The organism is Anaerosolibacter sp., from assembly GCF_029240175.1.
In the GTDB taxonomy this organism is placed as follows: Bacteria; Bacillota; Clostridia; order Peptostreptococcales; family Thermotaleaceae; genus Anaerosolibacter.
Map to the genome: position 1 here is coordinate 115,343 of NZ_JARBTM010000008.1, position 57,671 is coordinate 173,013.

A 57,671-nucleotide genomic window follows, 5' to 3' on the forward strand; every position below is an offset into this window, starting at 1 on the left:
CTACAATGTATTGAGAAAAAATCATGTCAACTTCGTTTCCAAAAGCCATTATATTCTCCGCTTTTTCCTTTGTCATAAAAGCATAGATAAATCGCTTAATGTTCTGGATAAAAATTTCTTTGTCCTTCAATAAATAAATAGAGATGATGAGTCCAATGATTAAACTGAAAAGACCCGATGTAAAGCCAAGGATACTGGACAATGCACTGGTTAACAATAAATCGATATAGTCCCGAATATCTTGAATCAATGCATCGGCGTTTTGCTCGATGATGGATGCAATCCCATAGGTATCAAAGACCTTAAACTCATTGATCCACTTTTCAATTTGTGTTTCAGTTTGGGTGATATATCGAGGCGTTTCAGCCAAGAGTTCACTGATACTTCGGATAACCCTTGGTGAAATGATGGTAATACCAAGGATGGTGATACTTAGAAAAAACACATAAATGATCAAGATGCTCCAAATTCTTTTGGCACCGAGACGCTGTTCGAAATAAATCATCATAGGGTTGAGCAAATAGGCGATGGCAAAAGCCCAAAGCAATGGACTAATGATAGAAACAAAGAGATCAATGCCATTCCATATGATATCTGGGTGGTTTACCAGCCTCAAGAGGATAAAGGCGATAAGGAGTATCGGTATAAAACGAAAATAAGGGATTCTTCTAAATTGAGGCAAAGTCATTCCTCCTTGGCAAATGAATAGATGTAAAATATTTTAAAATAGAAATGAATCATTCAAAATTATATACTGTTTTGTCGATTTTTACAATGTCCATCCTGTTAAGTTTGTTGAAAAATTAAAATAATTCTAGAAATTTCTGAACTGATAATGGTACAGGCATTTGTCGATTGGTGATGATGACTGCCTGGCGTGTAGGAATATGGTCTAACAGCTCGATGATGAAAAGATCATCTTGCCTCAAGGCATCCTTGATCGTATCCTCCATAACATAGGAAATGCCAAGGCCGATTTTGGTTAATTCTATGAGTAGATCAATACTGTCTAACTCAATTTCAGGTATCAGGGTGACTTTATGTTTTTCCAATAAGTTATCGAAAAATCTTCGTGTTGTAGAATTTTTTTCTAAAAGCAGAAAAGGATAATTGGCCAAAGCTTCAAGGGATATCTTTTTCCCTTTTAATGCGTTAAATGCTTTGCCTGCAATGAATGCGTCCTGAATAGACTTAAAAGGGCGTATTTCAAAAGGACCATCTATTTCATGATTTAACATGTTGACCACACTGATATCTACAACCCCGCTCTTTAAGAGTTCCATGCAGACCGGCGAAGGGCGATTGGTAATGTGAATCTTGATATGAGGATATTGTTGATGAAATTCCTTTAGGTAGGGAAGGAGATAATATTTACAAATGGTATCACTGGCAGCTATTTTTACTTCGCCATATTGTAGATCCTGGATGGATTGTATGGTTCGCTCGCCTGCCTTGATGGCATAGTAGGCTTGTTCAATATGCTTAAAAAGGGCTTCACCCCCAGGGGTGAACTTTATTTTTTTTGTATGCCGCACAAAAAGCTGGGTATTAAGCTTTGTTTCCAACTGTTTGATCGACTGACTCACAGCAGATTGGCTGATATAGAGATGGTCTGCCGCTTGAGAAAAATTTTGATATTTCCCTGCATAATAAAATACCTTATACAACTCAAAATTAATATCCATATATAAGCACTCCTAATAAATAATATAATTATCATTAATTTCTCTTATTTATTTTATTATGCTACAATCAAGTTGTAAAGATGTAAGGGATAATTCTTTCGCTGCTGGCTGCTCGCTACTGGCCACTCGCTTTTAAAAGGCGAATAGCGAGAAGCGAGCAGCGAATAGCGAAGAAAGAACGTAAAAGCTTTATATACCTATATATTTATTTAGCACATAAATACTTATGAATACCTAAATTAGAAAGGGTGGCAAAGAGGATGACAAATAGAGTGAGACGAATCTTTGTGGAGAAAAAGAAGAATTGCGCAGTAGAAGCGCAACAGATGCTTCAGGCATTACGAGAGGATTTAGGCATCCACCTTGAGAATCTACGCATCATCCACCGTTATGATATGACGGGAATTTCTGAAGAAGCATACCAGAATGCCCGAAATACCATTTTTGCTGAACCACCCGTAGATCATATCTATGATGAAGAGCTCTGCTTGGCGGAGGGAGACAGGGTTTTTGCCATAGAATATCTTCCAGGTCAATATGATCAGAGGGCCGATTCAGCTGCCCAATGTCTGCAGATATTAATCCAAAAGGAGAGACCTGATGTTCAAGCAGCAAAGGTGATCGTTCTTCAAGGAAGCATCACCGAGGAAGAATTCATAGAGATTAAAAAATATTGTATCAATCCAGTGGATTCTAGGGAGGCATCTTTAGAAAAACCAGAATCCTTAGAGCTGGAGGCTTTGATTCCCGAAGATATAATGATCATAAAGGATTTTAATGACAAATCCTACGAGGACCTTTCTGTATATAAGGAGCAGATGGGCTTTGCCATGACATTAGAGGATTTGGCGTTTTGTCAAGATTACTTTAAAAATATAGAGAAAAGAAACCCTACCATAACAGAACTAAAGGTAATTGATACCTATTGGTCTGATCATTGTCGCCATACTACATTTTTAACAGAGATTGAGGAGATACAGATTGAGAAAGGCGCATTTTCAGACATTATCACCCAGGCATATGATGAATATCTGGGATCTAGGGACTTTGTTTACGGTGACAAGAAAAAGGATGTTTGTCTCATGGATATTGCCACCATGGGAATGAAGGAACTGCGTAAAAAAGGAAAACTTGAGGATCTGGACATATCCGATGAAATCAATGCTTGCAGCATTGTGGTGAAGGCAGATGTGAATGGACAAGAGGAAGACTGGCTGGTTATGTTTAAAAACGAAACCCATAATCATCCCACGGAAATTGAACCCTTTGGAGGGGCTGCCACATGTTTGGGCGGTGCCATCCGTGATCCCCTTTCCGGAAGAACCTATGTATACCAAGCCATGCGGGTGACAGGTAGTGGAGATCCCAGAACACCAATCGAAGATACGCTGGCGGGAAAATTACCCCAGAGAAAAATTACCACGGGGGCAGCAGCAGGCTATAGCAGCTATGGAAATCAGATTGGCCTAGCAACAGGTCAAGTGGCAGAAATCTATGATGAAGGCTTTGTGGCGAAACGAATGGAAATAGGCGCGGTAATTGCCGCAGCGCCAAAAGCCAATGTGGTGCGCAAAAAGCCTCAAGCGGGAGATGTAATCCTCCTGGTTGGCGGAAAAACGGGCAGAGATGGCTGCGGCGGTGCAACGGGTTCATCGAAGGAGCATACGGAGGATTCCATCTTGACCTGCGGGGCAGAAGTACAAAAAGGAAATGCACCCACAGAACGTAAAATTCAACGTTTGTTTAGGAATCCTTTAGCCAGTCAAATGATAAAAAAATGCAATGATTTCGGCGCTGGGGGTGTATCGGTAGCGATTGGGGAATTAGCCGATGGCTTAGAGATTTATTTAGATGCAGTACCCAAAAAGTATGAAGGGCTGGACGGTACAGAGCTAGCCATTTCAGAATCTCAGGAGCGTATGGCTGTGGTAGTTTCTCGGGAGGATGTGCTCAGTTTCATTGATTTGGCACAGGATGAAAACCTAGAGGCTGTAGAAGTAGCAAGCGTAACAGGGGAACCACGGTTGAAAATGATTTGGAGAGGAAAGGTCATTCTTGATATTTCAAGGGATTTTCTGGATACCAATGGGGTAAAGCAGAAAACAAAGGTTTTTATAAAATCCCCAAGGGAAGACAAGAATTATTTTCATAAACATATAGATAAAATAGGATCTCAGCCAGCGGATTTGAAGCGCGTGTGGCTAGATAATTTACAGGACTTGAATATATGCAGTCAAAAAGGATTGGTAGAGCGATTTGACAGCACCATTGGGACAGGGACGGTTTTGATGCCCTTTGGTGGAACCTATCAGAGTACCCCTAGTGAGGCCATGGTAGCAAAGCTTCCTGTTATGAAAGATGAGACGATGACAGGAACAATCATGAGCTATGGCTATAACCCAAAGCTAAGTACTTGGAGTCCGTTTCATGGTGCCTTCTATGGGGTAATCGAAGCTGTTGCAAAGGTGGTGGCCCTTGGCGGCGACTATAAGAATATTCGGTTGACCCTTCAGGAATATTTTGAAAAGCTAGGGAAAGATCCTGAAAAATGGGGAAAACCTTTCAGTGCATTATTGGGTGCCTTCTATGCCCAGAAGAAGCTGGGTATTCCCGCCATTGGAGGAAAGGACAGTATGTCAGGTACCTTCAAGGATCTAAATGTACCCCCTACTTTGGTTACCTTTGCAGTAAATGTGGTGGATGTAAATCATGTGGTCTCTCAAGAGTTCAAGGGAGTCGATAACGATGTGATTTATATTCCCATGATTCGAGATGTCCATGAAATGCCAGATTTTGAAAGGCTAGAGCAGCAGTATGAGCAAATCACAAGGATGATTCAAAGCGGCAGGGTATTATCTAGTCATACCATTCGACTAGGGGGAATTGCAGCTGCCGTAAGTAAAATGACTTTTGGAAATCGGATTGGAATTACTTTTGGAAAAGGCTTAGACTGGGAGAGCTTGTTTGCGCCAGATTATGGTGGAATTTTGTTGGAGATCGATGGAGATGCAGACATTCTGAGTGAGTGGAAAGACCTACAGTATCAAGTTATTGGGAAGACTTCAGAAACACAAGCGATTGCCATCAATGGCATAGAAATTCCGTTGAAGGAAGCTCAGGAATCTTGGGAAAAGCCCTTGGAAAAGATATTCCCTACAAAGATTGAAGCGAAAGAAGAGATTTTACCTACAATTCTTTATCAGGGAAAAAGCAGATTGAAGGTCAATGCAAAGATAGCAAAGCCGAGGATCTTCATCCCTGTATTCCCAGGTACCAATTGTGAATATGATTCTATTCGTGCCTTTGAAAAGGCTGGAGGCCAAGTGGAGACCTTAATCTTTAAGAATTTATCTGCTAAAGATATTGAGGCATCAATTGAGCACATGACAAAGAAAATGAATCAAGCGCAGATCGTTATGCTTCCTGGGGGCTTTAGTGCAGGAGATGAACCAGATGGTTCAGGAAAATTCATTGCCACAGCTTTTCGAAACCCTAGGGTGAAAGAGGCCGTGATGAAGCTTTTGAAACAACGGGATGGTTTAATGCTGGGGATTTGTAATGGCTTCCAAGCCCTTATCAAACTTGGCTTACTGCCTTATGGAGAAATAAGGGATATGGATGAAAATAGTCCTACTTTAACCTACAATAAAATTGGAAGACATGCCTCTTGTATGGTTCATACCAAGGTAGTTTCCAATTTATCCCCATGGATGCAGCGTGTAAAATTGGGAGAAATCCATACGATCCCAATATCCCATGGAGAAGGAAGGTTCATTGCTGGTAGAGAAGAGATAGAGAAACTATTGGTCAATGGGCAAATTGCGACCCAGTATGTAGACCTTCATGGAAATCCAACCTATGAAATGCCTTATAATCCCAACGGTTCCATGTATGCTGTAGAAGGCATTACAAGTCCCGATGGTCGAATTCTAGGTAAGATGGGACACTCGGAACGGGTAGGCAGCCACATCGGAAAAAATGTTCTAGGAGAAAAAGAACAACGAATTTTTGAGTCAGGGGTGGCGTATTTTAGGGATTAAAATAGCGGCTATTCGCTGCTCGCCTCTCGCTACTCGGAAAAACTTAAAAAGCATCTGACATCGAGATACAATCCTAATAAAATCACGTTAGCCGTTAGCGAGAGGCAAGTAGCCAGTAGTGGGTAGCGAAAAAGAAGCGATATCGAACTATTACAAACTTGAACTAATAAAATGTTCGTATTTTATCATATAAAATGTATTAATAATGAAAAAACATTCGAAAAAGTATTGACGAAAAAATCCTCCTTTGATATGATAATAGTGCAAGGACAACTTAAAAATGATGATAAAAGTACTCATATAGTTTTGGCAATATGGGCCAAAAGTTTCTACAAGACAACCGTAAATTGTCTAGCTATGGGTGAAAGTGTATCTAGGGTTCCGATTTTTTTAGCAAACCGATTGTAGAAATGTCTGTGATGGGCATAATATGGATAGTTGATTCACGGTTTGCTTGAAAAGTGACTGGTCCGAGTGATACAGGTATTGCAATTTGCAATGCTACACCGAGGGGAGAAAAGCCCGGGCGGGAAGGTTTCACTTTGTGAGCATATACCTTCCCACTCGGGCTTTGTTTTTGTCTTATGATGAATACATAAGCCTAGACTTCCCAAAATAGACAAGGAGGATGAAATAGAAATGACAAACAAAACAAACAACGGTGCTCTTGACAGTCTATTTAAGTTAAGCGAGCACAAGACAAATGTAAAGACTGAGATTGTTGCTGGAATTACGACTTTTATGACCATGGCGTATATTCTGATTGTAAATCCAGACATTTTGAGTGCCACTGGTATGGATAAAGGTGCGGTTTTCACTGCAACGGCATTATCAGCAGCCATTGCTACTTTCTGTATGGCTTTCATGGCAAATTTACCATTTGCCCTAGCACCTGGAATGGGATTAAACGCATTCTTTGCTTTCTCTGTTGTATTAGGTATGGGTTATAGCTGGCAGTTTGCGCTTACGGCGGTTTTGATTGAAGGTATCATATTTATTATTCTTACATTGACCAACGTTCGTGAGGCCATCATCAATGGTATGCCGATGGTGATTAAACATGCAGTGAGCGTGGGAATCGGTTTGTTTATTGCATTTATCGGTTTCCAAAATGCAGGTATAATTGTTGATAATCCTGCTACTTTGGTAGCATTAGGAGATGTACAAGATATAGGTGTGATTTTAGCAATCTTAGGTATTGTGATTACAGGAATATTATTGATTAAAAATGTAAAAGGTGCTTTATTGATCGGTATGTTGGTTACAACAGTTTTAGGAATCCTTGTTGGAAAAGCAGCATTGCCGGCTACATTGGTGAGTGCGCCGCCATCTTTAAAGCCAGTATTCTGGCAGTTTGAGTTTGATAAAATATTTACATTTGATATGTTGTTGGTTGTATTTACTTTCTTGTTCGTAGACTTGTTTGATACCCTTGGCACTTTGATTGGGGTTTCAACTAAGGCAAACATGTTAGATGAAAGTGGTAAGCTTCCGAAAGCAAGACAAGCGTTATTGGCTGATGCCATCGGAACTACAGCAGGAGCAATGCTTGGAACAAGTACAGTTACAACTTTTGTGGAGAGTGCATCAGGTGTGGCTGAAGGTGGAAGAACAGGTCTAACAGCTTTAACAACAGGTTTCTTATTCCTCGCTTCTACGGTATTTGCACCAGTATTTACAGCAGTTCCTGCCCAAGCAACAGCGCCAGTATTGATTCTTGTGGGATTATTTATGATGAGTCCAATTCTAAAAATAAACTTTGATGATTTCACCGATGCAATTCCAGCATTCTTGACAATCATCGTAATGCCTTTATCTTATAGTATTGCAGAAGGTCTTGTATTCGGGGTAATCTCTTATGTACTACTAAAAGGCTTAACTGGGAAGGCAAAGGAAGTTCACCCAATGATGTACATCATTGCCATCCTATTCATCGCAAAGCATGCACTAAGCTAGAATTTCATAGCCCGACATAGAAGAATTCTATAGCGGGCTTTTTTATACCCAAAAATGGGGAAAAGACGCTAATCGCTACTCGCTGTTCGCTTCTCGGAAAAGATTTTTATCCTGGGTTTTGCCAGTGGCGAGTAGCTAGTAGCGAGCAGCCAAAGGTGTTATAAACATCTTATTTTGATTACTGATTTATGATATGAGAAAATAAAAAGGGAGGAACAGCGTATGAAAAAATTAGAAATGCTCTATGAGGGAAAGGCAAAGAAGGTATATAAGACGGAAGATGAGAAAAAGTATATCGTAGAATACAAGGATGATGCCACGGCTTTCAATGGCTTGAAAAAAGGTACCATTGGAGATAAAGGGATCATTAATAACAAGATGTCTGCTTTGCTTTTTACGCTGTTAGAGGAAAAAGGTGTTCCTACCCACTTTGAAGGGCAATTAAATGATAGAGAAATGCTGGTAAAAGCTGTTGAAATACTTCCTTTGGAAGTGATTGTACGGAATGTGGCAGCAGGGTCATTGGCAAAGCGTCTTGGACTAGACGAGGGTGTGGAAATGAAAACAACCGTATTGGAATTTTGTTTCAAGAATGATGCCCTTGGTGATCCGATGGTCAATGAGGATCATATCGAGGCCATTGCATTGGCTACGAAAGAACAAGTGGCATTGATTCGAAGCTATGCGCTTCAAGTGAATCAGTACCTTAGGGCGTTTTTTATTGAGAAAGGCCTAAAGCTCATTGATTTTAAGCTAGAGTTTGGTGTTTATGAGGGAAAAGTGATTTTGGCGGACGAGATTTCTCCAGATACCTGTAGATTGTGGGATGCAGAGACCAATAGAAAAATGGATAAAGATCGCTTCAGAAGAGATTTAGGAGAAGTTGAAGAAACCTATCAAGAGGTCTTATCTCGATTACAGAAATAAAGTCGCTTTAATTCAGAAAATAATGGAGGTCAAAACATGTATCCAATTCAATGGGATAAATTAAAAGAGGAATGTGGTGTCATTGGGATTTATGGCCCAGGGATAGAAAATATCTCTCAATTGGCCTACTTTGGACTCCATGCCCTTCAACACAGGGGACAGGAGAGTGCAGGGATAGCGGTAAATAAAGGTGGAAAGATTACCTATTATAAAGAGATGGGTCTTGTACAGGAGGTTTTTTCCGATACGGTGCTTCAAAGACTCCAGGGAGATATAGCCATCGGCCACGTTCGTTATTCTACTACGGGAGAGAGCTATGTAACCAATGCCCAGCCCTTGGTTGTCCACTACAAGGGAGGAGCCATTGCTTTAGGCCATAATGGAAATCTGGTGAATGCCAATCAAATACGAGAAGAGCTAGAAGACCAAGGGGTGATTTTTCAAACTTCCATTGACAGTGAAGTGATTGCCAATCTTGTGGCCCGTTATAATGCTTTGCCCATCCATGAGGCAATTCAAAAAGCATTATCAAAGATCAAAGGTTCTTATGCATTGGTGATTACCCATGGCGAAAAGCTTATAGGGGTAAGAGATCCTAATGGACTACGGCCCTTATGCCTAGGCAAGATTGAGGGCGGTTATGTGCTGGCTTCTGAAAGCTGTGCCTTCAATGTGCTAAATGCAGAATTTGTTCGGGATATTGATGCAGGAGAAATGGTGATTATCGAAGGTAGTGAAGTAAAGAGCATTCGATATGCTGAAGATAAGAAAGCCTTATGCTCCTTTGAATTTGTATACTTTGCAAGGCCTGACAGCACCATGGACGGTCAAAGCGTATACTTGAGCAGAAGGAATGCAGGTAGAATCTTGGCCCAAGAGCATCCCGTAGAGGCAGATATGGTGATTGCGGTGCCGGATTCAGGGACTGTAGCGGCTATTGGGTTTGCTGAAGAGTCTAAGATACCCTTCGGAGAGGGCTTAATTAAGAATCGATATGTAGGGAGAACCTTTATACAGCCAGATCAAAAGATGCGTGAATTGAGCGTACGATTGAAATTAAATGTATTGAAGGAAAACATAAAGGGCAAGCGATTGGTACTCATCGATGACTCCATCGTAAGAGGAACCACCAGCAGAAGGCTGGTAGATTTGTTAAAGGCAGCAGGCGCAAAAGAAGTGCATATACGGGTTTGTTCACCACCGGTGAAATTCTCCTGCTATTTTGGGATAGATACGCCAACAAGGAAGAACCTGGTGGGTGCTGTCCATTCTATTGAAGAAATTCGCCAGATGACGGGTGCTGATAGTTTAGGCTATCTCAGCATTGAGGGATTGATGAAGTCTATCCATATCGACGGTCAGGGGCTATGCAATGCTTGTTTCAGCGGTGCATACCCTATGGAAGTACCAAAGGAAGGCAATAAGTTCTTATTCGAGAAAAGATAGGGGTGAGATATATGGATAAAAAGCCATTGACATATAAGGACGCGGGCGTAGATGTGAATGAGGGCGCCAGGGCAGTGGAGCTGATGAAGCACCATGTAAAGAAGACGTTTACCAGACAGGTGCTATGTGATTTGGGAGGATTTGGAGGACTGTTCGAACTGGATTTAACAGGCTATGAAAAGCCTGTGTTGGTTTCTGGCACCGATGGAGTGGGTACAAAGCTAAAGTTGGCCTTTCTGATGGATCGCCATGACACCGTGGGACAGGATTGTGTCGCCATGTGTGTCAATGACATCTTATGTCAGGGTGCAAAACCGTTATTTTTTTTAGACTATGTGGCAACAGGAAAGCTAGAACCAGAGAAGGTTGCAGATATCGTAAAGGGAATCTCCGATGGATGTGTGCAGGCAGGATGTGCCCTGATTGGCGGTGAAACAGCGGAAATGCCCGGTTTTTATGGGGATGGGGAATATGACATGGCAGGGTTTGCCGTGGGGATCGTGGATAAGTCAAAAATCATAGATGGTTCTAAAATTAAAGCTGGAGATGTTTTAATCGGTTTGCCTTCCAGTGGCATACACAGTAACGGATACTCCATGGTGAGAAAATTGTTCTTCGACGGATTGGAAATGACCACAGAGACATTTATCGATGAATTAAATAGTACTTTGGGAGAAATCCTGTTGAAACCTACCCGAATCTATGTGGATGTATGTACAAGTCTATTAGAGAAACATGAGATCAAAGGGATGGTCCATATCACAGGGGGTGGCTTCTATGAAAACATACCGAGGATACTACCCCAGGGAATGGGTGTAAAGATTGAGCTGGGAAGCTGGAAGGTATTGCCCATCTTTCAATTGATACAAAAATATGGACAGGTAGCGGAAGAAGAAATGTTTGCAACCTTTAATATGGGAATCGGCATGATTTTGGCGGTGAACCAAGAAACGGCGTCTAAGGTGATGGCTGATTTGGAAAACCAAGGGGAGGAAGCCTACATTATTGGCAGTGTGGTAGCAGACCAACCAGGGGTGACCCTATGGAGACCTTAAGGATTGCGGTTTTTATTTCTGGTGGAGGTACCAATCTTCAGTCTTTGATTGATCATATTGAAAAGGGTAAAATTAATGGAAAGATAGCCCTTGTTATTTCAAGTAGAGAAAATGCCTATGGCTTGATACGGGCCAAAGCCCACAACATCGAAGGTATGATCATTGGTAAAACCAATTATCCGAACATGGATGAAAGAGAAAATAGAATGATTGAGGTTTTAGAAGACAAAGAGATTGATTTGATCGTGTTGGCAGGCTATTTAAGCATTTTAGGAAAAAGGGTAGTGGAAAGATACAAAAATAGGATCATCAATGTGCATCCTGCCTTGATTCCCAGCTTTTGCGGCAAGGGATTTCATGGAGAAAAAGTCCATCAGGCCGTCTTGGATTATGGGGTAAAGATCACTGGCGCTACAGTACACTTTGTTGATGAAGGAACCGATACGGGACCCATTATCCTTCAAGGAGCAGTGGCGGTACAGGAGGAAGACAGCGTAGAAATCTTGGGTAAAAAAGTGTTGGCTGTAGAACACGAGCTGCTGCCTAAAGCAGTAACGCTGTTTGCTCAAGGACGGTTGAAAGTTGAAGGAAGAAAAGTTAGAATTATTGATTCCCAGAGGGGGTATTCATTTTGAAAATCCGTGCATTGCTTAGCGTTTCCGATAAAACAGGAATTGTAGAATTTGCTAGACAACTAGACGTATTAGGGGTAGAGATCCTATCGACAGGGGGAACGGCAAAAGTCCTGAAGGAAAATGGTATTTCGGTTACACCTATTTCCCAGGTCACTGGGTTTCCAGAGTGCTTAGATGGCAGGGTGAAAACCTTGCATCCCGCAGTTCATGGAGGATTGCTGGCCATGCGGGATCACCCAGAACATATGGCACAAATCGAAGAGTTGAACATACAACCCATTGACATTGTGGCCATCAATTTATATCCTTTCCGACAAACCATCGAAAAGGAAGGGGTTAGCCTAGAGGAAGCCATTGAAAATGTTGATATCGGAGGACCCACCATGCTGCGGTCTGGGGCAAAAAACCATAAAGATGTGGCAGTGGTTGTAGATCCTAAGGATTATGACAGGGTGTTGAAGGAGCTGGGTGAACAAGGTAAGGTATCCTATGAAACAAAGTATAGGCTGGCGCTGAAGGTTTTTGAGCACACAGCCCATTATGATGCTATGATCGCCCAATATTTAAGGGAAAGAATAGAAGGAGAGCTGCCCAACCAGCTTACCCTAACTTTTGAGAAGGTTCAAGACCTGCGTTATGGAGAGAACCCCCATCAAAAAGCTGTGTTTTACCGAGAAATAGGAAAACTATCTGGTTCTTTGGTTGAAGCAGTTCAGCTCCATGGAAAAGAATTGTCTTTTAATAATATCAATGATGCCAATGGGGCTTTGGAGCTTTTAAAGGAGTATGATGAACCTGCGGTGGTAGCGGTAAAGCATACCAATGCCTGCGGTGTAGGAAGTGGATATGACGTATTTGATGCTTACCTAAAGGCCTATGCCAGCGATCCTACATCGATTTTTGGGGGGATTGTGGCAGCCAATCGAAGAATAGATGCCAGAACGGCCCAAGAAATGAGCAAGATTTTCTTAGAAATCATCATTGCGCCAGACTTTGAGGAAGAGGCATTGGAGATTTTAACAGCCAAGAAAAATATTCGATTGCTGAAGCTGGAGAACATAAAAAAAGAAACATCCCAAAAGGCGAAGGATATGAAAAAGGTCTATGGCGGTCTTTTGATTCAGGATATAGATAATGCATTGTATGAGGAAGAGGAACTGAAGATTGTAACAGAAAGAATTCCTACAAAGAAGGAAATGGAGGATATGATCTTCGCTTGGAAAGTGGCGAAGCACATTAAATCCAATGGAATCGTTCTCGCAAAAAATCAGCAAACCATAGGCATCGGTCCAGGTCAGGTAAATCGCATCTGGGCTGTGGAGAATGCTATTAGACAGTCTCTCGTCGAGGTAAAGGGAAGTGTACTGGCTTCCGATGCGTTCTTTCCCTTCGCCGATTGTGTAGAAGCAGCAGCTAAGGCAGGCATCACAGCAATCATCCAACCAGGAGGCTCCATCAAAGACCAAGATTCCATCGAAATGGCCAATCAGTATGGCATTGCTATGATTTTTACGGGGATGAGGCATTTTAAACACTAGGAGGTGAACCCATGAGAATACTCGTTGTAGGCAGCGGCGGCAGGGAGCATGCCCTGGTATGGAAGCTTATGCAGAGCCCAAAGGTAGATAAGATCTATTGTGCCCCTGGAAACCCAGGGATAGGGAGGCTGGCGGAGCTTATTGATCTTCAAGTCGACGATATTGGAGGGTTATGCAGCTTTGCAAAGGAAAAAGAAATTGACCTGACAGTGGTTGGCCCAGAGGTGCCTTTGGTCATGGGAATAGCGGATCGATTTGAGGAAGAAGGATTAAGGATTTTTGCGCCCAATAGGGCATGCGCCCAGCTGGAGGGGAGTAAAGCCTTCGCGAAGGAATTCATGATACGCCATCAAATTCCGACGGCTAAATATATTGAATGTACGGATGTTGAGGCAGCAAGAAAGGCCTTAGGAATCTATGGATACCCAATGGTCATAAAAGCAGATGGTCTGGCTGCTGGCAAAGGGGTGGTGATTGCTGAGCGTCAAGAGGACGCCCTGAAGGCTTTGGAAGAAATCATGGAGGCCAAAGTATTTGGAGCGGCAGGCGACAAGATTGTGATCGAAGAGTTCTTGACAGGAACAGAGGCTTCAGTGTTATGCTTCGTCGATGGTACCATAATCAAGCCCATGGTTAGTGCCCAGGATTACAAGAAGATCTTCGACGAAGATAAGGGACCCAATACGGGTGGAATGGGTACCTACTCTCCTAGTCATGTCTATGATAGGCAGCTAGAAACTCATGTAGAGGAACGGATTTTACGTTCCATCATGGAAGGTTTCCGAAAAGATGGATTAGACTTTAAAGGGATCCTATTTATTGGGTTGATGCTGACGGAGGATGGGCCAAAGGTTTTGGAATTCAACACCAGATTTGGCGATCCAGAAACCCAGGTGATCCTGACCAGATTAGAGACGGACCTGATAGAGATCATGGAGTCAATCCTAGAGAATAAGCTGGAGGAACAGGAGATTCTGTGGTGTGAACAGAAGACGGTGTGTGTTATAGTAGCAGCTGGAGGCTATCCTGATGCCTATGAAAAAGGCAGGGTCATCTCTGGATTGGATAAAGTAGATGCTGATGTGATAGTATTCCACGCAGGAACCAAGGCCCATGAAGGACAGGTGGTAACCAATGGGGGCAGGGTTCTGGGTGTAACTGCTTGGGGAGACACGGTGGAGGCAGCCCGAGAAAAGGCCTATGAAAATGTGGATAAGATTCATTTTGAAGGTATGTATTCTCGGAAAGATATTGGAAAGCAACTTAAGGTATAGGCGGGACTTAAGTCCCGCCTATACCTTAAGTTGAGATCGAGATTACTAGGGGCGAACAGTGTTCGCCCTATTTTTCTTAATCTCAATCTTGATCTGAGCCTTCCTGAAAAAGTGCATATTCTTTTTGTCTGTTAAAATATAAAGCTGGCTTTAATTTTTTTACTGATCTGCGAATATGATAAAGTAGAGGAATCTTAAAGATTATGGGAAAGTGAGTAGATGAAAAATGGAAAGACCCCATATTTTTGCCCATAGGGGTGCATCGGGTTATGCGCCGGAAAATACCATGGCAGCCTTCCGAAAAGCTTTGGAGATGGGAGCGGACGGTATCGAATTGGATGTTCATTTAAGCAAGGATGGCCATTTGATCGTGTGCCATGACGAAACCCTTCAGCGTACCACCGATGGAATGGGATGGATCAAGGACCTGACATTAGAAGAGATAAGGAAGTATGACGGTGGGAGCTGGTTCGGTGAAGGGTTTCAGGGTGAGAAGGTACCTTTGTTGGAGGAGGTTTTAGACCTTATTCAACCTACAAAAGTACTACTCAATGTGGAAATAAAAAATGGCATTGTGATTTATCCAGGGATCGAAAGACGAGTAATCAATCTTATTCGCAGGTATGCCTTAGAGGAGAGGACGATAATCTCATCCTTCTACCATCATAGCTTGGTGGAGTCCAAAAAAATTGATCCGCTGATCAAGACTGGAGTTTTATACGTAGCTGGCTGGGTCGAACCATGGGAATATGCTAGAAAACTTCAGGCAGATGCGCTGCACCCTGCTTACCACAATATCGATGCGGCATTCGTGGAAGGCTGTAGAACCTATGGCATTGAAATTAACACCTACACGGTGAATGAAGAAATAGATATGAAACGGTTAGCAGGAATAGGCGTTACGGGTATCATCACCAATTATCCTGACAAGGCAATTTGTATGGTTCACCAGTTACATGGAAATGCTGCAGAAATCAAATGAAGAAAAGCATAAAGATAAAGATAAAGGGGAATCCAAGACTCCCCTTTATCTTTATCTATTATGTAGTAAGGGAGAGTAAAAACTCTCCCTTTATAGACTCAACTTAGAATAAGCCGCCAAAGCCGCCCAATCCTCCTCCGAACAGCACGACTAACAATAAGAAGAAGAATAATAAGCTTGAGTCGTCGCCAAATAAGCCACCGCCACAGCCGCTGCCTACTCCACCTATTCCACCGAATATACCACAATTACAGAATATTAGCACCAGCAATAGGAAGAAGAACAACAAGCTGTCATCAAAACGTTTGATACCAGCAACTGGACCACATGCTTTATCACTCATACATTTCACCTCCTTTTCTGCTATATAAGGAAGGAAATTCAGCGGTTTGTACCGCTTTTCCTAATACAGTGTACGCTGAGTCGGGGACATGTGTGACTGTTTGAGAAAGAAAATTATTTAGCAAAAAAAAAAGCCCTCCAATTTGGAGGACAGAAATATTATGCGGAAACTACGTAGGCAGCTAACAATGCAGCGGTATTGAGGAGGCCTTCCACATGGGTTCGTTCCATGCCGTGGGAGGCATGGACACCGGGTCCGATAAGGGCGCCTCGGATATTGTTGCCTCCTTTTAGGGCTGCCGATACATCGGAACCATAGAAAGGGTAAATGTCTACCACATATTTTAGGTTTTCCTTTTTTGCCAAATTAATCAGTTTGGTGACCATATCATAATCATATGGCCCTGAGGAATCCTTGGCACAAATGGAAACATCCTGCTCTGAGCAGCACAGGTCATCTCCCATGGAGCCCATGTCTATGGCGAGCAGTTCATCAATTTCCGGCGGGATATAGGAAGCGCCATGACCTACTTCTTCATAGGTAGAAATCAATATTTTCAAGGTGTGGGTGGGTACAATATTTTCTCTGCTGAGCATTTCCAATAGCCCAAAGATCACAGCAACCCCTGCTTTATCATCTAAGTGGCGTGACTTGATAAAGCCATTTTCTCCAATCATAGTCCTGGCATCGAAGGAAATAAAGTCCCCTACGCGAATACCTAGAGCCTGAACATCTTTATTAGATTTTACCATTTCATCAATACGGATTTCCATATTGGCTTCTTCCCGTTTTTGTTCTCGGGCTTCCGGATAAACATGGGGGGACGGCTGCGTGGTAAGGACAGTACCATCATAGGTTCTGCCATCACGGGTATGAATTTTACAGTATTCACCCTCAATGGTGCTCATGACATAGCCTCCAATAGGTGTAAACCGAAGCATTCCGGATTCCTTAATAGACCGGACCATGGCACCCAAAGTGTCCACATGGGCAGAAAGACCAAGGACATAGCTGTGATCTTTACCAGGGACAGTAATGACACCACAGCCTTTTTTTGTCGTTTCATAGGAATATCCTAAACGGACAGCCTCAGCTTCAATCTTTTGCATAATCTGATGACAGAAACCACTGGGGCTAGGGGTGGTAAGCAATTGATGAATGAATTGCAAAATATATTGTTGATTGAGCTTGTTTTTCATAGAAAATCTCCTTTCACGTGATATCTAGTTAAACAGAATTAGCGCAGTAAATGAATACTTGCTGAACAAAGTTGTACTGAATCTCTGGTTAGCAGTTAGCGGTTAGCCGTATATAGTTCAGTCTTTCGGGAAAATTATATTGATATCAATAGTATAATTCGATTGAAAATAATAGAATCCTTTTGAAAAGAAGTGGAATATAAAAAAACTTTTATACATCTAAAAAAAGTTAAAAATTCATTCTTTATGGGTATAGACTGTGGTATATTAAAGTAAAATAGCCATAAAAGATTTATTTGAGGAGGAATGAGAATCTTGGAAATGCGTTGGAGCTTAGATGCCCTATATCAATCCTTTGATTCAGAGGAATTTCAAAGGGATATGAAACGTTGTGAGAACGAAATAAAGGAGATCATCCAATGGTCTGGGGAAAACTTCACCACCTATGATCATGCTCTGGAGAAGATAGAGGCGTATATTAAGAGACAAAATCACTTTTTCCATCTATATACCCGACTGTTAAGCTTTGGAGAACTAAGTCTCAGTGTGAGCGCCAAAGATGAAAGGGCTCTGCGTATTGTGGAGCAGCTGGAGGCCAAGGAAACAGAACTGGCAAAACCCATGGTCATGTTTCAAAAATGGATCGGAGGGTTAGAGAATCTTGAGGAAGTCATTGCGTCCTCAGGGTCCTTGAAAGAGCACGCTTTTTATTTGATGGAAATAAAGAAAAATGGAAAGTATCTTTTGAGCGAGGCAGAAGAAATCCTTATTGCCAAGATGAAAAATACAGGTTCCAATGCATGGTCTAAGCTGCAGGAGCTGTTATCGTCAACCTTGTTGGTAGATATCCATGTGGATGGAGAAGATAAAAAGCTGCCCCTTCCTGTGGTGAGAAATATGGCCTATGCCAAGGATTCGGATCTACGTAAGAAGGCCTATGAAGCAGAGTTAAAGTCCTATGAAAAGGTAGCTGAATCATCAGGTGCATCGTTAAACGGTATAAAGGGTGAGGTCATTACCTTGTCTAAAATGAGGGGATATGGATCCGTGCTAGAAAAAACACTGATGGACTCACGGATGGATCAAGAGACTTTAGATGCAATGCTGACTGCGATGGTGGAGAGTCTTCCTGCATTTCATCGTTATTACAGAAAAAAAGCTGAGCTTCTTGGACATGAAAATGGCTTGCCATTTTATGATATGTTTGCACCCATGGGTGATGTGAAAATGGAGTTTACATATGAGGAAGCCAAGGATTTTATCGTTAAGAATTTCAGAAGCTTCAGTGATGTCCTGGCTGATTATGCAGATCATGCCTTTGAAAAGGGTTGGATTGATGCAGAACCTAGAGAGGGCAAACGAGGTGGTGCTTTCTGCTCCAATCTTCATGTGATCAAGGAAAGTCGGATTCTATCTAATTTTACAGGAACCTTTAATGATGTTAGTACCTTGGCCCACGAGATCGGCCATGGGTATCACGGACACTGTCTAAATGAGGAGTCCTATTTAAATAGTGATTATCCTATGCCGATTGCAGAAACTGCGTCTATTTTCTGTGAAACGATTATCCAAAAAGCTGCCCTGAAGGAGGCTTCAGCGGAAGAACGGTTTGCAATTCTAGAAAGCAGCCTCATGGGTGCGGGGCAGGTGATTGTAGACATCTATAGTCGTTTCTTATTTGAAAGTGAGTTGTTTAAACGAAGGGAAGAAGGCTCCTTGTCCGTAGAGGAATTGAAGGAAATCATGGTCAATGCCCAGAAACAAGCCTATGGAAATGGATTAGACCACAATATTCTTCATCCATATATGTGGGTGTGCAAGCCCCATTACTATTATGCATCTGCAAATTTCTATAATTTCCCCTATGCCTTTGGATTACTTTTCGCAAAGGGGCTCTATGCAGAATATCTAAAACGAGGAACAACATTTGTTCAAGAATATGATCAACTCCTTGCAATTACGGGGAAAAGAACCATTGCTGATGTAGCCGCCACCATGGGAATTGATATCCGGAAGATAGATTTCTGGAGATCTTCATTAAAAATTATTGAAGAGGATATCGAAACCTTTATTTCATTAAAAAAATAGAAGGGAATGACCTTCTTACAAAAAGAAAAAACCTTTTAAATTCCCCATACTCTTATCACAAAATCCTCACAAAGGGCGGTTAAAATAAAACTGTCAGAAGTTATGATAAGATAAAGGGTTTGAAAGGAGAGAATGTAGATGCAAAAGAATAGTGTTATGAAGAAAATTATCGTTGGAGCTATGATTGGAACGATGGTCCTGACAATGACGGCTGTGGGATTTGCAGATGATACAACCACAGAAACTGTAAAAGAGAAGGGAAAACTATTTAGGACTGAGATGAAGGGAAAACTGGGATTCCGCGGCCAAGTCGGTGTCGGAGCCTTTGAAAAATTGGTTGAAACAGGGGTTGTTGCGCAGGAAAAAGCCGATGCCATGAAGACTTATATGGAGTCCCAGGTCCAAGAAAGAAAAGCAGCTTTTGAAGAAATGAAGAATATGACTGATGAAGCAAGAAAAGCAGCTTTCGAGGCTAAGAAAGAGGAACGAATAGACCGCTACGATCAAATGGCAAGAGTTGGTGTGATTTCGGAGGAAGAAAGCACAAAGATTAAGGCGTATCTAGAAGAGAATAAAAGCTTCGGACCAAGGAGCAGGGCAAAAGGACCAGGATTCGAAACAGCATTGACGAAGCTGGTGGAAGAAGGAAAGCTGAAAGAAGACAGTTCAAAGGCCATTCAAGAATACATGAAGGCTCAGGCTGAAGAAAGAAAAGCTGAAATGGAAAAGATAAAGAATTTAAGTGCTGAAGAAAAGAAAGCATATTTTGAGGCAAGCAAAAAAGAAAGAATCGATATCTTTGAAAAAATGGTAGAAGATGGCGTGATTTCAGCAGATGAGGCAAAAACCATAAAAGAATCCATGCCCCAGAGAAAGATTTCTAAATAGCACAGATTCTGTCTTGAATTTTTTTATAAAATAGGCTAAGATAGTGTTAGAAAAATCATAATAGCTGCTTTATCTTTTCCCTTGTACATTTCCGTACGAGCATCAAGATAAAATCCAGCATAGATGTTCTCCAATTGGAGAATATCTATGCTGTTTTATTTTTTGACCCGGGAAAATAGTAGGAGAAGATGATATTTTGAAAGAAACCGATGAGGGATAAGAAGGGAGAATAATAGATGGAGAATGAAGGAAGAAAGAAGAAACACTTGATTTTTGGAGGGTGTGATACCACTGCCTTAGCTGAGAAATATGGTACACCCCTATATGTTATGGATGAACAAAGGATCAGAAGTAAATGTAAAGAAATCAGAGAAGTATTTTTAGCAAAACATGAAAATACAAGGGCGGTCTATGCCAGTAAGGCATTTTTAAATATGACCATGTGTAAGATTATTGAAAGCGAAGGCATTGGGCTGGATGTGGTTTCAGGAGGGGAATTGTTCACGGCAATTCAGGCTGGCTTTCCAACGGCGGATATTATCTTCCATGGAAACAACAAGTCTTATGAAGAATTAACACTGGCTGTAAAATATGATGTAGGGAGAATTGTAGTAGACAATGTTTACGAATTGGAGATGCTCCAAAAAATAGCTAAGTCAAACAAGAAGAAAACAAAAATACTATTTAGAATCGCCCCCGGTATTGAGGGAAGTACCCACAAGTATATTTCCACTGGCCAGAAGGATTCAAAATTCGGGATTCCACTGGCCGAGGAACAGTTAAATCATGTGGTGTCCTTTGCTTTAAAGGCATCCCATTTAGAGCTAATGGGCTTCCATTTTCATCTTGGCTCTCAGCTTTTCGAAAATGGCATCTATATAGCTGCCCTAGAGGTACTAGCAAAATTGATGAAGGATATGAAAGAACGATATGGCTTTGTTTCAAAGGAGCTAAATGTTGGAGGAGGCTTTGGTATCTTCTATGTGGAGGGTGATCAACCGAAACCCCTTGAATATTTTACGGATCAAATTATGGATAAAGTAAAAGAACTCTGTCAGGAAATCGGGGTTCTAATACCCAAAGTGATCATTGAGCCGGGCAGATGGATGGTGGCGGAGGCAGGGGTTACCCTGTATACCATTGGTGCTATCAAAGACATACCGGGTGTAAGAACCTATGTTAGCGTAGATGGGGGCCTGCCAGATAATCCGAGACCAGCCCTATACAGTGCAAAGTACCAAGGGGACATTGCCAACAAGATGAATCTGGAGAAGGTACAGAAGGTTACAATTGCCGGAAAGTGCTGTGAGACAGGAGATATTTTGATCTGGGATATCATGGTGCCCCCGGTGAAGAGTGGAGATATACTGGCTGTATACAATACAGGAGCCTATAATTATTCCATGGCCAGCAACTATAACCGGTTGCCTCGGCCACCGGTAGTATTAGTAAATGAAGGAAGCGACCATATGATTGTCCGCAGGGAAACCTACGAGGACCTTCTTCATCGAGAGGAAATACCCATGTACTTGCAGAGAAAAGCAAAAGAAAGCATAGAAATGATTTAGAAACTTTGGCTAAGAAGGAATTTATTATTTTCTATAGAATATATTTAGAAAATAAGGAAATGAGGTTTGAGGGGTTATGGAATTATACAGTAAAAATACGATATACTTGGTAGGCGATGCAAAAACAGCTACCCATAATCCGATTACCCTCCAGTACAACGCATACTTCATTGTTTTAGTGATTGACCTAGAAAAAGAAATGATTGTTGATGCAGGTGCTTCGGCTATCATAACTGTAACAAATAATTTTGTCCGATCTATCTTTACAGGGTATGACATGAAGAAGGGACTGGAACCTATGATAGAGGAGATCTATAGAAGATATCATGGTTCCTCTCAAAAAGCCTTGATTGTCGCATGGAAGGATGCTTATAAAAAATATTTACAGATTAAGAATAATGAAACGCCCATAAAAGAATCATAAGCTGCTTTGTTTTCTTCCTTGTATCAACCATACAAGATCAAAAACAAAATCCAGCATAGATGACTTGTAAAGAATTACAGGTGATCTATGCTGTTTTTTAATTGTAATTGAATAACTACATCAATAGACAGAAGGGTGATCAAATGAAAATAAAAAATATATCTTTGAGACATATCAGTGTTCCTTTAATAAAACCTTTTAAAACAGCTTTGCGAACGGCTACCTCCGCAGAGGATACCGTGGTGATCATTGAAACCGATGATGGTCAGGTTGGGTATGGAGAAGCACCGCCTACAGGGGTAATTACAGGAGATACCAATGGGTCCATTGTGGCAGCAATCACAGAAAATATTTCAAAGCTTTTGATTGGAGAAGATATAGAAAACATAGAAAAGATCATGGATAAACTAAACATGTCCATGGTTCGAAACAGCAGTGCCAAAGCGGCAGTAGACATGGCAGTATATGATCTGTTTGGAAAATTATATAAAGCTCCTGTCTACAAACTGTTAGGAGGATACCGAAATACGGTGGAAACAGATATAACAGTGAGTATCAATGAACCAGAAGAAATGCGGGATGATGCCCTACGCTATGTAGCCAATGGATTCACTGCCCTAAAGTTAAAAGTGGGGATGGATATTCAGAAAGATATTCAGAGGGTAAAGGCTATCCGAGAGGCGATCGGATATGATATAAAAATTAGAATCGATGCAAACCAAGGTTGGCAGGCGAAGGAAGCAATTCGAGGAATTCGAAAATTAGAGGATGCAGGCCTTGAGATTGAATTGGTGGAGCAGCCAGTAAAGGCATGGGACTTAGATGGTTTGAAGTATGTTACAGATCATGTAGAAACACCAATCATGGCTGATGAAAGTATGTTTAGCCCTCAAGATGCATTTAAAATTCTAAGTATGCGGGCGGCAGACTTAATCAATATTAAGCTTATGAAGTGCGGGGGCATCCATAATGCTTTAAAAATTGTTGCGATTGCTGAAGCCTGCGGTGTAGAGTGTATGTTGGGCAGTATGCTGGAAACAAAAATTGGAATCACTGCAGCGGCCCATTTGGCTGGGGCGAAGAAGAATATTACCAGATTCGATTTAGATGCACCGGTACTTCTGGCAGAAGATCCCGTGGTGGGTGGTGTAGAAGTTCGTGGTCCACATTTGATCCTGTCCCAAAAGCCAGGACTGGGCATTGAAAGGATCGATAAGCTGACGAACATATAAAAAAGGAAGAGAAAAGCAAATAAAAGGAACGGGTAGATCTTGACCCGTTCCTTTTATCTAAGTTTTGTGTTCTTTGTGCTTTCGGGACTGGCTGGAATACCTTCGATTCCTAATAGTTCCGTAAACTCTGTGGTATCTTCATAGAACCGCAGACTGTCAATATAGTCCACATCCCGCTGCATTTGTTCTGGCATTAAATACGCGTTTTGTGTTTTTTCGATGATTGGGTAATCCTTTGAGTTATAGGTACTGTCAATAAGATTCTGAGCTTCGTTGGCACCAGAGTGCAACGTATTTTTATCAGCCATTTGCTTCACTCCCTATTTGCTGCATCTTGATTTTGTTTTAGAATTCATGTAGGGGCGATTCACGAATCGCCCGATTTTGTTGACCTGCGGGCGAATCGCCCGATTTTGTTGACCTGCGGGCGATTCGTGAATCGCCCCTACGATATTTACATGACTCCAAAACCTATCTTAACCTTAGTATGGCTGTAGGGAAAAAAGATATGTGAATATTAATGGGTAATTATTATTTAAAACTTTAGAATGCTGGTACAACGGCGCCTTTATAGGTTTCTTCAATAAAAGCTTTTACTTCTTCTGTTTGTAGAACTTCAACCAGCTTTTTGATCTTTTCATCATTTTGATTGTCAGGGCGCGCGGTTACGATGTTTGAATATGGAGAATCACTGCCCTCTATCAGGATAGAATCATTTACCGGGTTTAAGCTTGCTTCTAAAGCATAGTTGGTATTGATGATGGACGCATCTACATCTTCTAAAGTTCTTGGTAATTGGGCAGCATCGATTGGTTTGAAAACAATATTTTTAGGATTCTCAACGATGTCTTTCTCTGTTGCCTCTAAACCAGCATCATCTTTGAGTTTGATAAGACCTGCCGTATCCAATAAAATCAAAGCTCTGCCTTCATTGGTTGGATCATTGGGAATAGCGATTACAGCGTTGTCTTTTAATTCATCTAGGGATTTAATCTTTTTAGAATAAAGTCCCAGGGGCTCTACGTGAACCTTTCCAACACTGACAAGTTCAATACCTCTTTCGTTTGCGAAAGTATCCATATAAGGAACATGCTGGAAGAAGTTTGCATCTAATTCCTTGCTGTCTAAAGCTAGATTTGGATTCACATAATCAGTAAATTCTACAATTTCTAATTCGATACCTTGCTCCTTTAGCAGGGGCTTTATAAATTCAAGAAGCTCTGCATGGGGAACGGGTGTGGCGCCTACCTTTAAAGCTACTGCTGCTGTTTCCTCGGGTGCATCCTTCTCAGTGGCTGGAGCAGATGGTGTACAACCGGTAAATGCAAGGGATAAGATGATAAGTCCTATAATTACTGCGAAAATGTTTTTTTTCATTGGTAAAAACCCTCCTATTTTTTATTTAATATTTCTGCGACCTTGTTGCCGCACAATTGGATGATTTGCACAAGCACAATAAGTACCAGTACGGTTGCAATCATTACTTCCGTTTGAAAACGATGATACCCATATCTAACTGCTAGATCCCCTAGTCCACCTCCTCCTACGGTTCCTGCCATGGCGGAATATCCTAAAATATTAATCAATGTAATCGTAACACCCAAAGCCAGAGAAGACATGGACTCAGGAATTAGAACATGGATGATAATCTGAAGGGGTGTAGCGCCCATGGCGATAGATGCCTCAATAACACCCCAATCCACTTCTTTCAGTGCGCTTTCAACCACCCTGGCGAAAAAAGGGATCGCCGCGATAACCAGCGGAATGATGGCTGCTGTGGTACCAATGGTCGTCCCTGCAATGAGACGGGTAAAAGGAATGATGAATATCATCAAAATGATGAAGGGTAAGGATCGGGTCATATTAATCACATAGGATAGGGCCCCATATACGATTGGGTTCGGTAGGATATGATCCTTTTCCGTAACCACAAGTACAATACCTAATGGCAGTCCAAAGAGTATGGTAAATATGAGGGATGTAAACACCATATACAAAGTATCCCACAGGGATGGTAAAAGAAGGTCGATGAGACTAAGCATAATTGAATACCTCCACTCTCACATGATTTTTCTCAAAATAATCGATAATTTGAGCCAAAGGAACTGTGTTTCGATCAACTTCCACCGTAAGCTTACCGATGGGTTTCTCCTGAATCCATTCGATTTTGCCTGCCAGGATATTCACATCTACCTGTAAATCCTTGATCAACTTAGAAATCACAGGCTCACCAGCACTTCCTTGGGTAAAGGATAAGCTGAGGAGTGTACCGTTATGCAAGTGGGTAGGTAGGTGCTGAATTTGGTCTACGAAGTGCTTTGTGATTTCATTTCCCGGCTTGGAGAAAATATCAATGGTTTTTCCCTGCTCAACCACACGGCCGTGCTCCAATATGGTTACATCGGTGCAAACTTCTTTGATGACCTCCATCTCATGGGTGATGATAACGATGGTGAGACCCAAGCCCTGATTGATCTCCTTCAATAGGGACAAAATCTGTTTCGTGGTTTTAGGATCTAAGGCAGAGGTAGCTTCATCACAGAGCAGGACATCGGGGTCTGATACCAAGGCCCGGGCGATACCCACTCTTTGTTTTTGTCCACCGCTGAGCTGAGATGGATACACATGGGCTTTTTCAGTTAAATCAACCAATTTCAATAAAGCCATGACCTTCTCCTTCACCACATTTTCAGGGGTTTTGTTCAGACGTAATGGGAAAGCAATATTATCGAAAACTGTCTTAGAGCTTAGAAGGTTAAAATTCTGAAAGATCATACCGATCTTTTTTCGAACCTTTCGTAATTCTCCTGGAGAAAGATGGGTGATATCCACATTGTTAATCCACACTTCTCCGCTGGTAGGTTCCTCGATTCGATTGATACAACGGATCAGCGAGGATTTTCCAGCACCGCTGAGACCAATGATGCCATAAATGGTTCCTTGCTCGATGGTTAAATTAATATCCTCCAAGGCACTAACCTGGTTTTTTCCTTTGCTGTAGATCTTTGAAAGCTGTTTGATTTGAATCATAACTTCACTCCTTTATAACTGTATAGTGGTAAAATGTCAAAGTGTCAAAAATACCTACCTGTGATTTCATAGGTAGCCTAGGGTGATTTAGGAATTAAAAAAGCCTCTTTCACACAGAAAGAGGCATAATCATACATGCTGCTCTCTCTCATCTGACAGTACATACGTACCGCAGGAATTGGCACCGCTGCTTAAAATAAAGCCGGTTGCCGGGTTTCATAGGGCCAGTCCCTCCACCTCTCTGGATAAGAGATATCCAAACGTATTTAATTTTTATACTTGAAAAACGAATATACTTAATAAACTAATATTGAGTATACGGACTTTTTAGAACGATGTCAACATATTTTTTTATTATTCTTTTTGGTGTTAAAAGGATATACTAGATAAATATAGAATATAACTATCAAGATTGATATTTGAGGTGATAAAATGACCTATCATTCTAGATTGAAGAATGAGTTTGTGGATGAGCTTTTTGAGGCGGTACTGCTATTGGAGGACATAGAGGAATGCTATCGATTCTTTGAAGATATTTGCACCATAAAGGAAATTCAAGCATTAGCCCAGCGATTGAAGGTTGCCAAGCTCCTGCGTCAGGATAAGACCTATCATGAGATCGAAGAAAAGACAGGGGCCAGCACAGCGACCATCAGCCGAATCAACCGCTGTTTACAGTATGGTGCCGATGGATATAACTTGATTTTGGACAGGCTAGAGGAAGATAAAACCAGCAGTGAAAATGAATAATACGTATATAGGATAGATGGAGCGACAAATCGTTTCATCTATTTTGATATTGAATTGAAAAGAATAATATTGGGGTGGTTGAAATGCCAGGACAAAAACTTTTACAGCAAAACGAAGGCTTTCTAGAAGCGTGGGAAACCTATACAGAGAAAGGTATACTAAAGACAGAATTGATTCGGAACGTGATTGCTGATTCATGGATACGAAGTAGAAAACATGGTGTTGATCCCTTGTCCGAAAAAATAGAAGTGAACCTTTCAACGGAGGAATTGGGAAAAAGGTACAATCAATTTATGGCCTTAATCAAAACAGCTAGGCCTTTTATGAGCAGTTTGTATAAATTGGTAGGTAACGAAGGATTAATTATTCGACTGACTGACAAAGATGGTTATGTACTAGAATGTATAGGAGATCAGGATCTGGTGAAAACCTATGGCAATCTCAGTATGTATACGGGCTGCAACATAAAAGAGGAGGTCATAGGAACGAATGCTATTGGCACTGCCTTGGCCATTGACGGTCCTATCCAGGTTTTTGGGGCAGAGCATTATTGCAAGCAGTTTCATAATTGGACATCTTCCGCATGTCCGATTCGAAATGAAAAAAAAGGCATTATCGGTATTCTCAGTATGACAGGGCCCAGTTGTAATGTCCATCCTCATACCCTGGGCATGGTAGTTGCAACGGCTGCTGCCATTGGAAAAGAGATAAAGCTAGAAAAGGCTAATCGAAGATTAGATGTGACCAATAAGCATTTTCATGCCATCATGGAATCAATTTCAGAGGGTTTGATCTGCGTAAACCCAAAGGGCGTTGTCTTGGACATCAATCTTTTTGCCCGTAGACTGCTGGGTCTAAAGGAAGAAGAGATTATCGGAAAAAATATTAGCTGTATACTGGATGATATGCAGGAGAGCAAGATTACCGATATGATTCACAGCGGCAAAAAATATGAGGAAGAGGAGATGCATTTTAAAAGCGGAAGAAACAAACGAATCTCCTGTATTGCCAGTGTGACCCCTGTCAAGGGACAGGACAGTAGTGAAGTGGAAGGAACAGTATTTACGTTTCGAGCTGCTAAAAAGGTACACAGCCTGGTGAATAAGATTGTGGGTGCGGAAGCCATCTATACCTTTGAAGATATACTGGGCGATAGCAAATTAACCAAACAAGCCATTAAAGTTGCATCTATTGCGGCCAATACGGATACCACAATCCTCTTGTTAGGGGAAAGCGGTGTAGGTAAAGAAATGTTTGCCCAAGCTATTCATAATGAGAGCAATCGCAGGAAAAAACCCTTTGTATTTTTAAATTGTGGTGCCATCCCTAGGGATTTGGTGGCCAGCGAGTTGTTTGGGTATGTAGAAGGGGCTTTTACTGGTGCAAAGCGGGGCGGACACCCAGGTAAATTCGAACTGGCTGACAAAGGAACGATTTTTCTGGATGAAATTGGAGATATGCCCCTAGATGCCCAGGTAAACCTGCTAAGGGTATTGGAAAGTAAGGCTGTGGTAAGAGTCGGGGGTCATGATGTAATACCAACAGATGTTCGGGTAATTGCTGCCACCCATAAAGACCTGTTGAAGGAAGTGGAGAAGGGGAATTTTAGAAGCGATTTATATTATCGATTAAATGTTATGCCCATTCAGATTCCAGCCCTGAGGGAACGGAAAGAGGATATTAAAGTATTTATAGACTACTTTATCGATAAATTTAGCAGAAGGATGGGCAAGGAAGTCAAGGGTGTACACCACAGCTTTTACAAAACCATGATTCGCTACGATTGGCCTGGTAACGTGCGGGAACTGCAGAATGTGATGGAACTGGTCATGAACATGGTTAGGGACAAAGCGGACATAAGCTATGAAGACCTGCCAAGCTATATGCGTTCAGGAGGGTTTATCAAAGAGAAAAGGCAGGGAGGGAAAAATGATGCCTTTGATCTGGCAGAAATAGAAAAGAACACCATTATGAACGCCCTCGATTATTCAGGAGGGAATATGGCTCAAACAGCAAAGCTTCTCGGAATTGGGAGAAGCACCCTTTACAGAAAAATTGAGAAGTATAGCTTGGAGCATTTATTAAAATAATCGAGGTGTATCAAAACGAATCACATGTATCGGAATGAAGCGTTGTAGGACATGCAAATTGTCTGACAAATGTACTAAAGTGAAACACTTTGTTAAAAGATTGACCTTTCGGTCAATCTTTTTTTATATTGATGAATAAGTAATTAGCTTTGAAATAAGCAAAATCAAGAGGTGTAGCTTTTATAAAAGAAATCCATTGTATTGGCATGGAAATTGCATTTATTTTTATGAAGAATTACTGGATAAATTTCCATTGGGAGGATATTATGACGCGAATCACCTTGACTTCCTTATTGACCATAGGATTTTGGATCGTACTGTCTGAACGACTAAACCTAGAGGTTTTGGTTGCTGGACTCCTTTTGATATCGATTATGTACATGTTATATGGGAAGCAAAAGGTTGCCATTGGGCATGAGAAAATCTTTTTCATCAAGAGCTTAGGTAACTATGGAAAATATTTTTGGCTTTTGGTAAAGGAAATCATTGCAGCCAATCTTCAAGTAGCCAAGATTGTATTGGGACCAAGGATATCGATTTCACCAACGATGATCACCTATGAAACAAAGTTGGAATCAGCATTTCATCGAACAGTTTTTGCAAATTCCATTACGCTCACACCAGGTACCCTAACCGTATCTCTGGTAGATAATATATTGACAATCCATTGTTTAAAAGGGGAATATGGAGAGCAAATCATGGATTCAAAGCTTGAAAAAATATTATTAGAGATTGAGGAGTATCAACGATGAATCAGGTTTTTATCATAGCCTTAATGATCTTAGCCTTTACCATTATACTTTGTACGGTTCGAGCGATTATAGGGCCTACAGCAGCAGACCGCTTGGTTGCTGTGAATGTTATCGGAACCAAAACCATTGTTTTGATCGTTCTCGTTTCTTTGATCTTGAAGGAAACCTATTTTGTAGATGTGGCCCTTGTCTATGCGCTGATTAGTTTTCTCGCTTCTATTATCATCGCTGAATTTATTGAAGGTGAGACGGGAGGGAACAAATGAAAGGTATTTTGATTATTTTCCTTTTGTCGGGGGGATTATTTTTCTTTGCTGTTGGAACCCTAGGGCTCTTAAGACTCCCTGATGTCCTTGGCAGGGCCCACAGTGCAGCAAAGTGTGATACCCTGGGGGCTGTGATGACTTTGGCTGCAGCTATGGTTTATAGTGGTTGGAATGCCACTACCTTGAAGATTTTACTAATGATTTTATTTATATGGATTACGAATCCAACGGCTACTCATCTCATTGGCAGAGTGGTCTATTTGAAAAATGCTAAGTCCGATAATGGAGTGAGAAAGAATGAAGATCTTTAGTATAATCATGATTTTGTTTCTAATTGGTTCATCTATCGCTGTTTCCATAATGAGAAACCTTCTGGGTGCAGTGATTGTATTTATGACGTACAGCCTCGTTATGGCCATACTTTGGCAGCAGTTAAATGCACCTGATTTAGCAATTACTGAGGCTGCCATTGGTGCAGGGGTTACGACGATCCTGTTTGTGCTGACCCTGCGAAAAATAAGGGGTGTGAAGAAGTAGATGCTGCGAATTGTATTTTCTATTTTCGTGACCATGGTGATTATTTCAGGACTTTTAATAGGGGTAAGTGAACTGCCAGCCTTTGGTGACCCGGATAATCCTGCCCATAACTATGTATCAAAGCGGTATGTGGATAAAGGCGTGGAAGAGGTGGGGGGATTAAATATTGTAACCGACATTATTTTAGATTATAGGGCTTTTGATACCTTTGGGGAAGCTACCGTTTTGTTTACTGGTGTAATTGTGGTATTGATTCTATTGAAAGAAGAGAAAAAGTAATTTTGTCAGTAGGGAGGTGGGGCCGTGAACCATATGATTTTGCAGGTTGTTAGTAAAATTATGATTCCTTTTATTCAGGTTTTTGGAATCTACGTCGTTTTATTTGGGCACCTGTCTCCAGGCGGTGGATTTGCAGGAGGTACAATTCTGGGTGTCAGCTTGATTTTCTACCGGATGGTTTACGGGAAAGCAGAGACGAGATTAAAATTTCCCTTTGAACTTATGATGAAAATGATGTGTGGAGCACTTATTCTTTATGGTGTGTTGAAGGGCTACAGTTTCCTAACGGGTGGGAACCATAGTTACCTGCCCCAACTGCCATTGGGCACGCCAGGCAACATTCTGAGTGGCGGATACCTACTTCCGCTAAATGTTTTGGTAGGTATCACGGTGACCGTAACAATCTATTTTCTTTTTACACTGTTTTATGAAGGAGAAATATAAAATGGAGAGGTTGTTTATCAATTATTTTGAAACTGGCGCCATCATTTTGTTTGGTGTGGGTTTTGCCACCTTGTTGTTACACAATAACCTGATCAAAAAAATCATAGGGATGAATATTATGGATACGGCCATATTTCTATTCTTTATCGCCAAAGGATATATTCCAGGAAGGGAGGCCCCCATCATTCAAGATGTTCATAAAGGAGCAGCGGGGTATATCAATCCTGTGCCTTCAGCACTAATGCTTACGGGGATTGTGGTGGCTGTCAGTATAACAGCCTTTGCGTTAGCTTTAACCATAAAGCTTCATGAGAAATACGGTACCATCGAGCTAGACCAAATTATGGAGATGAGAGGTGATTAGTTTGGCCATGGCAAAGAGTTTTCCTTTGTTGATTTTATTGATACTGTTGATTAGTGCCTTTATCATGCCCTTGGTAAAAAACAATCGAGTTGTAAAAGGGATCAGTCTTGGAACAATGATGATGGCAGCAGTATTATCAGTGATTACGATGATTTATGTTGTGAAAAATGGTAGTTTTGTCTATCGAATAGGACATTGGGATGCACCCTGGGGTATTGAGTTTTATATTAGCCCTATGGAGGCCGCCATTGGTGTGCTGTTTACTTGGGTTGCTGGACTGATTTTGTGGTATTCTCTCTATAGCCTTGAGAAGGAAATACCCTCTGAGAAGCTGCCTTTCTATTATCTTTTGGTCAATGTGCTCATCGGTGCTTTGCTGGGTATTGTTTATTCCAATGATATTTTTAATTGTTTTGTTTTTGTGGAAATCAGCACGTTGGCATCCTGTGGGATAGTGGTGATCAAAGACAAAAAAGAAAATATAAAAGCCGCATTAAAATATCTGATTTTAAGCTGTTTAGGTTCTGGACTTTTTCTCATGGGAATTGCTTTTCTGTACTCTATTACAGGAAATTTGAATATGACTTTTATTTATAAGGAAGTTGCTGCAGCACAATACGTGTATCCAAATGTGATTTTAATCTCTGTTGTTCTGTTTACCATAGGGTTAGGCGTAAAAAGTGCCATGTTTCCACTCCATACATGGCTACCCGATGCCCATTCCAGTGCGCCATCGGTTTCCAGTGCCCTCCTGTCTTCCTTGGTGTTAAAAGGATTTGTGATTTTACTGATTAAGATTTTGTTTAGGGCATTGGGCTTTACATTGGTGAAGGAACTTCCCATATTGGATTTGATTTTGATATTGGGCAGTCTCGGAATGATCATGGGTTCTGTATTTGCTATTCTACAAAAAGAAATTAAACGGGTCATTGCGTATTCCAGTGTGGCTCAGGTTGGGTACATCTTCTTTGGCATTGGATTGGCCAGCGAACTGGGTGTGGCCGTGGCGCTATACCATGTTTTTGGGCATGCGGTAACAAAGGCAATGCTGTTTCTAACTGTGGGCGCAATGATTGAGACGACAGGTAAGAAAAAGATAGAGGACTTCAAGGGCATTGGGAAAGAAATGCCGATTACGTTAGGCCTCTTTACCTTAGGCGCTTTGTCCATGGTGGGGATTCCGATTTTACCAGGCTTCGTCAGTAAGTGGAATCTAGCTTTGGCCAGTATAAGTGCTGGGAAACCTATCCTTGTTGCGATCATACTGATCAGTAGTATCTTAAATGCCCTCTATTATTTTCCGGTGGTGATCCATGGTTTCTTTGGAGAAGAAAATCTCAAGGATCGAGTCTACAAATCAAAGCAAAAGCCGGTCAAAGAAATGCTGCCAGTGATTTGTCTATCCGTGGCCGTGTTATTTGTGGGGTTGATATCGGAACCCTTGATTCAACTATTTAGTTTAGGATTAAAATAAGGAGGTTAAACTGTTGAAGCATCTTTTACTACTGTTTCCTGTTTTTTTACCTTGTATATATGCCATATTATACGGGCTGATCCGCTTCAAGGGAGATACACATAGAGAGGTTTTTATAGGAACAGCCATTGTAGGGAACCTGCTGTTGGTAATTTTTATGCTGCAGAGCAATCCCTTGCCGTCCCTTCATCTGTTTCGCCTCGATCAATTTGTAGATGTGTATTTTCATGTTGATAAGATGGGGATATTGTTCTCATTGTTGGCTTCGACCTTATGGATTTTTACCATGTTTTTTTCTATGGAATACATGACCCATGAGAAAAATACCAAACGATTCTTTTCCTTCTTTATCCTAAATCTAGGCGTTATTATGGGAATCGCATTTTCGGGAAACCTGTTTACCATGTATATTTTCTATGAATTATTAACCCTGGCGACCTATCCCTTGGTCATTCATGCAGAAACGGAGGATGCATTATACAGCGGTAAGAAGTATCTAATTTATTCTTTCTTTGGTGCAACCTTCATCCTGCTAGGGATGATTCTATTGTATAGTGTGACCAATGATCTAAGCTTTGCGGCCAACGGGATCATTGGAAAACTAGATAATTACAATGAAACCATCCTGCTGGCTGCTTATTTTGTGATGTTTATTGGTTTTGGTGTAAAGGCGGCATTGGTGCCCTTTCATTCCTGGCTGCCATCGGCTATGGTGGCGCCCACGCCGGTGAGTGCATTACTTCATGCTGTTGCTGTCGTAAAATCAGGTATATTTGCAATTATTCGGGTTAGTTATTTTATCTTTGGGGCAGACATCCTGGGAGGGATGAAAGGACATCTATGGATTAATGTGATGGTTATTTTTACCATAGTATTGGGTTCTTTGATGGCGCTGCATCAAGAAAATTTAAAGAAACGATTGGCCTATTCAACCATCAGTCAGCTCGGATACGTATTGCTCGGCATTGTGCTTTTAAATAAAAATGCATTGATAGGCGGACTATTCCATTTGATTAATCATGCGGTGATAAAAATTACTTTGTTCTTTATCGTGGGTGCCATCTATTTTACTACGGGTAAGAAATCTATCCATGAGATCAAGGGGATTGGCAGAGAGATGCCCATCACCATGCTCTGTTTCAGTATTGCATCTATTTCTTTAATCGGTATACCTCCCACCAATGGATTTGCAAGTAAATGGTTCTTAGCCTTGGGAGGTATCGCAGAAAATAAGATATTCTTCGTGGTCATTTTATTGTTTAGTGCCTTTCTTACAGCCGGTTATCTACTTCCCATTGTTGTAACGGCATTCTTTCAGGGGGAAGAACGGGCGCTGGAAGAAAAGAAAGAGCCGCCCCTAAAAATTTTGATACCCATTGTTACATTAACGGGAGTCATCGTATTACTAGGTTTGTTTCCGAACATTGTCCTGCAGTTTATTAGAAGTATTGTGGGAGAGATTATTTAGAGAAAGGGAGATGGGTAAAGGTGAATAAAATAATTTTAATGACCATACTGCTTCTTCCTATGATTGGTTCTATCATAGGCTATGTCCTAGGATGGAAGAGTAGGGAAAAATATAGGGATTTGTTTAATATCACCATGACAGGCCTTGTCTTTCTACTGGTTACCTATCTATACAAGGCGGTGCGCCATGGAACCATCGAAGTGTTTATTCCAGATATTATGGTTACAGGACTATACCTAAAGCTGGATATGTTCAGGTATATATTTGTTTGGATTACCTGTTTTGTTTGGTTTCTAACGACCATATACTCTACCCAATATCTGATTAAATATAAGAATCGAAATCGATACTATGCATTTTTTATGTTAACTTTAGGCAGTACCATTGGTGTGTTCCTATCGGAAAATATTTTGAATCTGTTTACGTTTTTTGAGATTATGTCCTTCACTTCCTATGCCCTGGTGATCCATGATGAAGACCAGTATGCCCACGATGCTGGACAAATCTATATTGGAATGGCCATCGGCGGCGGTCTGATTCTGTTGTTGGGGATATTTCTTTTGTTCGATTATACGGGTACATTAAATATCAGTGAGTATCCATTGAAGATGGCCGAAATGGGTGGGCTTAAGTATTTAATAAGTACGTTGCTGCTGATTGGATTTGGTATCAAAGCCAGTATGGTGCCCCTCCACGTGTGGATGCCGAAGGCTCATCCTGCAGCGCCTGCTCCTGCCAGTGCAGTTTTATCGGGGATACTCATTAAAACGGGAATCTTTGGGATCATGATTCTATCGGGTTATATTATGAAAGATGATCAGGTGTTTTCTATGATCCTCCTGGTCGGCGGGCTGACGAATATGCTTTTGGGCAGTTTCTTGGCGATGTTCCAAAGAAACATCAAAAGGATTCTTGCTTACAGCAGCATGAGCCATGCGGGTTATATTCTTGTAGGTGTTGGCTTGATGGGTATCCTTACAGAACATAAGGCTGTCGCCATCTATGGGGCCCTGTACCATGTGCTTAATCATGCCTTGTTTAAAGTACTTCTGTTCATGGGTGCAGGAATCATCTATATGATACTCCATGAACTTAGTATCAATGAAATCAAAGGGTTTGGAAGAAACAAGACATTACTGAAGATTATATTTCTTGTGGGTGTATTGGCTGTGGCTGGAATGCCAGGTTTTAACGGATTTATTAGTAAGACGTTGCTCCATGAAGCTTTGGCAGAGGCACATCATCAATATTCGGGTATAGGATTTACGATTGCAGAGATCGTTTTTACCCTTAGCAGTGCCTTCTCTTTGGCATATCTATTGAAAATATTTGTGGCTGTGTTTATAGAAAAGAATGAGGCGTACAGTGGACAGTATAAAAGCCATGTTCGTGCTGGAGCGATCATTCCGGCCCTCATTATCAGTGTTGTAATCATATGGATTGGTGTCAGGCCGTTTACTGTGCTCCACATGTTAGAGGGAGCAGTAGAATCATTTGGTTATCACGGTCATTTGGAAGCTCATTTTTATACGATGGGTAATTTGAAGGCTACAGGATTTACCATGTTGTTGGGCGTGATTATTTACCTGGGCTTTGTGAGAACTGTCCTTAGAAGAAAAGATGCAAACGGAGAAAATCTGTATGTGAATCCTGCATTAAACTGGTTTAACCTAGAAAATCATGTATATATACCCTTGGGTGTTTATCTGTTTGAATTGATTTCCGAGATGTTTCATTTTATCGATCAAGGCATGATTCGTTTGGTGAAGGCCACAAGTGGATGGATGATTGCTTTACAGCACATAGAAATACGCCCAGACCGTTTTCAGCAATTGAAAAAGAAGCTGGAGGCAGGTATTGGAAGAAAACCCCTTGGACCAATAGAAGACATTCAGCTGGTAAAAGAAACAGCAGAGCTTTCCGTGAAGACAAAATCCTATGTTCAGGAAGTAGTCCATGATATCGGTGAAGAAATTTATAGTCTATCCGATGTGGTGCAGAGAGTCGGTAGAAATATGAATACCTTGATGTTTTCAGTTCTTTCTTTTGCAGTGATTTTGGCTATTGCCTTAGTGGTTATGATTTATTGAATGAAGAAGATGGGCACTAACGTGCCCATCTTCTTCATTCAATTTAGATTCTACTTGCTATAACCCTAGGATTTTTAGATAATAATACAGGGGAAAGAATCATTGTATCCATCGAACAAACATTTGCATCTTTCCTTGAATTTTTATAAGATAAGAGTAGTGAAAAACTTAAAAAACAAATCCAGGGTTTGCCATAGAATGGACATACTCAGAATTTGAAAGGAGCAGTCAAATGGATTTATCATCTTTAAATACAATGCAGCGGGCAGCTGTGGAGAAAACAGAGGGACCCCTCTTGATCCTGGCAGGCGCAGGATCTGGGAAGACAAGGGTGTTGACCCATCGTATTGCCCACTTGGTAGAAGATTTAGGGGTATATCCTGGGAATATTCTGGCCATTACCTTTACCAATAAAGCAGCCAAGGAAATGAAGAACAGAGTAGAGGCTCTTCTTGGAAGAGCGACAGATATATGGGTGAGTACCTTTCACTCGGCTTGTGTAAAAATTTTAAGAAGAGATATCGATAAGATTGGGTACACAAGGGATTTTGTTATTTATGATGCATCGGATCAGCAGACATTGATCAAGGACTGCTTAAAGGAATTAAACATCAATGACGATACATTCCCTGTTTCCATGGTGCAAGGGAAAATAGGAGATGCCAAGGATCGTTTGATGACGCCTAAGCGCTTTATGCAGGAATACATAGGAGATTTTCAAATGGCTACCGTTGGAAAGATCTATGAACTGTATCAGAAGAAGCTGAAAAAGAATAATGCACTGGACTTTGACGATCTTATCTTCAAGACAGTGGAAGTATTTATGAATAATACGGATATCTTAGGTTATTATCAAAATAAGTTTAAATATATCATGGTAGATGAGTATCAGGATACCAACCAAGCACAGTATAAATTGGTCAATTTATTGGCCCAAAAGCATCAAAATCTTTGTGTGGTAGGGGATGATGATCAGTCAATTTATAGTTGGAGAGGGGCGGACATCCGCAATATTTTAAACTTTGAGGATGACTTTCCAGACGCCATGGTCATTAAGTTGGAGCAGAATTATCGTTCTACCCAAAAAATCCTGGACGCTGCTAACTGCGTAATCCGTAACAACATGGGCAGAAAGAATAAGGTGTTATGGACAGACAATAATACTGGTGATGTCATTGACTACTATCGTGCTATGAACGAGCATGATGAGGCCCAGTTTGTGGCGAGCAAGATTCGGGCAATGATCGAAGAGGATGGGAGAAATTATTCGGAATTCGCCATTCTATATAGAACCAACGCCCAATCCCGTGTCATAGAGGAAATGCTAATGCGGGCCAATATCCCCTATCGAATTTTTGGAGGATTAAAGTTCTATGCGAGAAGAGAAATCAAAGATATCATTGCCTATTTGAGGCTCATCCAGAATCCTGTAGATGACATCAGTGTGAAGCGGGTCATCAATGTGCCTAAACGGGGAATTGGAGATCGTACCATAGAGAAGCTTGAGGAATACGGAGGTAGAGCAGGGGAAAGTCTGTTTAGTGTCTTGCTAGAGCCTGATGCCGTAGAAGGCTTTTCAAAAAGGGTACAAGCTGGTATTGATAATTTTGCCGATATCATACAAAAATATCATCACTTAAAGGATGAAATGGCTGTGACACAATTGATTACCGGTGTACTGGAGGATTCAGGGTATATTGATGAACTACAAAAAGATGACAGTCTAGAAGCACGATCAAGAATAGAAAACCTACAGGAATTTGTATCTGTTGCCATGGACTTTGAAAAAACCAGTGAAGTGAACACCTTAGAAGAATTCTTAGGTAATATTTCTTTGGTATCTGATATCGACAATATGGCCGATGATGAAAATGCAGTGGTGCTTATGACTCTCCATAGTGCAAAAGGATTAGAGTTTCCAATTGTATTTCTTGTAGGGATGGAGGAAGGGATTTTCCCCATCTCTAGAGCCGTTAATGATGATCGGGAGCTGGAAGAGGAAAGAAGACTCTGTTATGTAGGGATAACAAGGGCAGAGGAACGCCTCTTTATCAGTCATGCGATGATTAGAACCTTGTATGGCCGTACGAACTATAACTCCATGTCCCGATTTATTCAAGAGATTGCCGATGACCTTATCGCCATGGATCGAAAGGAAATCCAGAGAAAAGAACGGGATGCCATGGCACCAGCACCCGGTATTTATAGGGGAGTAAGTCTTAGTGAGCAGCCCAAGCCTATAAACCAAGAAAATAGTGGGGAAATCAAACCAGGAAGTAAGATAAAACATGATAAATTCGGTATCGGAACTGTAATTACCATAAAAGGAAGCGGCGAAAAAGCAGAGCTAACCATTGCCTTCGACAGCGCAGGGATTAAGAAGCTGGCGTTAGGCTATGCACCGATAAAGCTTATGAGCTAGCGGTTAGCAAGTTAGCAGGCTAGAGGTGAAAAGACGCTGCTAGCCACTCGCTACTCGCTGCTCGGAAAAGGCTAAAATTAAAATCTATGAAAAGCATAATTTAAGTAGCCATTAGATTGGCGAGGATTAGGAGTTAATGTGATAGATGTCATTGGTAAAAGATTTTTTTGGTTTTGCCAGTGGCTAGTAGCCAGCAACGGGCAGCCCAGACTGTCACCTGAATAAAGGAGGTACACCAGTGGATCAAAAAGAAGCATTGGAGAAAATAAATAAACTACGGGAGAAGATTAATCATCATAATTATCAATACTATGTATTGGATGCACCTGAGATTGATGATTATGCTTACGATTTGCTTATGAAGGAGCTTGTTGACTTGGAAACCCAGTTTCCAGAATGGATTACATCGGATTCGCCGAGTCAGCGGGTAGGGGGCGTGCCTCTCTCAGCATTCGGTCAAGTAACCCATGTGGTACCTATGTTAAGCTTAGATAACTCCTATGATCCAGGGGACTTGCGAGAATTTGACAAAAGAATCCGTAAGGCCATAGGCGAAAGGGTGGAATATGTTGTCGAACTGAAAATAGACGGATTATCAGTGGCTTTAAGATATGAAGATGGCAGGTTTGTTCAAGGTGCCACCCGTGGTGACGGCTATGTGGGGGAGGATATCACTCAAAATCTGCGCACCATAAAATCTATTCCGCTGAGACTAAAGGAAGAAGAAGATTTGGAGGTTCGTGGCGAAGTTTATATTTCCCGGGAAAAATTTGCAGAATTAAATCAAAAACAAGAGGAAAAAGGAGAAACATTATTCGCTAACCCTCGAAATGCGGCTGCGGGCTCCCTTAGGCAGTTGGATTCCAAGATTACAGCCCAAAGACCTCTAGATATATTTGTTTTTAATATACAGACCATAGGAGATCGGGGATTTCATACCCATACAGAGGGGTTGGATTATCTGAAATCGTTGGGCTTTAAAACTTCTATTTATGAGATTTGCCAGGAGATAGAAGGTGTTATTGAACAATGTGAGAAGTGGGCCCAGAAGAGAAATGAACTACCTTTTGACATCGATGGCTTGGTGATTAAAGTCAATGATCTTCAATTGAGGGAGCAACTTGGAACGAGATCTAAGAGTCCAAGATGGGCTATCGCCTATAAATTTCCTGCGGAACAACAGCGAACCATTGTACAAGATATTATCATCCAAGTTGGGAGAACGGGTGCGCTGACCCCTACGGCTATTTTAGAACCTGTAAGGGTCGCCGGTTCTGTGATTGGCAGAGCCACCCTTCATAATGAGGATTTTATCCGTCAAAAAGATATACGAATCGGAGATCATGTTTGGATACAAAAAGCGGGGGATGTCATACCTGAGGTGGTAAACGTGATTTTTGATGAAAGAACAGGGGAAGAACAAGAATTCATCATGCCAAAGAACTGTCCAACCTGTGGGCACCAAACGACGCGACTTGAAGGTGAGGCTGTTACTCGATGTATGAATTCCGCCTGCCCAGATCAATTGCGTAGAGGAATTATTCATTTTGTTTCAAGGAATGCCATGAATATAGAGGGCTTAGGGGAGTCCATTGTAGCCTTGCTCATGGAGCATAAGCTGATCCATGATGTGGCGGACCTATACTATTTGAAAAAAGAGGATCTGATTCCTTTGGAACGTATGGGCGAAAAGTCTGCCCAAAATTTGATTGATGCCATTGAAAAATCAAAAAACAATGATTTGGACCGGGTGATTTTTGGTTTGGGCATCAAGTTGGTTGGTGAAAGGGCGGCGGGATTGTTGGCCGATGCTTTTGGGTCTATGGACCGGATGGTTCAAGCAAGTTATGAAGAGATCACATCTATCCCAGAGATCGGTGATAAGATGGCTGAAAGTCTAGTGGCCTTCTTAAAAGAAGAGACAAACCTAAATGTTATAGGAAAGCTAAGGGCTGCCGGCGTAAATATGGAGAACCAAGCAACCAACGATGAACAGGTAGAGAAAAGATTTGAAGGTTTTACCTTTGTGTTGACTGGCACCCTAGAGAAATACACACGAAATGAAGCGAAGGAGATTATTGAGCGGCTTGGTGGCAGGGTTTCAGGTAGTGTGAGCAAAAAGACCAGTTATGTATTGGCTGGTGCAGAGGCTGGATCTAAGCTGGACAAAGCTGTGGAGCTAGGTGTAAAAGTGATAAATGAGGATGAGTTTCAAAGTATGATATAGAAATATTGATAAAAGTAAAAGCATTTCATCATATAAAAGATGAAATGCTTTTACTTTTACTTAGAGACTTTGAGGAAAATACGAAAGATATCAGGGTGTCCGAAGTGAGTGAAAAATAAGATAAACGTAAGGTAGAGAACAAAACCCTGCAAATGTCCTTCTTCTAAGAACTTTACAGCATTATAGCAATACTGTAAGAAACTAAAACTTGAAATCATTGCAAATACAAGATGGGACGCAAATGTTACAATTATTTAAATTTACTGTTACGGCATATATATTGAATAGTTAGGAAAATTCAGCTATTATAAACCTAGAAAGATTACTGAAAAACCAAAAGAATAGTCAGACAAATGAAGGATTAGTTGCAAAGCGTATAAGTTCTTTATTGTTTTGGAGAATGAAAATTATGATTGACTCCGATTGACCGAGGTCAATCATATTCTTTTGATTCACAAAAGAGACGTTGTGTTTTAATTTTTAAATTTTATATAAGTCACAGGAAAAAATATTGAATGGAGGTGCGGATCACAGGGTATTGAGCTTTATCAGGAATTATCTTTTAATTTATGAAAGGAGTGAGGTGTGTGGGTAGATTTCTTTTGAATAGGGTAGTATCCATGTTTGTGACCCTATGGTTAGTAATTACTTTAACTTTTTTCTTGATGCATGCAATTCCAGGTGGTCCTTTTACCAGGGAAAAAGCATTGCCACCTGCAGTTATTAAGGCATTGGAGGCAAAATATAATTTAGACCAACCGTTATGGAACCAGTATACAGATTATTTAGGTGGTATTATGAAGGGTGATTTAGGCCCATCATTCCAAAAGGTTGGTGTAAAAGTAACAGATATGATCAAAGCTGGATTCCCTGTTTCAGGTAAAATGGGGGGGATGTCAGTATTCCTTATTCTTTTGTTAGGGGTACCGGCAGGTATTATCTCGGCACTTAAGAATGGGAAGTGGCAGGACCAGACCATACGGGTTCTCGCTACCTTGGGAATTACCATTCCGGGATTTGTTTTGGCAACAATTCTGATCTTTGTCTTTAGTGCAAAGCTGAATGTATTGCCATCCTTTGGCTTGAAATCCTGGAAACATTATATTATGCCTGTTATTGCTTTAAGCGGATATTCTCTAGCATTCGTAGCTAGATTAACAAGATCCAGTATGTTAGAGGTGCTCCAGCAAGATTACATTCGTACAGCAAGAGCAAAGGGACTTTCAGAATTTGTGGTGATTGGAAAGCATGCCCTTAAAAATGCACTTATTCCAGTTGTTACGTACGTAGGACCATTGATTGCTGGTATTCTAACAGGTTCCTTCGTAGTGGAAAGAATTTTTGCGATCCCAGGTATGGGAAAATATTTCGTAGAGAGTGTTGGTAACCGTGACTATACGGTGTTGATGGGAATGACAGTATTTTATGCATTATTCCTTGTAATTATGGTGCTGGTTGTTGACTTGTTATATGGTTTAATTGATCCAAGAATCAAAGTCGGAGAATAAAAGGAGGTTATGAAATGGCTGAAATAAACAAAGCAATGGCTGATATGTGGCAGCCGGTTTCCATCGAAGAGCGGAACAGTGAAAAAATTGTAAGGCCAAGCATGACCTACTGGCAGGATGCTTGGAGAAGATTGAAGAAAGATAAATTGGCGATGCTGGGCCTTATTACAATCATAGCAATATTTGCGATTGCAATTGCAGGTCCATGGTTATCAGACATTACCTATTCAGATCAAAATCTGCTTAGGGCCAATGAAAGTCCTAGTGCAGACCATTGGTTCGGGACAGATAACTTCGGAAGAGATATGTATATAAGGGTTTTATATGGTGCGAGAATATCTTTATTGGTTGCAGTTATTGCAACGGTGGCTAACTTTTTCATCGGAGTACTTTATGGAGGAATTTCAGGCTACGTCGGTGGAAGAGTAGATAATATTATGATGCGTTTAGTGGATATTATTTTTACAATACCGGTGACGTTATATGCCATTATTTTGATGGTGGTCATTGGCTCTGGATTAAAGAGTATCATCATTACCCTGGGATCGATTTTCTGGGTTACCATGGCTCGAGTTGTAAGGGGTCAAGTACTAAGCTTAAAGGAACAGGAATATGTGCTGGCGGCAAGAACGTTGGGAGCAAGCACTTGGAGGATTTTGGTCAGACACTTAATCCCCAATGCCATGGGACCTATCATCGTAACCGCGACCATGATGATTCCTGGAGCGATCTTTACAGAATCCTTCTTGAGCTTCATCGGTTTGGGTGTTTCAGCACCAATGGCTTCTTGGGGTTCACTGGCATCTGATGCGTTGGGTGGATTAAGATCTTATCCATACCAGCTATTCGCACCTGCGATCGCGATTTGTATCACGATGTTAGCATTTAACTTCCTAGGCGATGGATTAAGAGACGCTCTTGACCCACGTATGCGTAAGTAGAAGAGGGGTGACGATACATGAAAAATGAAAAAATATTAGAAGTGAAAGGACTTAGGACTTCCTTCTTTACCCATGTTGGGGAGATCAAGGCCATAAGAGGGGTGAGTTTTAATTTAGATAAAGGTGAAGCGATTGGTATCGTAGGAGAATCCGGCAGCGGGAAGAGTGTTACATCTCTTTCGGTCATGGGATTACTGCAATACCCGGGAAGAGTGATAGATGGAGAAATCCATTTTAAAGGACAAGATTTAACAAAAAAATCGGACAAAGAAATGCAGTCTATTCGAGGAAATGAAATCGCCATGATATTTCAGGATCCAATGACATCATTAAATCCTGTGTATACCATTGGAGATCAGATCATGGAAGCCATCCGCAGACACCAAGGATTAAACAAACACGAGGCTAGAGAGAAAGCCATCGAAATGTTAAAATTGGTGGGTATTCCTTCTCCAGAGAAAAGGGTAGATAACTATCCCCATGAGTTCAGCGGCGGAATGAGACAAAGAGCAATGATCGCCATGGCTCTCTCTTGCGAACCAAGTCTGCTCATTGCTGATGAGCCGACTACAGCGTTAGACGTAACGATACAAGCGCAGATCCTTGAACTTATGAAGGATCTAAAGGATAAAATCAACACATCCATTATTCTAATTACCCATGACCTTGGGGTTGTGGCAGATGTATGCAGCAGAATTGTTGTTATGTATGGCGGCTTGATTATGGAGGAAGGTTCTACCGATGATATTTTCTATAATCCGAAGCATCCATATACATGGGGGCTATTAAAATCTATTCCGAGATTAGACCTCAATGAGAAGAAGAGACTGGTACCAATCGAAGGGTCTCCTCCTGACCTATTAAAGCCGCCAAAAGGATGTCCGTTTGCAGCTAGATGTCCCTATGCCATGAAAATTTGTATGGAGCAGCTGCCAGAGTATTATCAGGTTGATGAAAACCATAGAAGCTTATGTTGGCTTCAAGACGAAAATGCTCCTCGGTTAGAAGTAGATACTGGTGTGCAAAGGGGGAGAGCGTAGTGAGCAAAAAGAATAATGAAATTCTAATAGAGGTAAAAAACCTTAAAAAATACTTCCCCATTCGGAAAGGATTTTTGGGCGGGGAGACCCAATACGTTCAGGCTGTAGATGATGTGAGCTTTTTCATTCGAAAAGGTGAAACTTTAGGACTTGTAGGAGAGTCGGGCTGTGGTAAATCTACTACGGGTAGAACCATCATAAGACTATATAATCCAACAGCAGGAGAAGTAATCTTTGGCGGTGCAGAAATTGGCCATATGAAAGAAAATGAGCTGCATCCTTTTAGAAAGAAAATGCAAATGATTTTCCAAGATCCCTATGCATCTTTAAATAGCCGTATGACTGTAGGAGATATCATTGGAGAAGCTATTGATATTCATAATCTGGCTACCGGGAAAGAGAGACTGGAAATCATCCATGAGCTCCTTCATAGGGTTGGACTAAATCCAGACCATGCTGTGAGATATCCCCATGAATTCAGTGGTGGACAAAGACAAAGAATTGGTATTGCCAGATCCTTGGCCGTAAGACCTGAGTTTATTATCTGTGATGAGCCGATTTCAGCCCTGGATGTTTCCATTCAGGCCCAAGTGGTAAATATGCTGGAGGATTTGCAAGCTGAACTGGGATTAACCTATTTGTTCATTGCCCATGACTTGTCCATGGTTAGACATATTTCTGATCGGGTAGGGGTTATGTATTTAGGTAAATTGGTGGAGATTGCGGACAGTGAGGAGTTATATAACAACCCAACACATCCATACACCCAGGCGTTGTTGTCCTCTATACCAATTCCAGATCCTGAGGTATCCAGATCTCAGCAAAGAATCATCCTAGAAGGGGATGTACCGAGCCCACTGAATCCACCATCAGGCTGCAGATTTAGAACAAGATGTAAATATGCTATGCCAAAATGTGCTGAAGCTGAGCCTATCATGAAGGATGTCGGCGGAGGACATATGTCGGCGTGTCATTTGCTTTAACAAAATACATGGGGTGATTTTACCCATCACCCCATCCAAATTTTTTTATGAAGAGAAGGATTAAATGAACAAACGTCGAATATAATTTTCTTAAGAAAAAGTACCAAAAAAATTTTTATATAAAAAAAAATTCTGGCAGGGATTCCATTTTCTTTGTCGAATATTATTGAGATATAGGTAGTATGGGAATTTTTTTTAAGCAAATAATTCAGATTATTCAATATGATTACAGGATAGTAACGAAAAGTTGTACATTTTTTTAAGAAGTTTGCAATAAACATGTAGTAAGCATACCGAAGGAGGTGATCTGGAGGTAAAGACCAAGATTTCATTGTAACAATGAAATAGATGATGAAAAAAACATTATGAAACTGGGAGGGGATTTTTTTGTTCAAGAAAAGTATAGCATTAGTATTAATGCTGGCGCTAGTTCTTACAGCTGGCCTTGTTGGTTGTGGACCTAAAGCTCCGGCAGGAGAAGCACCAGCAGAAGAAAAAGCAGAACCAATCGTATTAAACTTCAACCTAGGTGCAGACCCTAAAACAATTGATCCACAATTAAACAGTGCCCATGACGGCGGTAACGTAATCAACCAAACTTTCGAAGGTATGATGAGAGAGATTGGCGGAAAATTAGAGAATGCTATGGCTGAAAAAGTTGATGTTTCTGAAGATGGAACAGTGTACACTTTCCACTTAAGAGATGCAAAATGGTCTGATGGTCAGCCAGTAAAAGCGCAAGATTTCGAATATGCTTGGAAGAGAGCGCTAGATCCAGCAACAGCTTCTGAGTATGCTTTCCAATTATACTACCTCAAAGGCGGTCAGGCTGCTTTTGAAGGAACAGGCAGTGTAGATGATATCGGTATTAAAGTAATCGATGACAAGACTTTAGAAGTAACATTAGAAGCACCTACTGCTTACTTCCTAGAGTTAACTTCATTCTATACTTATATGCCAGTTAGAAAAGATATGGTTGAAAAGGATCCAGAAGGTTGGGCGAAAAACCCAGAAACAGCAGTTGGAAATGGTCCTTTCAAACTATCTGAGTATGCGATGGGCGACAAGATCGTTCTTGTAAAGAACCCAGAATACTGGAATGCTGAAAATGTTAAGCTTGACCAAATTAATATGGCGATGATCGTTGAAGAATCTACGATGTTAACAGCTTATGAGTCTGGCGAAATGGATATCATTGACAATATGCCAGCACAAGAAATTCCAAGACTTCAAGCTGAAGATCCAACATTCTACAACTTCCCACAAATCGGAACTTACTACTACATCTTTAACGTAACAAAGGCGCCTACAGATAATAAGCTAGTAAGAAAAGCCCTTACTTTAGCAATCGATAGAACAGCAATCGTTGAGAAGGTAACAAAGGGTGGACAGATTCCTGCTACAGGATTTACACCTCCGGCATTAAAAGATGCTGACGGTAAAGAGTTCTTTGCAGTAGCTGGAGATTATGGTATTGATCCAAAGGCTGCAAGTGTAGAAGAAGCGAAGAAGTTATTGGCTGAAGCTGGATACCCAGATGGCGCTGGCTTCCCAGAAATCGAAATAATTTACAACACGAACGAAGGTAACAAGAATATCGCTGAAGCAATACAAGAAATGTGGAAGCAAAATCTTGGCATCAACGTGAAGCTTACGAACCAAGAGTGGGCTGTATTCCAAGATACAAGACATAATGGTAACTTCCAAGTAGCAAGAGCTGGTTGGTTAGGAGACTATGCTGACCCAATGACTATGCTCGACCTTTGGACTTCATATTCTGGTAACAACGATTCTCAGTGGAAGAATGCAGAATATGACAAGTTAATCGAAGCTTCTAAGATGGCAACTGGCCAAGAAAGATTTAAATTGTTATATCAAGCACAAGATATGATGATGGAAGAAATGATCGTAGCGCCAATCTACTACTATACAGATCAAATGTTAATCCAAGAATATGTTAAAGGTTGGGAAAGAACCCTACTTGGACATATGTACTTTGGTAACGTAACAGCTGTAGAGAAGTAATCATTCTACTTAAAAAAGATGATACCCCTAGGTATCATCTTTTTTTCGTGTGTAACCAACACCTTCTTTGTTGAATAGGATAAATATAAGTCATAATAAAGGAGGTTATGGTATGGTTGAATTAACTTTGCTTCATTGGATATATGTGGTGATGGTACTGGTTATCCTTGGTGTGATGATCATGAGAAAGGATACCATTATCCCATGTATCCTAGGTGTTTTTTTACTAGGACTTGCTGCAACCAAGACATTGCTCGGTGGTACGAGGGCAGTATTTGATTCATTATTTGTGGCAGGGTCGGAGCTATTAGGTATTATTATTGTCATTTCCTGTATTGTTGCCATGTCAAAACTACTGGAGGAAATCGGTGCAAATCGTCTCATGGTAACGCCATTTAGAAAGTTTATTAAGGGGCCGGATATGGCATTTTGGTTTACTGGTATCGTGATGCTTCTCGTATCGTGGTTTTTCTGGCCTTCTCCAGCTACTGCCTTGGTCGGTGCTGTTCTGCTTCCTGTAGCACTGCGGGTAGGGTTGCCAGCCCTCGGTGTTGCCATGGCAATCAACTTGTTTGGTCATGGTTTGGCCCTATCAACAGACTTTGTCATTCAAGGGGCACCGACCATTACAGCCACCTCAGCGGGTGTGCCTGTAGAGTCGGTGATGATAAAAGGAATACCATTATTCTTTGTAATGGGTATCGTCACCATTGTTACAGCGTATATGATGCTTCGCCGTGATCTAAAGAGCGGAAAACTTGAAAAACCAGTAATTGATGAAATGATTGCAGAGGAAGATCAGGAAACCAGAGGAATTGCCAGATTTGCTGCAATTGTGGTGCCACTGGCATTTTTATTAGATATCGTTGCTATGTTTGCATTTCAGCTTCGAGGGGGAGATGCAACATCCCTGGTAGGTGGTACAGCAGTATTGATTATGATCTTGATTTGCGTTGTAGAATATAAGGGAGAAGCATTAGATAAGATTACAAAATATGTCCGAGATGGTTTTATGTTTGGAATGGAGATATTTGGGCCTGTTATTCCAATTGCTGCTTTCTTCTATATGGGAGAAGTATCTCCTATACAGGCAGTACTTGGAGAGAGCGTATTGCCGGCGGGTTCTCAAGGCATTTTGTCTGACATGGGTAGTGCCTTAGCTTCTATTGTACCTATGAATCGTCCGATAGCTGCATCTATTCAAATGGTGGTAGGTGCTATAACCGGATTAGATGGCTCTGGGTTCTCAGGTATGTCTTTGGCGGGTTCATTGGCTCGTGTATTTGGTACGGCCATTAATGGCAGTATTCCTGTTTTGGCTGCATTAGGCCAAATTGGTGCCATATGGGTAGGCGGAGGTACAATTGTACCATGGGGGTTGATACCAGCTGCAGCCATATGTAGGGTTTTACCCATGGATTTGGCGAGAAGAAACTTTATTCCCGTTGTCGTGGGTTTGGTTGTGACAACGATTGTAGCCATGTTCTTGATCTAATATAATCCAAAAAGAATGAATCCTGATCGGTGATCAGGATTCATTCTTTTTTAAGTATAAATTCCGTTAAAACCATCCATAACGTTACATTTTTACGTCATGGGCAACTGTATTAGAGGTATCTATTAAGCCTTTTTTCTGGGAACGGTAATAAATACACTCTGGATGTGGAGATGATGATGCAGATATGATATGGGTTAGTGCGCATTTGCCGTCTTCTTGAAAAAAACAATTGAGAGCACAATTAATATTCATCATCTGATCGCCTCCCTGTATCTAGTATTTGTACTTTTGATGAATTCATAATATGTAAAAACTGTATAAGCAGGCAAAATAATTTGATTGGAAGTACATGGGCGATATGATACTAAAAACAAGTAAGCGTGAAAGAGGTATAGAATAGAGATGACTTTCACAATCTAAAATAAAGGAAAATAAGTTGTTTTTTACAAAAAATGAAATCTTGATGATTAACAGTTATTGAGGATGGTGATTCGATGATTTTTCCAGAATATGAGAAAACGGGTGTAATATATCATATCGTCAGCCTAAATGATTTAAAGAATGTATTAAGCCAAGGGATTCAATATGATGATAAGGTAACGTATCACACAAAATATTATGATTTTCATAAAATCATTGATGATCACAGAACAGAAAATATTCCGTCATGGGTTATACGGAAAAAAGCGATTTTTGCTAGTCTTAATTATCCAGAGGCGCACAAATTTCATTCCCATACAGCCATATTGTCCATTCGAATTGATCCCAACAAATGCTGGATTGCCAATGAAAACTGTGCGAATGCAATCTATGAGCCTTTTATACTCCAGGAAATAGAAGGATTTCATCAGTGCAGAAATTACTTAGCAACAGAAGGTAGAAGTTTACTGGTAGCCTATTGGGATACTTCTCTAAGTTTTCTTGAAAACCAAGAGCGGCGTTATGACCGGAAGAAAGGATATGACGCTGAAGTTTTGATTCAGCATGCCATTGATCCAAAGGATATAGAAATCAAGTATATTCTATCGGACCATCAGATGTTGGAAGTGGAAGAATGGAGAAGAAGATTCTGTAACTGCTAAAGGACGCCCATATGGACGTCCTTTAGCAGTTTTGCCTATTGATTTAAGAAGCAGGCTACACTGTTAATGATTTTTTGAATAAAGATTATACAGGGTCAGCGCTGCATAAAGGGCTTGTTGTGGCTCAAAGGAATCCCTTTGGAGATAAACTCTATCTTTTTTAGGATAAATCTTAAATTCTCTTGTAAAAACACAGCTGTTATTTTCATATACTAGAAGATCTAGCGATAGGGGATCAAGATTTCCTATACTTCGCATATTTGAAATCTCTGAAACCAAGGGAGAACTAACCTGAATACCTGAAATGTTGATGGATGAATGAAAAAAGGAACAAAGTTGTTTTTGTAGTAAGGCGATATTGCTCGGTTGATCTTCTACAGATAAAAGACTGTGAAGGCCATTGATCATGGAGGCTATATCTATGGCTGAATACTTAAATTTTTTCCGTTTGCTGTGACCAAAAAGATTGATTTCTCCATTCCATCTGGAATTGAGATAATGATATATTTTTTTGGCCTCACCATGGAAGAAATCATATTGGGTAAATTTATAGCCTTCGATGAGGGCTGTGATGCTTCGACCGTGGGTTGCTAACGAACTGATCTTAATACCTTGACGATCCCTAGATAATTTTCCACTGATAACTTCCCTAGCACACAGCTCAGCACAGAGTTTCGTGACCATAGGTTCAAGTTCTTCCTGCTGCTGTAGATGGTGTGCTGTTTCAACAAGCAGAGGAATGGCTAAAGTAAGATCTTTTGTTTTAAGTTCGTATAGGACATCTTGTTGATGAAGCAATACGTGAAGGATTTGTGAAGCTAACTCCTTAAAATTGGCAGCTTGCTCTGGATCATGGTAGTTGGGATAGTGTTCATGGTTATTCAACAACTCATAAAGTCCAGCATAAGCATGCAGCATATAAATTTGATCTAACCAGCGAATGGGATGGTCCTTTACCTTAAGAAGAATGTGATCTTGATATTTCGATTTATCCTTTTTTTCTATAAAGAGACCATGACCGTTCCGTAAGTACTGATAGCAGAACTCTCCTTGCTCCATGGCCCCATGAAGGAAGAGCATACCAATGAATTTTTCGTGGCTGCTTGGAGGGTTCGTAGCATCTGATAGGCTGTGATAGTATAAATACTTAGACAATTGAAGCTCGCTATTTATGAGAAGGGCTTGCGTTAAAGGTGAAACATTCTTTTTGAAGTGCTCCTTGTTCCAACGAAGATCTTTTTTTCCTTCATTACGGGTGCCAAGGATATCTGCGAAATCTAAATTACTTCGGCTATATACAGCTCTTAACGGAAAAAGGGTATAGTCCAATTCTAAAGAATGATGATTCGCATCTTCAGAATCCAGAGTTTCTGTAGCCAGCAGTTTATGAAGCTTATCATAGATTTCTTGAGAAAAGTTTGCACTGATGCCCATATCTGACAACAGGGCCAAAGAAAAAACGTTTGTAAAGGAATAAAGTAGAGATTGCTTTTCTATACTTTCCATAGTGGGCGTATCAAAACCACCTAAAACCGATTGAAAAATCATTTTTTCACCACCTTAAATAAAATTCATTTATCCGATGGCTAACAACTCTATGATTCCCACTTCCATAAGTGGGAAATGAGAGTTGTACAGCCCCTGGATAGGTTCAACAATGATCCAGATGAAGTTTTTACCCATCATGCACAAGTACTCCATCTGAATCAAGTTTCACTTTATACTATAGATATGCATGTAAAACAGAAAACTTACTAAAATCTATAAAGGTTCCAAAGTTTAGGGTATAATGTACCTAGGAAACATCAAGGGAAAGGTGAGAAGCATAATGAAGGTAGGAAAATTAGATACAGATTTGCTGCGAAAAATTGTATTTCGACATATAACTTGTCAAAGGGAAGAAGTGTTGGTTCGACCTGGCGTAGGTGAAGATTGCGCTGTTGTTGATTTTGGTGATTATGCCTGTGTGTTGTCTACAGATCCAATCACAGGAACAGCCAGTGAAGTAGGCAGGTTGGCTGTACACATTTCATGCAATGATGTGGCATCCAACGGTGTTGAGCCTTTGGGCTTAATGTTAACCATCATGGCCCCAGAGGGAACTACGGCTGATGAAATCGAAGAAGTGATGAGACAGGCCGGAGAAGAATCTAAAAAGCTAAATGTAGAAATAATCGGAGGGCACACAGAAATTACCTCAGCAGTAAATCGGATCATTGTATCAGCCACAGCCATAGGCAGGCAAATAAAAAATAGAGTTGTTGCTACTTGCGGTGCTCAGGTGGGGGATTTGGTTTTGATGACCAAAACTGCCGGATTAGAGGGAACAGCCATTATTGCCCATGAAAACACAGGGGTGTTGACTGGATATATGGGGGCGGATATGGTGGAACGTGCAAAGTACATGATGAATATGATCAGCGTAGTCCCTGAAGGGATTATAGGAGGCGCGTTGGGGACCAGCAGCATGCATGATATTACCGAGGGTGGATTGCTTGGGGCTGCCTGGGAATTATGCGAGGCAGCAGGCGTAGGAATAGAAATTCACTTAAAGCATGTGCCTATAGCCGTAGAAACTGAAAAAATATGCGGGTATTATCATCTAGATCCATTAAGGCTGATTTCCAGCGGCTGCATGTTGATGACCATACCAGAGGAAAAGGGATGTGAGCTGCTGAGGGCTCTGGAAGAGAAAGGTATTCAAGGAACTGTTATAGGGAGAATTACAAATGAAGGCAGATATTTAATAGATGGAGAAGAAAAGGTAGAAATTTCGCCGCCGGAAAGCGATGAGTTGTATAAGGTAGTGTAGGTTAAGGTTAAGGTTGAGGTTGAGGTTGAGGTTGAGGTTGAGGTTGAGGTTGTAGGGGCGATTCACGAATCGCCCGCCAAAAGAAGAGTAGATAGACTCTTCTTTTTTTGTACAAAAATCCATCTGGATTCCTATTGCAAATCACGATGCTTTGAGAAAAAATATATCCAATACATCACATATTACATCTCCGTTACAAAAGGACAAACTAAGTTGACATAAGTTTTACACAAGTGATATAAATAGAATTAGGACGAGGATTTTGTCGAAGGAGAATAAGGGGTTTCTACATACAGATTACGTCGAAAGATATATGTCGAATGTGTATCAACGGAATGTCGAAGTTCATTTCGACAAAGGAGGCATGCAAATAAAATAGGGGGACGAAAGATGAAAAAACTGTTATCGTTTTTGCTGGTAATCACGATGTTGATTGGTATGCAGACGACAGCTTTTGGTGCTAAATTTGAAAGTGACACCATCGAAGTTGTAGACGGACCAACCAACAAAAAGCAAGCTGTGTATGTAGCCAATCTGCTCATGGGCGGAGAAGATGTACTGACAGATGTACCCACGATGCTTTATAAAAACCGTACACTGGTCCCCATTGCCTTCGTAGTGGAAAATCTAGGCGCGAAGATTCAGTGGAACCAAGACAAATATGAGGCGACCATCACCACTGGTGACAAAACCATCGTATTAAAAATTGATAGTGCTACGGCTTATGTAAATGGCATCAAAACAACACTTCCTGATAATGTTCCAGCAAAGCTTTTAGGGTATCAGGGGAACTTCAGAACCATGGTTCCTTTGAGATTTGTTTCAGAGCAGCTGGGAATGGGCGTGAATTGGATTGCTGAAACAAGAACGGCTGCTGTAGACTTAGAAAAACAATCGATTACAGGGATTACATACGAAAAAAAAGGAAGTAATAATTCTCAGATTCGTTTCAAGACTTCTGGAAAAGTCAACTATACTTCAATGTATCTGGAAGGCAGCAAAATTGGTGGACAAGATCGGATCGTAGTGGACATACCTAGCTCCATATTGAATGTTCAAGATCCTACGATTACAGTAGAGAGTAATGGCCTTGTGCGGAAGTCCATTGGAGATAATGGCATAACGGCTGTTAGAGCATCTATTTTCGAACCTGCACCTCGAAATATTGTGCGGTTGGTTGTTGATCTGGATAAAAAGAAGGGTTTTAATGTTAGATTTGATGGGACAGCCAATGAGTTAATAATAGACGTATTTAATCCATTAAATACGGTGAAAGATATAGTTGTGGAAAAGCGCAATAGTTTGGATGCGGTAGTGATTCGGACAGAAGACACGCCCCAGTACAATGTCATGGATTTAGGCAACAGGGTGGTCATCGATGTATTGAATGCCCAGTTGAAAGCCTCTAAGACTGAAATTCCTGTCTCAAGGGGGAGTGTATCCAGGGTAAGAACCGCTGTGTTTACGCCCGATCAAAACTATAGTGCAGAAGACAAGATTGTACGGGTGGTACTGGATTTAGAGCCAGGACAAAGTATTGATGATGTGCTGATTGAGGATGAGTACAAAGACATTCTGATTTATGTAGGCGGTAGGCCCCTGGAAGGCTTTGATTATCGAAAGGAAACCTTCAGCAAATCGTTGTTAAAGATGAGTCTTCTGAATCAAGGGGAAGCGAGTATCAGTTACAATGAAAGCAATCAGGCGTTAAATATACGTATAGAAAAAAGCAGAGCCGATTGGGATAACACAGATCTAAATATTTCTGATAAGATCGTAGAATCCATAAAAATTGACAGTCAATCAGATAGCCGTTATTATGAGGTGAAGCTGAGATTAGCTCAAGGAACGGGTTATACAGTACAAGATCAGGGAGAAAGATCAAATGAGATCATCATTGGCTTTGAGAACTATAACCTAAGCAATTCGAAATATAATAATAAGATTATTGTATTGGACCCAGGACATGGTGGTAAGGATCCAGGTGCAGCGGGTGTGAAACTAGGACTCAAAGAAAAAGAACTTGCATTGGATGTTTCTAAGAGACTGGAAAGATTGCTTCAAGATGCAGGATTTATGACATTTATGACAAGAACAGACGATACATATATCGGTCTCTATGAAAGGGCAGGGATGGCGAATAACTTGAGCGCTGATCTCTTCGTGAGTAATCATTTCAACTGGCACCCAGATCCTAATGTGACTGGGGTACAAATGCTGTATAATCCTGATCCTAGTCGAGACAGCAAAACTTTAGCAAAAATTATGCTGGAGGAAAGCTTAAAGGAACTAGGTGCTGCAGATAGAAAAATCGTTGAAAGACCAAATCTAGTAGTCATTCGAGAAACAAAAATGCCTGCTGTATTGACAGAATTGGGATTCTTGTCCAATGAATGGGAAGAATCATTGATTGGATCAGAGGAGTATCGCCAGAGAATTGCCAATGCCCTCTTCAATGGTATTACAAGATATTTTGATGAGGTAGTGCTGAAATAATTAAAAAAGATGCGATCAACAATCGCATCTTTTTTCGATATTTTATACTAATCTTTACGATTTCTTCATAATGCCTACAACTTTTGGGTAGATATGTTAAAATAGTATTGTGTAAAAAAAGGAGGGAAAAAAAGAATGACGTTCATATTAGGCTATTTACTGATTTTTTCAGCGAGGATTGTAGATGTTTCCATTTCCGTGGTTAGGACGTTGCTCATGGTAAGAGGAAAAAAGTTTCAAGCAGCAGCACTGGGATGTATAGAGGTGTTTATATATATTACTGTATTAACGAAAATCATGGGACAACTGGATAACCTAGGGAACCTCATTGCCTATTCTTTAGGCTTTGGCTCAGGACAGATTGTAGGAATATTTATTGAACAGAAAATGGCCCTTGGGGATGCCACTGTACAGGTAATCACAAAAGAGGATGAGAGCCAACTGGTGGAGATTTTGCGGGGTGAAGGATTTGGTGTTACAGTCATTCAAGGATATGGGAAAAACGGGGTGAAACAAATCCTTCATATTGCTTTAAAGCGAACGATGCTTAATAAGCTCTTTCAAATCATGGGAGAGTTTGACAAAGAAGCGTTCATCACAGTTATGGATACCAAGGATATTCGTGGCGGCTACATGCAGCGTATGAAAAGAAAATAAGGAAATTTATTGTTTTAGACATAGTATGACCCCTTGACTAATATAATTCTATTAAAGAAGATTAGTTAGGGGGTTAATCAATGAAACGCAATCGGGTTATTGCATTATTTTTAATACTATGCATGATGATAAGCCTTGCCGGGTGTGCAAACCCTATTCGCATGGTTAAAAACTTATTTGGTGACGATGAACAGGCTGCTTCTACGATCATTGAAAACGTCTCAGATGATCAAGGGGATGTACAGCTTCGAGATACAGTTTTGTACTATAAGGATGATAAAGGCTTCTTGATTCCTGTCATGAGAAAAATTCCTTGGACAGAAGGAATAGCAAAGTCTACATTGGCATCTTTGGTGGATAACCCAATCAATCGACAAGATATGGAAAGTATCGGATTGATACCTGTGATTCCAGCAAATACTCAGATTCATGGGATGAATATTGAGAATGGATTATGTAAGGTAGATTTTTCTACGGACATTTTAAATTATGCCAGCAAAGACGAAGAAGAATCTCTTGTAAGGGCCGTCGTCTATACATTGACTGAGTTTGTGACAATAGATCGTGTTCAGTTTTTGATTGATGGCAAGGTGCAGAAAAAGCTTCCTTTTGGTACGGAGGTCAGCAAGCCGATTACCCGGGATAACATCAACTATGTTGGCGTTGAGCCAAGTAAAGATAAGGTCGTTGTATATTATGAAGGAACAACCAATGGACTGGAAACATATTTTGTACCTGTAACCAAGGCCATTACCAAGAATGATGAACTAGGGGTAAATGTCATAGATGCTTTAGATGCATTGGTTGAAGGGCCTCCTGAAGGATTGGGATTATACACCCAGATACCTAAGGGAACAAAGGTAATCAGTGTAGATGTGAACAATGCGATCGCCTATGTCAACTTTAATGAAGAGATTTTAAAAATCAAAGATAGTGAAGAAACAGCAGACCATGTGTTGAAATCCATAGCCCTTACATTGAAGGAGCAATATCGTGACGTGGCTGCAGTAAAGATCCTTGCCAATGGCAAGGAGGTAGAAATTGGCACTGCTAAGGATGAAGAACCCGTGGCCGTACCTACCTTTGCAAATCAACACTAAAATCAAATCCCAGTGAGTCATCACTGGGATTTCTACATGAATACTGACAAAACAGG

General features: G+C 40.9%; 49 protein-coding genes and 2 riboswitches (1 of these 51 cut by a window edge). Of the genes, 39 read left to right on the forward strand and 10 right to left on the reverse strand.

The features are described from left to right. On the reverse strand, positions 1–682 hold the 5' portion of the coding sequence (locus tag K0R93_RS07810; RefSeq protein WP_300299694.1) for an AI-2E family transporter. It extends 425 nt beyond the left edge of the window; the window shows 682 of its 1,107 coding nt (coding positions 1–682); its start codon is at positions 680–682; its stop codon lies off the left edge, out of view. 121 nt (positions 683–803) lie between these two features. Further along, positions 804–1,685, reverse strand: a complete 882-nt coding sequence (locus tag K0R93_RS07815) for a LysR family transcriptional regulator (RefSeq protein WP_300299696.1) — start codon at positions 1,683–1,685, stop codon at positions 804–806. Between the two features lie 260 nt (positions 1,686–1,945). On the opposite strand from K0R93_RS07815, the gene K0R93_RS07820 reads away from it, so the two are divergent. The 9 genes from K0R93_RS07820 (at position 1,946) to K0R93_RS07860 (ending at position 15,538) form a co-directional block, all read left to right on the forward strand. Continuing rightward, complete coding sequence (locus tag K0R93_RS07820) at positions 1,946–5,725, forward strand: phosphoribosylformylglycinamidine synthase (RefSeq protein ID WP_300299698.1); 3,780 nt, start codon at positions 1,946–1,948, stop codon at positions 5,723–5,725. Positions 5,726–6,001: 276 nt separating this feature from the next. Further along, a riboswitch (purine riboswitch) is annotated at positions 6,002–6,103 on the forward strand. A 261-nt stretch (positions 6,104–6,364) separates the two neighbouring features. Next, complete coding sequence (locus K0R93_RS07825; protein ID WP_300299700.1) at positions 6,365–7,681, forward strand: NCS2 family permease; 1,317 nt, start codon at positions 6,365–6,367, stop codon at positions 7,679–7,681. 222 nt (positions 7,682–7,903) lie between these two features. Further along, positions 7,904–8,608 carry a phosphoribosylaminoimidazolesuccinocarboxamide synthase gene (gene purC / locus K0R93_RS07830; protein WP_300299702.1) on the forward strand — a complete coding sequence of 235 codons (705 nt, stop codon included), beginning with the start codon at positions 7,904–7,906 and terminating at the stop codon, positions 8,606–8,608. 36 nt (positions 8,609–8,644) lie between these two features. Then, positions 8,645–10,054, forward strand: coding sequence for an amidophosphoribosyltransferase (gene purF, locus K0R93_RS07835; protein WP_300299704.1), 1,410 nt, complete (start codon positions 8,645–8,647; stop codon positions 10,052–10,054). An 11-nt stretch (positions 10,055–10,065) separates the two neighbouring features. Beyond that, positions 10,066–11,109 (forward strand): phosphoribosylformylglycinamidine cyclo-ligase, encoded by a 1,044-nt coding sequence (gene purM / locus K0R93_RS07840; protein WP_300299706.1) that lies wholly within the window; start codon positions 10,066–10,068, stop codon positions 11,107–11,109. Beyond that, complete coding sequence (gene purN / locus K0R93_RS07845; protein ID WP_300299709.1) at positions 11,097–11,744, forward strand: phosphoribosylglycinamide formyltransferase; 648 nt, start codon at positions 11,097–11,099, stop codon at positions 11,742–11,744. The genes purM and purN overlap by 13 nt, the downstream gene beginning before the upstream one ends. After that, positions 11,741–13,282 (forward strand): bifunctional phosphoribosylaminoimidazolecarboxamide formyltransferase/IMP cyclohydrolase, encoded by a 1,542-nt coding sequence (purH, locus tag K0R93_RS07850; RefSeq protein WP_330685083.1) that lies wholly within the window; start codon positions 11,741–11,743, stop codon positions 13,280–13,282. The genes purN and purH overlap by 4 nt, the downstream gene beginning before the upstream one ends. Positions 13,283–13,293: 11 nt before the next feature. Further along, positions 13,294–14,556, forward strand: coding sequence for a phosphoribosylamine--glycine ligase (gene purD / locus K0R93_RS07855; RefSeq protein ID WP_300299711.1), 1,263 nt, complete (start codon positions 13,294–13,296; stop codon positions 14,554–14,556). A 226-nt stretch (positions 14,557–14,782) separates the two neighbouring features. Beyond that, entirely contained in the window at positions 14,783–15,538 is a 756-nt protein-coding gene (locus K0R93_RS07860; RefSeq protein WP_300299713.1) for a glycerophosphodiester phosphodiesterase, read from the forward strand. A 103-nt stretch (positions 15,539–15,641) separates the two neighbouring features. Here the strand turns inward: K0R93_RS07860 and K0R93_RS07865 are convergent, their stop codons facing one another. Together K0R93_RS07865 and K0R93_RS07870 are read right to left on the reverse strand one after the other, a co-directional pair. Continuing rightward, a complete protein-coding gene (locus K0R93_RS07865; protein WP_300299798.1) occupies positions 15,642–15,881 on the reverse strand; it encodes a hypothetical protein in 240 nt (79 codons plus the stop codon). A gap of 158 nt (positions 15,882–16,039) precedes the next feature. Continuing rightward, positions 16,040–17,080, reverse strand: coding sequence for a M42 family metallopeptidase (locus K0R93_RS07870; RefSeq protein WP_300299715.1), 1,041 nt, complete (start codon positions 17,078–17,080; stop codon positions 16,040–16,042). Positions 17,081–17,386: 306 nt separating this feature from the next. Between K0R93_RS07870 and K0R93_RS07875 the strand changes: the two genes are divergently transcribed. The 5 genes from K0R93_RS07875 to K0R93_RS07895 all read left to right on the forward strand — a co-directional run bounded on the left by K0R93_RS07875 (position 17,387) and on the right by K0R93_RS07895 (position 23,280). Further along, entirely contained in the window at positions 17,387–19,168 is a 1,782-nt protein-coding gene (locus tag K0R93_RS07875; RefSeq protein WP_300299717.1) for a M3 family oligoendopeptidase, read from the forward strand. 138 nt (positions 19,169–19,306) lie between these two features. Then, positions 19,307–20,056: a hypothetical protein gene (locus K0R93_RS07880; protein WP_300299719.1), complete on the forward strand. Its 750-nt coding sequence runs from the start codon at positions 19,307–19,309 to the stop codon at positions 20,054–20,056. Between the two features lie 236 nt (positions 20,057–20,292). Further along, positions 20,293–21,624, forward strand: coding sequence for a diaminopimelate decarboxylase (lysA, locus tag K0R93_RS07885; protein ID WP_300299721.1), 1,332 nt, complete (start codon positions 20,293–20,295; stop codon positions 21,622–21,624). 76 nt (positions 21,625–21,700) lie between these two features. Next, the gene (locus K0R93_RS07890; protein ID WP_300299723.1) at positions 21,701–22,048 is read left to right on the forward strand and encodes a DUF3870 domain-containing protein; all 348 of its coding nucleotides are present in this window, start codon (positions 21,701–21,703) and stop codon (positions 22,046–22,048) included. Positions 22,049–22,191: 143 nt separating this feature from the next. Further along, positions 22,192–23,280 (forward strand): mandelate racemase/muconate lactonizing enzyme family protein, encoded by a 1,089-nt coding sequence (locus tag K0R93_RS07895; RefSeq protein WP_300299725.1) that lies wholly within the window; start codon positions 22,192–22,194, stop codon positions 23,278–23,280. A gap of 53 nt (positions 23,281–23,333) precedes the next feature. Here the strand turns inward: K0R93_RS07895 and K0R93_RS07900 are convergent, their stop codons facing one another. The 4 genes from K0R93_RS07900 to K0R93_RS07915 all read right to left on the reverse strand — a co-directional run bounded on the left by K0R93_RS07900 (position 23,334) and on the right by K0R93_RS07915 (position 26,310). Continuing rightward, positions 23,334–23,588, reverse strand: a complete 255-nt coding sequence (locus K0R93_RS07900) for a hypothetical protein (RefSeq protein ID WP_300299727.1) — start codon at positions 23,586–23,588, stop codon at positions 23,334–23,336. A 235-nt stretch (positions 23,589–23,823) separates the two neighbouring features. Further along, positions 23,824–24,657: a MetQ/NlpA family ABC transporter substrate-binding protein gene (locus K0R93_RS07905; RefSeq protein WP_300299729.1), complete on the reverse strand. Its 834-nt coding sequence runs from the start codon at positions 24,655–24,657 to the stop codon at positions 23,824–23,826. 14 nt (positions 24,658–24,671) lie between these two features. Then, positions 24,672–25,322, reverse strand: a complete 651-nt coding sequence (locus tag K0R93_RS07910; RefSeq protein WP_300299730.1) for a methionine ABC transporter permease — start codon at positions 25,320–25,322, stop codon at positions 24,672–24,674. Continuing rightward, positions 25,315–26,310, reverse strand: coding sequence for a methionine ABC transporter ATP-binding protein (locus K0R93_RS07915; RefSeq protein ID WP_300299732.1), 996 nt, complete (start codon positions 26,308–26,310; stop codon positions 25,315–25,317). The genes K0R93_RS07910 and K0R93_RS07915 overlap by 8 nt, the downstream gene beginning before the upstream one ends. A 145-nt stretch (positions 26,311–26,455) precedes the next feature. After that, positions 26,456–26,562, reverse strand: a riboswitch (SAM riboswitch). Between the two features lie 180 nt (positions 26,563–26,742). Here K0R93_RS07915 and K0R93_RS07920 point away from each other — a divergent pair. From K0R93_RS07920 to K0R93_RS08015, 20 genes are all read left to right on the forward strand, one after another. Beyond that, a complete protein-coding gene (locus K0R93_RS07920) occupies positions 26,743–27,060 on the forward strand; it encodes a YerC/YecD family TrpR-related protein (protein WP_300299734.1) in 318 nt (105 codons plus the stop codon). Between the two features lie 83 nt (positions 27,061–27,143). Further along, entirely contained in the window at positions 27,144–29,150 is a 2,007-nt protein-coding gene (locus K0R93_RS07925; protein ID WP_300299736.1) for a sigma-54-dependent Fis family transcriptional regulator, read from the forward strand. A gap of 266 nt (positions 29,151–29,416) precedes the next feature. Then, positions 29,417–29,902 (forward strand): Na+/H+ antiporter subunit E, encoded by a 486-nt coding sequence (locus tag K0R93_RS07930; protein ID WP_300299738.1) that lies wholly within the window; start codon positions 29,417–29,419, stop codon positions 29,900–29,902. Continuing rightward, on the forward strand, positions 29,899–30,168 hold the full coding sequence (locus K0R93_RS07935; protein WP_300299740.1) for a monovalent cation/H+ antiporter complex subunit F: 270 nt from the start codon (positions 29,899–29,901) through the stop codon (positions 30,166–30,168). The genes K0R93_RS07930 and K0R93_RS07935 overlap by 4 nt, the downstream gene beginning before the upstream one ends. Then, complete coding sequence (gene mnhG, locus K0R93_RS07940; protein WP_300299742.1) at positions 30,165–30,479, forward strand: monovalent cation/H(+) antiporter subunit G; 315 nt, start codon at positions 30,165–30,167, stop codon at positions 30,477–30,479. The genes K0R93_RS07935 and mnhG overlap by 4 nt, the downstream gene beginning before the upstream one ends. Continuing rightward, positions 30,466–30,705 carry a hydrogenase subunit MbhD domain-containing protein gene (locus tag K0R93_RS07945; protein WP_300299744.1) on the forward strand — a complete coding sequence of 80 codons (240 nt, stop codon included), beginning with the start codon at positions 30,466–30,468 and terminating at the stop codon, positions 30,703–30,705. Before mnhG ends, K0R93_RS07945 begins: the two co-directional genes overlap by 14 nt. Continuing rightward, entirely contained in the window at positions 30,706–30,984 is a 279-nt protein-coding gene (gene mbhE, locus K0R93_RS07950) for a hydrogen gas-evolving membrane-bound hydrogenase subunit E (RefSeq protein WP_300299746.1), read from the forward strand. A 33-nt stretch (positions 30,985–31,017) separates the two neighbouring features. After that, a complete protein-coding gene (locus tag K0R93_RS07955) occupies positions 31,018–31,428 on the forward strand; it encodes an MnhB domain-containing protein (protein ID WP_300299800.1) in 411 nt (136 codons plus the stop codon). A gap of 1 nt (position 31,429) precedes the next feature. After that, entirely contained in the window at positions 31,430–31,792 is a 363-nt protein-coding gene (locus tag K0R93_RS07960; protein WP_300299748.1) for a sodium:proton antiporter, read from the forward strand. Beyond that, the gene (locus K0R93_RS07965) at positions 31,785–33,266 is read left to right on the forward strand and encodes a complex I subunit 5 family protein (protein ID WP_300299750.1); all 1,482 of its coding nucleotides are present in this window, start codon (positions 31,785–31,787) and stop codon (positions 33,264–33,266) included. The genes K0R93_RS07960 and K0R93_RS07965 overlap by 8 nt, the downstream gene beginning before the upstream one ends. A 13-nt stretch (positions 33,267–33,279) precedes the next feature. After that, on the forward strand, positions 33,280–34,734 hold the full coding sequence (locus tag K0R93_RS07970) for a proton-conducting transporter transmembrane domain-containing protein (protein WP_300299752.1): 1,455 nt from the start codon (positions 33,280–33,282) through the stop codon (positions 34,732–34,734). A gap of 20 nt (positions 34,735–34,754) precedes the next feature. Beyond that, the gene (locus tag K0R93_RS07975) at positions 34,755–36,824 is read left to right on the forward strand and encodes a complex I subunit 5 family protein (protein WP_300299754.1); all 2,070 of its coding nucleotides are present in this window, start codon (positions 34,755–34,757) and stop codon (positions 36,822–36,824) included. Positions 36,825–37,056: 232 nt separating this feature from the next. Then, on the forward strand, positions 37,057–39,246 hold the full coding sequence (gene pcrA, locus K0R93_RS07980; protein ID WP_300299756.1) for a DNA helicase PcrA: 2,190 nt from the start codon (positions 37,057–37,059) through the stop codon (positions 39,244–39,246). Positions 39,247–39,484: 238 nt separating this feature from the next. Then, positions 39,485–41,473 carry an NAD-dependent DNA ligase LigA gene (gene ligA / locus K0R93_RS07985; RefSeq protein ID WP_300299758.1) on the forward strand — a complete coding sequence of 663 codons (1,989 nt, stop codon included), beginning with the start codon at positions 39,485–39,487 and terminating at the stop codon, positions 41,471–41,473. Between the two features lie 587 nt (positions 41,474–42,060). Then, positions 42,061–42,981, forward strand: a complete 921-nt coding sequence (locus tag K0R93_RS07990) for an ABC transporter permease (RefSeq protein WP_300299760.1) — start codon at positions 42,061–42,063, stop codon at positions 42,979–42,981. Positions 42,982–42,995: 14 nt separating this feature from the next. Continuing rightward, positions 42,996–43,922 (forward strand): ABC transporter permease, encoded by a 927-nt coding sequence (locus tag K0R93_RS07995; protein ID WP_300299762.1) that lies wholly within the window; start codon positions 42,996–42,998, stop codon positions 43,920–43,922. A 17-nt stretch (positions 43,923–43,939) separates the two neighbouring features. Further along, positions 43,940–44,962 (forward strand): ABC transporter ATP-binding protein, encoded by a 1,023-nt coding sequence (locus tag K0R93_RS08000; protein WP_300299764.1) that lies wholly within the window; start codon positions 43,940–43,942, stop codon positions 44,960–44,962. Next, positions 44,962–45,945 (forward strand): ABC transporter ATP-binding protein, encoded by a 984-nt coding sequence (locus tag K0R93_RS08005; protein ID WP_300299766.1) that lies wholly within the window; start codon positions 44,962–44,964, stop codon positions 45,943–45,945. The genes K0R93_RS08000 and K0R93_RS08005 overlap by 1 nt, the downstream gene beginning before the upstream one ends. A gap of 387 nt (positions 45,946–46,332) precedes the next feature. Further along, positions 46,333–47,970 carry a peptide ABC transporter substrate-binding protein gene (locus tag K0R93_RS08010; RefSeq protein ID WP_300299768.1) on the forward strand — a complete coding sequence of 546 codons (1,638 nt, stop codon included), beginning with the start codon at positions 46,333–46,335 and terminating at the stop codon, positions 47,968–47,970. A gap of 112 nt (positions 47,971–48,082) precedes the next feature. Next, a complete protein-coding gene (locus K0R93_RS08015; RefSeq protein WP_300299770.1) occupies positions 48,083–49,465 on the forward strand; it encodes a hypothetical protein in 1,383 nt (460 codons plus the stop codon). A gap of 84 nt (positions 49,466–49,549) precedes the next feature. On the opposite strand, the gene K0R93_RS08020 is transcribed toward K0R93_RS08015, so the two are convergent. Beyond that, positions 49,550–49,720 (reverse strand): hydroxymyristoyl-ACP dehydratase, encoded by a 171-nt coding sequence (locus K0R93_RS08020; protein ID WP_300299772.1) that lies wholly within the window; start codon positions 49,718–49,720, stop codon positions 49,550–49,552. 242 nt (positions 49,721–49,962) lie between these two features. Here K0R93_RS08020 and K0R93_RS08025 point away from each other — a divergent pair, with 242 nt between their 5' ends. Beyond that, positions 49,963–50,550, forward strand: coding sequence for a hypothetical protein (locus tag K0R93_RS08025; protein WP_300299774.1), 588 nt, complete (start codon positions 49,963–49,965; stop codon positions 50,548–50,550). 63 nt (positions 50,551–50,613) lie between these two features. Here the strand turns inward: K0R93_RS08025 and K0R93_RS08030 are convergent, their stop codons facing one another. After that, entirely contained in the window at positions 50,614–52,098 is a 1,485-nt protein-coding gene (locus tag K0R93_RS08030; protein ID WP_300299776.1) for a hypothetical protein, read from the reverse strand. Between the two features lie 280 nt (positions 52,099–52,378). On the opposite strand from K0R93_RS08030, the gene K0R93_RS08035 reads away from it, so the two are divergent. The 4 genes from K0R93_RS08035 (at position 52,379) to K0R93_RS08050 (ending at position 57,615) form a co-directional block, all read left to right on the forward strand. Beyond that, positions 52,379–53,362, forward strand: coding sequence for an AIR synthase family protein (locus K0R93_RS08035; RefSeq protein WP_300299778.1), 984 nt, complete (start codon positions 52,379–52,381; stop codon positions 53,360–53,362). A 390-nt stretch (positions 53,363–53,752) separates the two neighbouring features. Next, positions 53,753–55,858, forward strand: coding sequence for an N-acetylmuramoyl-L-alanine amidase (locus tag K0R93_RS08040; protein WP_300299780.1), 2,106 nt, complete (start codon positions 53,753–53,755; stop codon positions 55,856–55,858). 135 nt (positions 55,859–55,993) lie between these two features. After that, complete coding sequence (locus tag K0R93_RS08045; RefSeq protein WP_300299782.1) at positions 55,994–56,515, forward strand: DUF2179 domain-containing protein; 522 nt, start codon at positions 55,994–55,996, stop codon at positions 56,513–56,515. 80 nt (positions 56,516–56,595) lie between these two features. Then, positions 56,596–57,615, forward strand: coding sequence for a GerMN domain-containing protein (locus K0R93_RS08050; protein ID WP_300299784.1), 1,020 nt, complete (start codon positions 56,596–56,598; stop codon positions 57,613–57,615). Positions 57,616–57,671 lie beyond the last annotated feature (56 nt).

Bases quoted from the DNA above. Each gene is read 5' to 3' on its own strand.
- K0R93_RS07815 (WP_300299696.1), bottom strand. From the start codon at position 1,685: ATGGATATTAATTTTGAGTTGTATAAGGTATTTTATTATGCAGGGAAA.
- K0R93_RS07820 (WP_300299698.1), top strand. From the start codon at position 1,946: ATGACAAATAGAGTGAGACGAATCTTTGTGGAGAAAAAGAAGAATTGC.
- K0R93_RS07825 (WP_300299700.1), top strand. From the start codon at position 6,365: ATGACAAACAAAACAAACAACGGTGCTCTTGACAGTCTATTTAAGTTA.
- purC (WP_300299702.1), top strand. From the start codon at position 7,904: ATGAAAAAATTAGAAATGCTCTATGAGGGAAAGGCAAAGAAGGTATAT.
- purF (WP_300299704.1), top strand. From the start codon at position 8,645: ATGTATCCAATTCAATGGGATAAATTAAAAGAGGAATGTGGTGTCATT.
- purM (WP_300299706.1), top strand. From the start codon at position 10,066: ATGGATAAAAAGCCATTGACATATAAGGACGCGGGCGTAGATGTGAAT.
- purN (WP_300299709.1), top strand. From the start codon at position 11,097: ATGGAGACCTTAAGGATTGCGGTTTTTATTTCTGGTGGAGGTACCAAT.
- purD (WP_300299711.1), top strand. From the start codon at position 13,294: ATGAGAATACTCGTTGTAGGCAGCGGCGGCAGGGAGCATGCCCTGGTA.
- K0R93_RS07860 (WP_300299713.1), top strand. From the start codon at position 14,783: ATGGAAAGACCCCATATTTTTGCCCATAGGGGTGCATCGGGTTATGCG.
- K0R93_RS07865 (WP_300299798.1), bottom strand. From the start codon at position 15,881: ATGAGTGATAAAGCATGTGGTCCAGTTGCTGGTATCAAACGTTTTGAT.
- K0R93_RS07870 (WP_300299715.1), bottom strand. From the start codon at position 17,080: ATGAAAAACAAGCTCAATCAACAATATATTTTGCAATTCATTCATCAA.
- K0R93_RS07875 (WP_300299717.1), top strand. From the start codon at position 17,387: ATGAGAATCTTGGAAATGCGTTGGAGCTTAGATGCCCTATATCAATCC.
- K0R93_RS07880 (WP_300299719.1), top strand. From the start codon at position 19,307: ATGCAAAAGAATAGTGTTATGAAGAAAATTATCGTTGGAGCTATGATT.
- lysA (WP_300299721.1), top strand. From the start codon at position 20,293: ATGGAGAATGAAGGAAGAAAGAAGAAACACTTGATTTTTGGAGGGTGT.
- K0R93_RS07890 (WP_300299723.1), top strand. From the start codon at position 21,701: ATGGAATTATACAGTAAAAATACGATATACTTGGTAGGCGATGCAAAA.
- K0R93_RS07895 (WP_300299725.1), top strand. From the start codon at position 22,192: ATGAAAATAAAAAATATATCTTTGAGACATATCAGTGTTCCTTTAATA.
- K0R93_RS07900 (WP_300299727.1), bottom strand. From the start codon at position 23,588: ATGGCTGATAAAAATACGTTGCACTCTGGTGCCAACGAAGCTCAGAAT.
- K0R93_RS07905 (WP_300299729.1), bottom strand. From the start codon at position 24,657: ATGAAAAAAAACATTTTCGCAGTAATTATAGGACTTATCATCTTATCC.
- K0R93_RS07910 (WP_300299730.1), bottom strand. From the start codon at position 25,322: ATGCTTAGTCTCATCGACCTTCTTTTACCATCCCTGTGGGATACTTTG.
- K0R93_RS07915 (WP_300299732.1), bottom strand. From the start codon at position 26,310: ATGATTCAAATCAAACAGCTTTCAAAGATCTACAGCAAAGGAAAAAAC.
- K0R93_RS07920 (WP_300299734.1), top strand. From the start codon at position 26,743: ATGACCTATCATTCTAGATTGAAGAATGAGTTTGTGGATGAGCTTTTT.
- K0R93_RS07925 (WP_300299736.1), top strand. From the start codon at position 27,144: ATGCCAGGACAAAAACTTTTACAGCAAAACGAAGGCTTTCTAGAAGCG.
- K0R93_RS07930 (WP_300299738.1), top strand. From the start codon at position 29,417: ATGACGCGAATCACCTTGACTTCCTTATTGACCATAGGATTTTGGATC.
- K0R93_RS07935 (WP_300299740.1), top strand. From the start codon at position 29,899: ATGAATCAGGTTTTTATCATAGCCTTAATGATCTTAGCCTTTACCATT.
- mnhG (WP_300299742.1), top strand. From the start codon at position 30,165: ATGAAAGGTATTTTGATTATTTTCCTTTTGTCGGGGGGATTATTTTTC.
- K0R93_RS07945 (WP_300299744.1), top strand. From the start codon at position 30,466: ATGAAGATCTTTAGTATAATCATGATTTTGTTTCTAATTGGTTCATCT.
- mbhE (WP_300299746.1), top strand. From the start codon at position 30,706: ATGCTGCGAATTGTATTTTCTATTTTCGTGACCATGGTGATTATTTCA.
- K0R93_RS07955 (WP_300299800.1), top strand. From the start codon at position 31,018: ATGATTTTGCAGGTTGTTAGTAAAATTATGATTCCTTTTATTCAGGTT.
- K0R93_RS07960 (WP_300299748.1), top strand. From the start codon at position 31,430: ATGGAGAGGTTGTTTATCAATTATTTTGAAACTGGCGCCATCATTTTG.
- pcrA (WP_300299756.1), top strand. From the start codon at position 37,057: ATGGATTTATCATCTTTAAATACAATGCAGCGGGCAGCTGTGGAGAAA.
- K0R93_RS07995 (WP_300299762.1), top strand. From the start codon at position 42,996: ATGGCTGAAATAAACAAAGCAATGGCTGATATGTGGCAGCCGGTTTCC.
- K0R93_RS08000 (WP_300299764.1), top strand. From the start codon at position 43,940: ATGAAAAATGAAAAAATATTAGAAGTGAAAGGACTTAGGACTTCCTTC.
- K0R93_RS08015 (WP_300299770.1), top strand. From the start codon at position 48,083: ATGGTTGAATTAACTTTGCTTCATTGGATATATGTGGTGATGGTACTG.
- K0R93_RS08020 (WP_300299772.1), bottom strand. From the start codon at position 49,720: ATGAATATTAATTGTGCTCTCAATTGTTTTTTTCAAGAAGACGGCAAA.
- K0R93_RS08025 (WP_300299774.1), top strand. From the start codon at position 49,963: ATGATTTTTCCAGAATATGAGAAAACGGGTGTAATATATCATATCGTC.
- K0R93_RS08030 (WP_300299776.1), bottom strand. From the start codon at position 52,098: ATGATTTTTCAATCGGTTTTAGGTGGTTTTGATACGCCCACTATGGAA.
- K0R93_RS08035 (WP_300299778.1), top strand. From the start codon at position 52,379: ATGAAGGTAGGAAAATTAGATACAGATTTGCTGCGAAAAATTGTATTT.
- K0R93_RS08040 (WP_300299780.1), top strand. From the start codon at position 53,753: ATGAAAAAACTGTTATCGTTTTTGCTGGTAATCACGATGTTGATTGGT.
- K0R93_RS08045 (WP_300299782.1), top strand. From the start codon at position 55,994: ATGACGTTCATATTAGGCTATTTACTGATTTTTTCAGCGAGGATTGTA.
- K0R93_RS08050 (WP_300299784.1), top strand. From the start codon at position 56,596: ATGAAACGCAATCGGGTTATTGCATTATTTTTAATACTATGCATGATG.